General features: G+C 73.5%; 53 protein-coding genes, 4 tRNA genes and 1 pseudogene (2 of these 58 cut by a window edge). 25 read left to right on the top strand and 33 right to left on the bottom strand.

Going from position 1 to position 55,677, the window contains the following annotated elements; genetic code table 11:
* The 4 genes from gap to ACIQBJ_RS11250 form a co-directional block, all read right to left on the bottom strand.
* Positions 1-291 carry the start of a type I glyceraldehyde-3-phosphate dehydrogenase gene (gene gap / locus ACIQBJ_RS11265; RefSeq protein ID WP_400707255.1) on the bottom strand. Its footprint begins 705 nt before the window's first position, so only the first 291 of its 996 coding nucleotides appear in the window; the start codon lies at positions 289-291; the stop codon falls past the left edge of the window.
* A 127-nt stretch (positions 292-418) separates the two neighbouring features.
* The gene (locus tag ACIQBJ_RS11260; protein WP_400707252.1) at positions 419-1,375 is read right to left on the bottom strand and encodes a GlxA family transcriptional regulator; all 957 of its coding nucleotides are present in this window, start codon (positions 1,373-1,375) and stop codon (positions 419-421) included.
* 29 nt (positions 1,376-1,404) lie between these two features.
* Entirely contained in the window at positions 1,405-2,076 is a 672-nt protein-coding gene (locus tag ACIQBJ_RS11255; RefSeq protein ID WP_400707249.1) for an NAD(P)-dependent oxidoreductase, read from the bottom strand.
* Positions 2,077-2,165: 89 nt separating this feature from the next.
* Positions 2,166-2,720, bottom strand: coding sequence for a DinB family protein (locus tag ACIQBJ_RS11250; protein ID WP_400707246.1), 555 nt, complete (start codon positions 2,718-2,720; stop codon positions 2,166-2,168).
* Between the two features lie 158 nt (positions 2,721-2,878).
* Here ACIQBJ_RS11250 and ACIQBJ_RS11245 point away from each other — a divergent pair, with 158 nt between their 5' ends.
* Positions 2,879-3,850: a helix-turn-helix transcriptional regulator gene (locus ACIQBJ_RS11245; protein ID WP_400707243.1), complete on the top strand. Its 972-nt coding sequence runs from the start codon at positions 2,879-2,881 to the stop codon at positions 3,848-3,850.
* Positions 3,851-3,855: 5 nt separating this feature from the next.
* Positions 3,856-4,236, top strand: coding sequence for a MerR family transcriptional regulator (locus tag ACIQBJ_RS11240; RefSeq protein ID WP_400707240.1), 381 nt, complete (start codon positions 3,856-3,858; stop codon positions 4,234-4,236).
* Positions 4,237-4,267: 31 nt separating this feature from the next.
* Here ACIQBJ_RS11240 and ACIQBJ_RS11235 read toward each other — a convergent pair whose 3' ends face one another.
* Positions 4,268-5,065 (bottom strand): VOC family protein, encoded by a 798-nt coding sequence (locus ACIQBJ_RS11235; protein ID WP_400707237.1) that lies wholly within the window; start codon positions 5,063-5,065, stop codon positions 4,268-4,270.
* A 298-nt stretch (positions 5,066-5,363) separates the two neighbouring features.
* Here ACIQBJ_RS11235 and ACIQBJ_RS11230 point away from each other — a divergent pair, with 298 nt between their 5' ends.
* From ACIQBJ_RS11230 to ACIQBJ_RS11220, 3 genes are all read left to right on the top strand, one after another.
* Positions 5,364-6,479, top strand: coding sequence for a hypothetical protein (locus ACIQBJ_RS11230; protein WP_400707234.1), 1,116 nt, complete (start codon positions 5,364-5,366; stop codon positions 6,477-6,479).
* A 178-nt stretch (positions 6,480-6,657) separates the two neighbouring features.
* A complete protein-coding gene (locus ACIQBJ_RS11225) occupies positions 6,658-7,677 on the top strand; it encodes a hypothetical protein (protein ID WP_400707231.1) in 1,020 nt (339 codons plus the stop codon).
* A 141-nt stretch (positions 7,678-7,818) separates the two neighbouring features.
* Complete coding sequence (locus tag ACIQBJ_RS11220; protein ID WP_400707228.1) at positions 7,819-8,820, top strand: hypothetical protein; 1,002 nt, start codon at positions 7,819-7,821, stop codon at positions 8,818-8,820.
* Here ACIQBJ_RS11220 and ACIQBJ_RS11215 read toward each other — a convergent pair.
* The 4 genes from ACIQBJ_RS11215 to ACIQBJ_RS11200 all read right to left on the bottom strand — a co-directional run bounded on the left by ACIQBJ_RS11215 (position 8,808) and on the right by ACIQBJ_RS11200 (position 11,582).
* Positions 8,808-9,407: a hypothetical protein gene (locus tag ACIQBJ_RS11215; RefSeq protein ID WP_400707225.1), complete on the bottom strand. Its 600-nt coding sequence runs from the start codon at positions 9,405-9,407 to the stop codon at positions 8,808-8,810. The genes ACIQBJ_RS11220 and ACIQBJ_RS11215 overlap by 13 nt on opposite strands.
* Positions 9,408-9,446: 39 nt before the next feature.
* Positions 9,447-9,956, bottom strand: coding sequence for a SixA phosphatase family protein (locus tag ACIQBJ_RS11210; protein WP_400707222.1), 510 nt, complete (start codon positions 9,954-9,956; stop codon positions 9,447-9,449).
* Positions 9,957-10,050: 94 nt separating this feature from the next.
* Positions 10,051-10,572: a YbhB/YbcL family Raf kinase inhibitor-like protein gene (locus ACIQBJ_RS11205; protein WP_400707220.1), complete on the bottom strand. Its 522-nt coding sequence runs from the start codon at positions 10,570-10,572 to the stop codon at positions 10,051-10,053.
* A gap of 62 nt (positions 10,573-10,634) precedes the next feature.
* Positions 10,635-11,582: an alpha/beta hydrolase gene (locus ACIQBJ_RS11200; RefSeq protein WP_400707218.1), complete on the bottom strand. Its 948-nt coding sequence runs from the start codon at positions 11,580-11,582 to the stop codon at positions 10,635-10,637.
* Between the two features lie 94 nt (positions 11,583-11,676).
* Here ACIQBJ_RS11200 and ACIQBJ_RS11195 point away from each other — a divergent pair, with 94 nt between their 5' ends.
* The 3 genes from ACIQBJ_RS11195 to ACIQBJ_RS11185 all read left to right on the top strand — a co-directional run bounded on the left by ACIQBJ_RS11195 (position 11,677) and on the right by ACIQBJ_RS11185 (position 14,186).
* Positions 11,677-12,840, top strand: coding sequence for a hypothetical protein (locus ACIQBJ_RS11195; protein ID WP_400707215.1), 1,164 nt, complete (start codon positions 11,677-11,679; stop codon positions 12,838-12,840).
* A gap of 132 nt (positions 12,841-12,972) precedes the next feature.
* Positions 12,973-13,269: a type II toxin-antitoxin system VapB family antitoxin gene (locus tag ACIQBJ_RS11190; RefSeq protein WP_014136828.1), complete on the top strand. Its 297-nt coding sequence runs from the start codon at positions 12,973-12,975 to the stop codon at positions 13,267-13,269.
* Positions 13,270-13,484: 215 nt separating this feature from the next.
* A complete protein-coding gene (locus tag ACIQBJ_RS11185; RefSeq protein ID WP_400707212.1) occupies positions 13,485-14,186 on the top strand; it encodes a LytR C-terminal domain-containing protein in 702 nt (233 codons plus the stop codon).
* A 70-nt stretch (positions 14,187-14,256) separates the two neighbouring features.
* On the opposite strand, the gene upp is transcribed toward ACIQBJ_RS11185, so the two are convergent.
* Positions 14,257-14,892, bottom strand: coding sequence for a uracil phosphoribosyltransferase (gene upp / locus ACIQBJ_RS11180; protein ID WP_400707209.1), 636 nt, complete (start codon positions 14,890-14,892; stop codon positions 14,257-14,259).
* Between the two features lie 181 nt (positions 14,893-15,073).
* On the opposite strand from upp, the gene ACIQBJ_RS11175 reads away from it, so the two are divergent.
* The 12 genes from ACIQBJ_RS11175 to ACIQBJ_RS11120 all read left to right on the top strand — a co-directional run bounded on the left by ACIQBJ_RS11175 (position 15,074) and on the right by ACIQBJ_RS11120 (position 26,024).
* The gene (locus ACIQBJ_RS11175) at positions 15,074-15,334 is read left to right on the top strand and encodes a hypothetical protein (protein WP_400707206.1); all 261 of its coding nucleotides are present in this window, start codon (positions 15,074-15,076) and stop codon (positions 15,332-15,334) included.
* A gap of 298 nt (positions 15,335-15,632) precedes the next feature.
* The gene (locus ACIQBJ_RS11170; protein ID WP_400707203.1) at positions 15,633-16,193 is read left to right on the top strand and encodes a hypothetical protein; all 561 of its coding nucleotides are present in this window, start codon (positions 15,633-15,635) and stop codon (positions 16,191-16,193) included.
* Between the two features lie 29 nt (positions 16,194-16,222).
* Entirely contained in the window at positions 16,223-16,762 is a 540-nt protein-coding gene (gene tadA / locus ACIQBJ_RS11165; protein WP_400707200.1) for a tRNA adenosine(34) deaminase TadA, read from the top strand.
* Positions 16,763-16,814: 52 nt separating this feature from the next.
* A tRNA-Ser gene (locus ACIQBJ_RS11160) sits at positions 16,815-16,901 on the top strand.
* A gap of 301 nt (positions 16,902-17,202) precedes the next feature.
* A complete protein-coding gene (locus ACIQBJ_RS11155; protein WP_400707197.1) occupies positions 17,203-17,874 on the top strand; it encodes a DUF4328 domain-containing protein in 672 nt (223 codons plus the stop codon).
* An 85-nt stretch (positions 17,875-17,959) separates the two neighbouring features.
* A complete protein-coding gene (locus ACIQBJ_RS11150; RefSeq protein WP_400707194.1) occupies positions 17,960-18,604 on the top strand; it encodes a DUF4328 domain-containing protein in 645 nt (214 codons plus the stop codon).
* 66 nt (positions 18,605-18,670) lie between these two features.
* A complete protein-coding gene (locus ACIQBJ_RS11145) occupies positions 18,671-19,105 on the top strand; it encodes a hypothetical protein (protein WP_400707191.1) in 435 nt (144 codons plus the stop codon).
* The gene (locus tag ACIQBJ_RS11140; protein ID WP_400707188.1) at positions 19,102-22,998 is read left to right on the top strand and encodes a HEAT repeat domain-containing protein; all 3,897 of its coding nucleotides are present in this window, start codon (positions 19,102-19,104) and stop codon (positions 22,996-22,998) included. Before ACIQBJ_RS11145 ends, ACIQBJ_RS11140 begins: the two co-directional genes overlap by 4 nt.
* Positions 22,999-23,377: 379 nt before the next feature.
* Positions 23,378-23,542, top strand: coding sequence for a hypothetical protein (locus tag ACIQBJ_RS11135; protein ID WP_157032091.1), 165 nt, complete (start codon positions 23,378-23,380; stop codon positions 23,540-23,542).
* Between the two features lie 91 nt (positions 23,543-23,633).
* Complete coding sequence (locus ACIQBJ_RS11130) at positions 23,634-23,927, top strand: Dabb family protein (protein WP_400707184.1); 294 nt, start codon at positions 23,634-23,636, stop codon at positions 23,925-23,927.
* Between the two features lie 215 nt (positions 23,928-24,142).
* Positions 24,143-24,997 carry an RNA polymerase sigma factor SigF gene (locus tag ACIQBJ_RS11125; RefSeq protein WP_400707181.1) on the top strand — a complete coding sequence of 285 codons (855 nt, stop codon included), beginning with the start codon at positions 24,143-24,145 and terminating at the stop codon, positions 24,995-24,997.
* A gap of 148 nt (positions 24,998-25,145) precedes the next feature.
* Positions 25,146-26,024, top strand: coding sequence for an RNA polymerase sigma factor SigF (locus ACIQBJ_RS11120; protein ID WP_400707178.1), 879 nt, complete (start codon positions 25,146-25,148; stop codon positions 26,022-26,024).
* Positions 26,025-26,034: 10 nt separating this feature from the next.
* Here the strand turns inward: ACIQBJ_RS11120 and ACIQBJ_RS11115 are convergent, their stop codons facing one another.
* A complete protein-coding gene (locus ACIQBJ_RS11115; RefSeq protein ID WP_400707175.1) occupies positions 26,035-26,889 on the bottom strand; it encodes a tyrosine-protein phosphatase in 855 nt (284 codons plus the stop codon).
* A gap of 166 nt (positions 26,890-27,055) precedes the next feature.
* Complete coding sequence (locus ACIQBJ_RS11110; protein ID WP_400707172.1) at positions 27,056-27,256, bottom strand: hypothetical protein; 201 nt, start codon at positions 27,254-27,256, stop codon at positions 27,056-27,058.
* Positions 27,257-27,405: 149 nt separating this feature from the next.
* Between ACIQBJ_RS11110 and ACIQBJ_RS11105 the strand changes: the two genes are divergently transcribed.
* On the top strand, positions 27,406-28,362 hold the full coding sequence (locus tag ACIQBJ_RS11105) for an aldo/keto reductase (protein ID WP_400707169.1): 957 nt from the start codon (positions 27,406-27,408) through the stop codon (positions 28,360-28,362).
* Positions 28,363-28,624: 262 nt separating this feature from the next.
* On the opposite strand, the gene ACIQBJ_RS11100 is transcribed toward ACIQBJ_RS11105, so the two are convergent.
* From ACIQBJ_RS11100 to ACIQBJ_RS11090, 3 genes are all read right to left on the bottom strand, one after another.
* Entirely contained in the window at positions 28,625-29,641 is a 1,017-nt protein-coding gene (locus tag ACIQBJ_RS11100) for a C40 family peptidase (protein WP_400707166.1), read from the bottom strand.
* Positions 29,638-31,074, bottom strand: coding sequence for an SPFH domain-containing protein (locus ACIQBJ_RS11095; protein ID WP_400707163.1), 1,437 nt, complete (start codon positions 31,072-31,074; stop codon positions 29,638-29,640). The genes ACIQBJ_RS11100 and ACIQBJ_RS11095 overlap by 4 nt, the downstream gene beginning before the upstream one ends.
* Before the next feature lie 201 nt (positions 31,075-31,275).
* Positions 31,276-34,818 (bottom strand): Ig-like domain-containing protein, encoded by a 3,543-nt coding sequence (locus ACIQBJ_RS11090; RefSeq protein ID WP_400707160.1) that lies wholly within the window; start codon positions 34,816-34,818, stop codon positions 31,276-31,278.
* A gap of 328 nt (positions 34,819-35,146) precedes the next feature.
* Between ACIQBJ_RS11090 and ACIQBJ_RS11085 the strand changes: the two genes are divergently transcribed.
* Together ACIQBJ_RS11085 and ACIQBJ_RS11080 are read left to right on the top strand one after the other, a co-directional pair.
* A complete protein-coding gene (locus ACIQBJ_RS11085) occupies positions 35,147-35,563 on the top strand; it encodes a globin domain-containing protein (protein ID WP_400707157.1) in 417 nt (138 codons plus the stop codon).
* Positions 35,564-35,572: 9 nt separating this feature from the next.
* On the top strand, positions 35,573-36,772 hold the full coding sequence (locus ACIQBJ_RS11080; RefSeq protein WP_400707154.1) for a globin domain-containing protein: 1,200 nt from the start codon (positions 35,573-35,575) through the stop codon (positions 36,770-36,772).
* A gap of 84 nt (positions 36,773-36,856) precedes the next feature.
* Here the strand turns inward: ACIQBJ_RS11080 and ACIQBJ_RS11075 are convergent.
* The 3 genes from ACIQBJ_RS11075 to ACIQBJ_RS11065 form a co-directional block, all read right to left on the bottom strand.
* Positions 36,857-36,932, bottom strand: a tRNA-Arg gene (locus tag ACIQBJ_RS11075).
* Between the two features lie 34 nt (positions 36,933-36,966).
* Positions 36,967-37,042, bottom strand: a tRNA-Arg gene (locus tag ACIQBJ_RS11070).
* 183 nt (positions 37,043-37,225) lie between these two features.
* Positions 37,226-37,316, bottom strand: a tRNA-Ser gene (locus ACIQBJ_RS11065).
* 203 nt (positions 37,317-37,519) lie between these two features.
* Between ACIQBJ_RS11065 and ACIQBJ_RS11060 the strand changes: the two genes are divergently transcribed.
* Positions 37,520-40,879, top strand: coding sequence for a PAS domain-containing protein (locus tag ACIQBJ_RS11060; RefSeq protein WP_400707151.1), 3,360 nt, complete (start codon positions 37,520-37,522; stop codon positions 40,877-40,879).
* Positions 40,880-40,886: 7 nt separating this feature from the next.
* Here ACIQBJ_RS11060 and ACIQBJ_RS11055 read toward each other — a convergent pair whose 3' ends face one another.
* Together ACIQBJ_RS11055 and ACIQBJ_RS11050 are read right to left on the bottom strand one after the other, a co-directional pair.
* On the bottom strand, positions 40,887-42,314 hold the full coding sequence (locus tag ACIQBJ_RS11055; RefSeq protein ID WP_400707148.1) for a sensor histidine kinase: 1,428 nt from the start codon (positions 42,312-42,314) through the stop codon (positions 40,887-40,889).
* Between the two features lie 133 nt (positions 42,315-42,447).
* Positions 42,448-43,125: a response regulator transcription factor gene (locus tag ACIQBJ_RS11050; RefSeq protein WP_400707145.1), complete on the bottom strand. Its 678-nt coding sequence runs from the start codon at positions 43,123-43,125 to the stop codon at positions 42,448-42,450.
* Positions 43,126-43,258: 133 nt separating this feature from the next.
* On the opposite strand from ACIQBJ_RS11050, the gene ACIQBJ_RS11045 reads away from it, so the two are divergent.
* Positions 43,259-44,020 (top strand): hypothetical protein, encoded by a 762-nt coding sequence (locus ACIQBJ_RS11045; RefSeq protein WP_400707143.1) that lies wholly within the window; start codon positions 43,259-43,261, stop codon positions 44,018-44,020.
* 51 nt (positions 44,021-44,071) lie between these two features.
* Here the strand turns inward: ACIQBJ_RS11045 and ACIQBJ_RS11040 are convergent.
* From ACIQBJ_RS11040 to ACIQBJ_RS10980, 13 genes and pseudogenes are all read right to left on the bottom strand, one after another.
* Positions 44,072-44,359 (bottom strand): annotated as a pseudogene (locus ACIQBJ_RS11040) (DUF4396 domain-containing protein); the annotation flags it as partial.
* Positions 44,360-44,445: 86 nt separating this feature from the next.
* Positions 44,446-44,991, bottom strand: coding sequence for an NUDIX hydrolase (locus tag ACIQBJ_RS11035; RefSeq protein WP_400707140.1), 546 nt, complete (start codon positions 44,989-44,991; stop codon positions 44,446-44,448).
* 4 nt (positions 44,992-44,995) lie between these two features.
* Positions 44,996-46,117 (bottom strand): NAD(P)-binding domain-containing protein, encoded by a 1,122-nt coding sequence (locus ACIQBJ_RS11030; protein WP_400707137.1) that lies wholly within the window; start codon positions 46,115-46,117, stop codon positions 44,996-44,998.
* A gap of 86 nt (positions 46,118-46,203) precedes the next feature.
* Positions 46,204-46,440: a hypothetical protein gene (locus ACIQBJ_RS11025; RefSeq protein ID WP_400707134.1), complete on the bottom strand. Its 237-nt coding sequence runs from the start codon at positions 46,438-46,440 to the stop codon at positions 46,204-46,206.
* A gap of 483 nt (positions 46,441-46,923) precedes the next feature.
* Entirely contained in the window at positions 46,924-47,772 is an 849-nt protein-coding gene (locus tag ACIQBJ_RS11020; protein ID WP_400707131.1) for a helix-turn-helix domain-containing protein, read from the bottom strand.
* A gap of 23 nt (positions 47,773-47,795) precedes the next feature.
* On the bottom strand, positions 47,796-48,320 hold the full coding sequence (locus ACIQBJ_RS11015; RefSeq protein WP_400707128.1) for a DUF6879 family protein: 525 nt from the start codon (positions 48,318-48,320) through the stop codon (positions 47,796-47,798).
* On the bottom strand, positions 48,292-48,555 hold the full coding sequence (locus ACIQBJ_RS11010) for a hypothetical protein (RefSeq protein WP_400707125.1): 264 nt from the start codon (positions 48,553-48,555) through the stop codon (positions 48,292-48,294). The genes ACIQBJ_RS11015 and ACIQBJ_RS11010 overlap by 29 nt, the downstream gene beginning before the upstream one ends.
* 1,012 nt (positions 48,556-49,567) lie before the next feature.
* On the bottom strand, positions 49,568-50,326 hold the full coding sequence (locus tag ACIQBJ_RS11005; protein WP_400707122.1) for a hypothetical protein: 759 nt from the start codon (positions 50,324-50,326) through the stop codon (positions 49,568-49,570).
* 43 nt (positions 50,327-50,369) lie between these two features.
* Positions 50,370-50,738 carry a hypothetical protein gene (locus ACIQBJ_RS11000; RefSeq protein ID WP_400707119.1) on the bottom strand — a complete coding sequence of 123 codons (369 nt, stop codon included), beginning with the start codon at positions 50,736-50,738 and terminating at the stop codon, positions 50,370-50,372.
* 581 nt (positions 50,739-51,319) lie between these two features.
* Positions 51,320-53,113, bottom strand: coding sequence for a recombinase family protein (locus tag ACIQBJ_RS10995; RefSeq protein ID WP_400707116.1), 1,794 nt, complete (start codon positions 53,111-53,113; stop codon positions 51,320-51,322).
* A gap of 70 nt (positions 53,114-53,183) precedes the next feature.
* Positions 53,184-53,552, bottom strand: coding sequence for a DUF4396 domain-containing protein (locus ACIQBJ_RS10990; RefSeq protein ID WP_400707113.1), 369 nt, complete (start codon positions 53,550-53,552; stop codon positions 53,184-53,186).
* A 106-nt stretch (positions 53,553-53,658) separates the two neighbouring features.
* Positions 53,659-55,320 (bottom strand): long-chain fatty acid--CoA ligase, encoded by a 1,662-nt coding sequence (locus ACIQBJ_RS10985; RefSeq protein WP_400707110.1) that lies wholly within the window; start codon positions 55,318-55,320, stop codon positions 53,659-53,661.
* 287 nt (positions 55,321-55,607) lie between these two features.
* Positions 55,608-55,677, bottom strand: partial view of a DUF1906 domain-containing protein gene (locus ACIQBJ_RS10980; RefSeq protein ID WP_400707107.1) — the end only. 995 nt of this gene lie beyond the right edge of the window; the window shows 70 of its 1,065 coding nt (coding positions 996-1,065); its start codon lies off the right edge, out of view; the stop codon is at positions 55,608-55,610.

The raw sequence follows: 55,677 nt of genomic DNA, 5'->3' as shown, positions 1-55,677 counted from the left end.
GGTGGCCTCCAGCACGATGTCGACGCCGAGTTCGGCCCAGGGCAGGTCGGCCGGGTCGCGCTCGGCCAGCACCTTGATCCGGCGGCCGTCGACCACCAGGGTGTCGCCCTCCACGGTGACCGGGCGGCCGAGCCGGCCCGAGGTGGTGTCGTAGGCGAGCAGCCGGGCCAGCGCCTTGGGCTCGGTCAGGTCGTTGACGGCCACGACCTCCAGCTTGCTGTCACGCTCCAGCAGGGCGCGCAGCACGTTGCGTCCGATGCGGCCGAATCCGTTGACGGCGATGCGGGTCATGGGTGGTGCCCTTCTCTGCGGCTCTCCTGCGGCGTTCCTGCCGGGTGGTGTGCCTCCACTCTCGCTCGCCGGAAGGGCCGTCGGCAGTGGCGCCCGTGCCACTGTTCGCAAGGATCGTGCCAGCCGGTCACTGCCCCCTGGTGAAGGTCCTGCGGTACTCGCTGGGCGTGGTCCCGAGGATCTGCTGGAAGTGCGCGCGCAGGTTCGCGCCGGTGCCGAGGCCGGTCTCGGCGGCGATCCGCTCGACGCTGTGCTCGGAGCGTTCCAGCAGCTCACGGGCCAGGTCGACGCGGGCCCGGAGCACCCACTGCATCGGCGTGTACCCGGTGTCCTCGACGAAGCGCCGGGAGAAGGTGCGCGGCGAGACGGCCGCGTGCCGGGCCAGCGCCCGCACCGTCAGCGGCCCGCCCAGGCGGTGCAGCGCCCACTCCCGGGTGGCCGCGAACCGCTCGCCGACCGGCTCGGGCAGGCTGCGCGGCACGTACTGCGCCTGGCCGCCGCTGCGGTACGGCGCGGCGACCAGCCGGCGCGCGGTGTGGTTGGACGCGGCCACCCCGAGGTCGCCGCGCAGCACGTGCAGGCACAGGTCGATGCCGGACGCGGCGCCCGCCGAGGTGAGCACGCTGCCCTCGTCGACGAACAGCACGTTCTCGTCCACCCGGACCCGCGGGTACTTGGCGGCCAGCGCCCGGGTGTAGTGCCAGTGCGTGGTGGCCCGGCGGCCGTCCAGCAGACCGGTGGCGGCCAGCGCGAACGCCCCGGTGGAGATCGCCGCCAGCCGGGCGCCGCGGGCGTGCGCGGCGCGCAGCGCCTCGACCACGGCGGGCGGCGGGTCCTCCCGGTCGGGGCGCCGGTAGCCGGGCACGAACACCCACTGCGCCCACACCAGCGCCTCCAGCCCGTGCGCCACGTGGTACGACAGCCCGTCCCCGCCCGCCACCGGCCCGGGCGCGGCCCCGCACACCCGCACCTCGTACGGCATGCTGGCCCGGGTCGAGAACACCTGCGCCGGAATCCCGACGTCGAGCGGCTTGGCACCGTCCAGGACCAGCACGGCCACCCGGCGCAGAGGAGCTTCGGACACCCCGCCAGCCTAGGCCGCCCCGGCAGGGCTCAGTTCGCGACGCCGAGGATCTGCCCGACGGTGTCGGGGTCGGCGGCGGCGCGCAGCATGCTGTCCGCGACGTCGGCCCGGGAGATCGTCGAGCCGCCGCGCAGGTTGCGTCCGTGCGCGGTGCGGTAGGCGCCGGTGAGCGGGCCGTTGGTGAGGCGGGGCGGGCGGACGATCGTCCAGTCCAGGCCGCTGGCGAGGACGGCGTCCTCCATCCGGGCCAGGTCGGCGTAGTGGGCGCGGAGCACCCGCTTCACGATCGGCGTCAGCAGGTGGCGCGTCAGCGGGCCCTCGCCAGGGTCGTGGCGCGGCGGGTGCGGCCGGTCCGGGGAGGGCACGGTGCCGATCGGGGCGGCGCTCACCACCACCAGGCGGCGCGTCCCGGCCGCGCGCATCACCTCGACCACGGCCCGCGTCCCCTGTTCGGCGACGCCGGCCTCGCCCTTGCCGACCGGCCCGAGGCCGGACAGCACGGCGTCCGCGCCCTCCACCGCCGCCCGCAGTTCCTCCGGCCCGGCCGTCGCCAGGTCGACCCGGATCACCCGCGCCCCGGGCCGCGCGCCCAGTTTGACGGGGTTCCGCACCACCGCCGTGACCTGGTGCCCCGCGGCCAGCGCCTGCCGCAGCAGGTGCCGGCCGATGCCGCCGGTGGCGGCCAGGACCGTCAGTTCCATCGCCCGCTCCTCACGTTCCGTCAGTTCCGTTCCTTTCTACCGTTGTTGACGCGGAGCGGAACCGGCGGGGCGGGCGGACGGCGGGCCGGTCAGCCCATGCTCTTCTGGCCGTCCAGGGCCTCCCGGACGATGTCGGCGTGCCCGGCGTGCTGGGTGGTCTCGGCGACGATGTGCAGCAGGGTGCGGCGGGCCGACCAGCTCTCGCCGGGGGTGAACCACGGCGCGGCGGGCAGCGGGTGGCCGGCGTTCAGGTCGGGCAGGCCGGCCACCAGCTCGTCGGTGGCGCGGGCCACCACCTCGTAGGCGTGCAGCACGCCGGCCAGGGTCTCCTCGGGCAGCAGCCGGAACTCGTCCTGCCGGGCGAGGTGGTCGGCCTCGGTGAAGCTGTTGAAGTCCGGCAGCGCGGCCGGGCCGTCCACGACGAACGCCGCCCAGAGCCGTTCCATCGCGCTGACGTGCTTGATCAGGCCGCCGACGGTCAGCTCGCTGACGGTGGTGCGCTGCCGGGCCTGGTCGTCGGTCAGGCCGCGGGCGGTCAGCCGCAGGAAGTGGCGGGCCGCGCCGAGCGCCGCGATCAGGTCGGTGTGCTCGGCGGTCGCGCCCTGGGCCGCGCTGACGGGGTAGCCGACGGTGGTCTCGCTCATGGTGATGCCTCTCCCGGTGTGCGCCCGTGCCGAACTGACCGGCGGGCACGGCTGGTTGCGGTGTTCCGGCGCTCGTCGCGCCGTCCTCCCCCGCTTCGTGTTCCACGGTACGGGCCATTGCGGCCACTTTCCGTCCGCAATGGCGCGAGGATGGGGGCATGGCCGACACCAGTGCCCGCACCCTGCGGCTGCTCACCCTGCTCCAGTCCCACCGGTTCTGGGCCGGTGAGGAACTCTCCACCCGGCTCGGCGTCTCCGCCCGCACCCTGCGCCGGGACGTCGACCGGCTGCGCGAACTCGGCTACCCCGTCGAGGCCCGGCGCGGCGTCGACGGCGGCTACCAGCTGGCCGCGGGCGCGGCGCTGCCGCCGCTGGTGATCGACGACGAGGAGGCGGTGGCGCTCGCGATCGGGCTGCAGGCCGCCGCCGACGGGCAGGTCGAGGGCATCGCCGAAGCCTCCGTCCGGGCCCTGGCGAAGGTCGTCCAGGTGATGCCGGCCCGGCTGCGCCGCCGGGTCGAGGCACTGCGCGCCGTCACCGTGCCCGGGCACTGGCAGAGCGACCCCGGGCCGCGGATCGCCCCGGACGTGCTGACCGCCGTCGCGCTGGCCTGCCGGGACACCGAGCGGCTGCGCTTCCGGTACGTCGCCAGGAGCAGCGGGCCCGCCGAACGGCACACCGAGCCGCACCACCTGGTCCGGGTCGGCCGCCGCTGGTACCTGGTCGCCTACGACCTGGACCGGCAGGACTGGCGGATCTTCCGGCTGGACCGGCTGGCCGCCCCCGTCCCGACCGGGGCCCGCTTCCTGCCGCGCACCCTGCCGGCCGCCGACCCCGCCGAGTTCGTCCGGGCCGGGCTGAGCGGCCAGAGCGGCCCGCACCGGGTCGAGGTCCTGGTGGACGCCCCCGCCGGGACGGTCCGTCGCCGGCTGGGCCGCTGGAGCACCGTCGAGGAGGTCGACGAGGGGCACTGCCGGCTCCTGATGACCAGCGACGCCCTGGAGTGGCCGGCGATGGCCGTCGGCACCCTGGAGGCCGACTTCACCGTGGTCGCCCCGCCCGAACTCGCCACCCTGCTGGCCGCCTGGGGAGAGCGCTTCACCCGCTGCACCGGCGGCCCGGCACAATGACCCGGATGACGACCTCTCAACTCCTCACCCCCGCCGAGGCCGCCGAGCGCTCCGGCTTCAGCCTGGACACCCTCCGCTACTACGAGCGGATCGGCCTGCTCACCGGCATCGACCGCGCCGCCAGCGGCCACCGCCGGTTCACCGACGACGACCTCTCCTGGCTCACCGTCCTGCGCTGCCTGCGCGACACCGGCATGCCGATCGCCGACATGCGCCGCTACGCCGAACTCGCCCGCGACGGCGGCCCGGACAGCCTCCGCGACCGGATCGCCCTCCTCGAACAGCACGACACCGCCGTCGCCGACCGTATCACCCTGCTCGAACACCAGCGCTCCCACCTCCGCGCCAAGATCGACCACTACCGCAGCACCCTGCCCACCGCCTGAGCCCCCGCGGCCGGAGCGGGGCGGGCACCGGTCAGGACACCTCGATCGTGCTCGGGGCCTCGCCCTCGGCGGCGGCCGGGTCGATCAGCGAGAAGGCCGCGCCCTGCGGGTCGACGAAGGAGGCGAAGCGGCCGTGGGCGGTGGTCAGCGGGCCGAACAGCAGCTGCCCGCCGGCGGCGGCGACCCGGGCGGCGGCCGCGTCGCAGTCCTCGACCACGAAGTAGACGCTGATGGACGGCGGTACCTCGGAGGGGGTTTCGGGGCCCATGCCCATCGCGCCGAGCGCGGGCGCGTCGCCCAGCAGGTAGACGCTGTAGTCCACGTTGTCGTCGACGATCTTCTGCACCCGGTACGGGAACACCTGCGGGAAGAAGGAGTTCGCGGCGGCGGTGTCCCGGGTGAACACCTCGGCCCAGCCGTAGCTGCCGGGCGCGTCGCGCAGTTCGAAGCCCTCGTGGTCGCCGCCCTGCCAGAGGCCGAACACCACGCCGGCCGGGTCGCGGACGATCGCCATCGAGCCGAAGGTGCCGACCCGCAGCGGCTCCATCAGCACCGCGCCGCCGGCCGCCCGGACCCGCTCGGCGGCGGCCGCGGCGTCGTTGGTGGCCAGGTACAGCACCCAGGCCGAGTGGCCCTGCTGGCCGGGCATCGGCGGGACGACGGCGGCCACCGCCCGGCCGTCCTTGTACGCCTGCGTGTACTGGCCGAACTCGGACGCGGCGGCGCCGAACGTCCAGCCCAGCACTTCGCCGTAGAAGGTCTTCGCGCCGTCCAGGTCGGCGAACATCGCGTCCGCCCAGACGGGGGTGCCCTCGGGTCGCGCGGTCATGGTGCCGCTCCCTTCGTCGTCGGGTTCGGGAACCCGGGGCGACGGCCCCGGGAGGGGAAGCACCTGCTCCTGCCACGCTAGCCAGCCGCACCGACAGCCGCCCGACGGCACGCGGCGGTTCCCCCGGCGGGGCCCCGGACCGGACCCCGGACGCTGTTGCGCGCCGGTGACAGTGCGCGCACGGATCGAGGTCATCGAGCTGCGAGTCTTTCTGTCATCGCCCCGAACGGCGGTCCCGGGAACGGACCGCCGACCGACGGGGACGACCCGTCGACCAGCGTTCCTGGGGGAACCATCCATGTCCGTGCGCGCCCGCCTCCGCCACTCCTCCGCCGTCGCCGTCGTCTCCGCGCTCACCGCGGGCTCCGCCCTGCTGCTGACCGCCTGCGACCCCTCGGCCGACGCGGGCAGCGCCCGACTCGGGGCGGCCGCCCCGGTCACTTCCTCCCCGAAGGCCGCCACCCCGTCCACCGGCACCACGGCGGCCGACACCACGACCACGACCACGGCCGCCACCACCGCCGCGCCCCGCCCGAGCGGCTCCCCCACCGCCGCCACCGCCGCGCCCCGGCCCGCCGCCCCGGCGGCCGCGGCCACCGGAGCGCCGAACCCGGCCAAGGCCACCGGACTGACCGTCAGCAGCGGCACCCGCTACGTGCTGATGGACGGCAGGTCGGTGGACTTCGGCACCGTGGTCCGCGACCTGACCTGGTCCCCGGACGGCAAGCACGCCGCCTTCATCGACGGGAACGGCAACCTGCAGACCTCCGACCCCGACGGCGGCCACAAGACCCTGATCGCCAAGGCCCCGACCGGCACCACCTGGTCCCACCCCACCTGGCAGGTCTACCTGCCGAACGCGGCCGAGCCGTACCTCAAGCCGAAGAACAACCTGCTGTTCACCGCCGACGACCACGGCACCCTGCGGCTGCTCGGCGTCCCGGCGCAGGCCGGCGCGACCCCGGCGGCGCTGTCCCTGAACACCTTCAGCGGCGACGACCTGCCGCCGCTGCCGAAGACCGGCAACCAGTGGCCGAACGCGGCCGGCAAGTACGGCTCGGCGGTGTACGCCAACCAGGCCGACGGGCAGGTCTACCTGCGCGACGACTACCTGCGCCAGCAGGGCATGGCGGTCGCCAAGGGCTCGCAGCCCGACCTCTCCGACGAGGGCGACCTGGTGTTCGTCCGCTCGGTCGACGGCCACGACCACCTGTTCGTCAAGCCGGACGGCTTCGGCGGCACCGAGCGCGACCTGACCCCGGACACCACCGCGGACTGCACCGAACCGGCCTTCTCCCCCGACGGGAAGACCGTCGCGTTCCGCACCCCGGACGGCGTCTGGACCGTCCCGGCCAAGGGCGGCAAGCCCGTCCGGGCCACCGACACGGTCGGCCTGCCCGCCTACCGGGGCTGACCCGCGACCGGAAGCCGATCTTCCGCGACGGGCCTTGCGCAGCAGGGCAGTTGGGCTGTTGCGAGGCGGTGACGGAGCGCGCACGCGGCCGGGTCATCGGGCTGCGAGTCTCTTCTCCACCGCCCCGGACGGCCGACCGCACGGGGACCGCGACCGACCACCCCGGGGGGACCCCGTCATGTCCGTGCGTGCCCGCCTCCGCCGCTCCGCCGCCGTCGCCCTGGTCTCCGCCGTCACGGCCGGCTCCGCCCTGCTGCTGACCGCCTGCGACCCGGAGGGCGGCAGCGACGGGAACGCCGCCACCACCGCGGAGAACCCGCCCGCCACGCAGGCCGGCACCCCGACCGGCGCCCGGTCGTCCACCGGCCCCGCCCCGATGCCCACCCGGAGCGGCCCGGTCAACCGGACGGCGGGCACCGGACTGACCGTCAGCACCAACTCCGCCATCGTGCTGATGGACGGGAAGACGGTGGACTTCGGCACCGTGGTCCGCGACCTGGCCTGGTCCCCGGACGGCAAGCGCGCCGCGTTCATCGACGGGAACGGCAACCTGCAGACCTCCGACCCGGACGGCGGCCACAAGACCCTGGTCGCCAAGGCCCCGACCGGCGTCACCTGGTCGCACCCCGCCTGGCAGGTGACCGCCAAGGACGAGTACGACCGGGGCCGGAACAACCTGGTGCTGACCGCCCAGGACCACGGCACCCTGCGACTGCTCACCGTCCCGGCGTCCGGCGGCACCCCGGCGGTGCTCGGGCTGAACGGCTACGTGGGGGGCGAGACCGAGAACCCCGTGCCGCAGACCGGCAACCTGTGGCCCAATCCGTCCGGCGACCACGGCACCCTGGTGTACGCCAACCAGGCCGACGGGCAGGTCTACGTCCGCGACGACTACCTGCGCCAGCAGGGCGGCGCGCTCACCAAGGGCTCGCAGCCCGCCGGGGACGACAACGGCGACCTGGTGTTCGTCCGCTCCGTCGCCGGGCACAGCCACATCTTCACCCGCCCGAACGACGAGTCCCGCCAGGAGCGCGACCTGACGCCGAACGCCACCGCGGACTGCACCGAGCCGGCCTTCTCCCCCGACGGGAAGACCGTCGCCTTCCGCGATCCGAACGGCATCTGGACCGTCCCGGTCGGCGGCGGCAAGCCGCAGCAGATCACCGACGCGGCCGGCCTGCCCGCCTTCCGCTCCTGACCACCCGTCGGACGGACCCGGCGTCAGGCCCCGGCGTCCGGACCGTCGGGCCCGGCTGCCAGAATTTGTGCACGAGTCAGTGACGGGGGAGCCACCGGCCCGGGGCCGTCACGCCAATTCCGTTCCATGGGGGAGCTGTTCATGAGTGATCGCATCCGTATGCGCCGGTCCGCCGCCGCCCTGCTGGTGGCCGCGGTCACCACCGGGTCGACCCTGCTGCTGACCGCCTGCGACCCGGAGGGCGGCAGCGGCGGGAGCGCCGCCAGCACCGCCGCCGCGCCCAGGACGCCCGCCGCCTCGGAGCCGGCCGGGACGGCCTCCTCCGGCGCCCCCGCCAAGGGCGGGACGCTGAACAAGACGGCCGGCACCAAGCTGACCGTCAGCACCAACTCCGCCACCGTGCTGATGGACGGCAAGTCGGTGGACTTCGGCACCGTGGTCCGCGACCTGGCCTGGTCCCCGGACGGCAAGCACGCCGCGTTCATCGACGGCGACGGCAACCTGCAGACCTCCGACCCCGACGGCAGCCACAAGACCCTGGTCGCCAAGGCCCCCTCCGGCACCACCTGGTCCCACCCCACCTGGCAGGTCTACGGCCCGAACGAGCCGCACGGCGCCGGGACCTTCCTGCTGTTCACCGCGGACGACAAGAAGAACCTGCGGCTGATGTCCACCGAGGCGAAGGCCGGCTCCAAGCCCGACCTGCTGCACGTCGGCGACTCCGAGGGCGTCACGGAGATCCCGGAGACCGGCAACCTGTGGCCCAACTCGGCCGGCCAGTACGGCTGGACGGTGTACGCCAACAAGGGCGACGGCCAGGTCTACTTCCACGACGTGGTCAGCCGGACCAACGGCGGCGTGATCGGCAAGGGCTCGCAGCCCGCCACCGACGAGGCCGGCGACGTGGTCTTCGTCCGCTCGGTCGACGGCCACAGCCACATCTTCACCGAGGCGCGCGGCGAGCAGGGCAAGGAGCGCGACCTGACCCCGGGCGCCGCCCTCGACTACACCGAGCCGGTGATCACCCGGGACGGCAAGACCGTCGCCTTCCGCGGCCCGGACGGGATCTACACCGTCCCGACCAAGGGCGGCAAGCCCGACAAGGTCACCGACACGGTCGGCCTGCCCGCCTACCGGGGCTGATCGGTCCGGTCCAACTCGGCCCGCAGGTTCGGGAGCTGGTCGTCGGCGGTGTCGTGCGGCAGCCACTCCACCGGGTCCAGGAAGCGGAACAGCACCCGGTCCGGGGTGATCGCGAACTCGTACTCGCCGAAGCCGACCACCGCGCCCAGCTCGCCCCGGACGGCCCCGCGCACCACGTGCGCGGTCAGGTCGTCCGGGGCGTCCCGCTGATCGGCCGTCACCCGGCGGCGGGCGTTCGGCCGGGCCAGGTAGGGGCAGACCATCGCGGCGTACAGCATGCAGGCCCGGTGGCCGGGGCCCTCCATGGTCGGCGCCATGTTCCGGTACGGCCGGCCCGCCGCCAGCGCCTCGCCGATCGCGGCGGCCTCGGCCCCGCCGACCACCCGCCACACCGGCCCCCGCGGCATCAGCGTGTTGCACACCGAGCAGAGCCGCTCCCGGGCGCAGGCGGCCGAGCGCTCGTAGTCGGTGAGGGCGAACTGCGGCTGCCCGTCCTCCCACGGCGTGATCGCGGGCACCGGGTAGCCGCGCCCGTCCCGCGGGCGGGCGTCCACGGTCGGCGGCTTGGGGACGAGGTCGAAGCGCATGCCCTCATGCCTATCACGCGGCCCGGCGGGCCCGGGCGGTCAGCCCCTGGGCACCGCGTAGTCGGTCAACTCGGCTTCTCCCGCGGTGATTTGCCCCCACTCGCCGGGCACCGCCAGCACCGCGATCCCGGCCGTGGAGAACTTCTCCCGGACCTGCTCCAGCGCCCCGCCGGCCGGGCCGCCGGCCAGCTCCAGCACCAGGTCCTGCACCTCGGGCCGGTGCCCGACCAGCAGCACGGTGCGCACCACCGGCGGCAACTCCCTCAGCAGCTCCACCAGTTCACCGGCGTCGGCGCGGTACGCGCGCGGCTCCAGCACCAGCTCGGGGGCGCCGCCGAGCTCCGGCTCGACCAGCTCCCAGGTCTGCCGGGTGCGCACCGCCGTGGAGCAGATCACCCGGTCCGGCACCAGTGCGTGCTCCGCCAGCCAGCGCCCGGCCGCGGCCGCGTCGGCCCGGCCCCGCCCGGCCAGCGGGCGCAGCTCGTCCGGCACGTCCGGCCAGTCCGCCTTGGCGTGCCGCAGCACGATCACCCGTCGCTGTTCCGTCATGTCCCCAGTGTGGCGCGGGACGCCCACCGGGCGGCGCGGGACGCGCCGCCCGGTGCCGGGCGCCGGGCGGGCGGCACCGGGCGGGCGGCGGCCGTCACTCGCCGGAGGCGTACTCCACGGTGAGCACGGCCCGGCCGAGGGCGTGCGCGGTCAGGTGGAAGCCGACCTGGGCGGCCGGGGTCTCCGGGCCGACCTCGATCTCGGGCACGTCCAGGGCGTGCACCACGAACACGTAGCGGTGCGCCGGCCCGGGCGGCGGGGCCGCCCCGTCGTAGCGGTGGCCGGGGAAGTCGTTGCGGACGTGGAACGCCCCGCCGGGCAGGCCGCCGTCGTCGGCGCCCGCGCCGCGCGGCAGCTCCGTCACCTCGGCCGGCAGGTTGACGGCCAGCCAGTGCCACCAGCCCGCGGCGGTCGGCGCGTCCGGGTCGTAGCAGGTCACCGCGAACGAGCGGGTGCCCGCCGGGAAGCCCGACCAGGACAGCTGCGGCGAGGCGTTCCCGGCGGCGTGCACGTGCGCGTCCGGCATGGTCGCGCCGTCCGCCAGGTCGTCGCTGCGCAGCTCGAACGCCGGCACCGGCGGCAGGAAGTCGTACGGAAGCGGGATGCGCGCGGTCATCGTTCACCGTCCTCGTCGAGGGTGGTCGAGGGTGTGCGGGTACCGGGGCAGTCTACGGAGCGTCAGCTCCCGCCCGGCTCCCCCGCGACCGACGCGACCGGCTCGACCTGCTCGACCTGCGCCCCGGCCGCGCCCCGGCGCTGCTCCGGCAGGCCGGCCCGGACGGCGGCGCCGGCCAGGGCCGCGACCTCGGCGCCGAGCGGGGTGTCGGGGCGGCCCAGGTCGAAGACCAGGTCGAAGTGGTTGCGGCCGGCGGCCCGCAGCGCGCGCACCGGGACGCCGGCGGCGCGGGCGGCCGCGGCGAACTCGTCCTGCTGCCGGGCGAACTCGTCGGTCTCGTGCTCGCCCAGGGCCAGCACTAGCGGCGGCAGCGCGGCCAGCCCGGCCGGGTCGGCGAGCAGCGGGCTGAGCCGGCGGGCCCGGTCGGCGTCCAGGCCGAGCGGCTCGTTGACGTAGGTCAGGGCGACGGGGGCGAGGTCGTAGACGCCGCTGAGCAGGACGGCCGCGGCGATCCGGCCGGTCAACCGCGGGTCGAGCAGCGCGCAGGCGGCCAGGTGCGCGCCCGCGGAGCTGCCGCTGAGCACGATCCGGTCCGGGTCGACGCCCAGCTCGGCCGCCCGGTCGACCAGGTGGGCCACCGCGCGGACGGTCTGGTCGACGATCTCCTCGACCGTCCAGCGCGGGGCCAGGCCGTAGCCGACGGTGGCGAACGCGGTGCCGCGCGGCACCAGGTCGAGGGCGGGGAAGGCCCCGTCCTCCTTGCCCAGCTCCTGCCAGAAGCCGCCGTGCACGAAGACGTGCAGCGGGGCGCCCGGCCCGGCCGGGAAGAAGTCGACCAGTTCGGGGGCGGCCGGCCCGTAGCGCAGCTCGCGGTGCCCGGGCAGTTCCCGGTAGGCCCGTCGGCCCTGTCCGGCGTAGGCGGCCAGTTCGGCGCCGAAGTCGGCGACCCGGCTGCTGGGCGAGTACTCGCGGTCGAGTTCCCGCCGGTCGTAGCCCCGGTACAGCGTCATCGCGCCGCCCCCTCACCCAATCAGGTATAGACCAATACAGGAGTGCGCGGTTAGCGTGGCCACTCCCTGCACTCACCTTCTCCGGAGTTGCCCCGTGGAGACGTCCGTCCTCGCCTTCGCCACCGACCTGCTCGACGAAGGGGCCGACACGTTCTTCGGCAACCTTACCGACCGGGCCGGGGTCGGCGGGGTCACCCTCGCCTCCGTCTACCACGAGGCCCGCGACGTCTTCCCGCACAACCCGCACCGGGTGCTGCGCTACCTCGAACCCGGCGCCGCGTACTTCCGCCCCGACCCGGACCGCTGGGCCGGCCGGCGGCTCGCCCCGCTGCCCTCCACCGCGATCGGCGACCGCGACCCGTTCGCCGAGGCCGCCGAGGAGACCCGCCGACGCGGCCTCAAGCTGCACGCCTGGACGGTGTTCTGCCACAACGACCGGCTCGGCTTCGCCCACCCCGACTGCGCGCCCGCCAACGCCTTCGGCGACCGCCACCTGACCGAGCTGTGCCCGGCCAACCCCGAGGTCCGCGAGTACTGCCGGACGATCGTCGAGGAACTGGCCCGGTACGGCGTGGACGCGATCCGCGCCGAGTCCCTGCACTTCCACGGCCTGGCCCACGGCTACCACCACGAGCGCTACTTCGAGGAGCTCGGCCCGGTCACCGAGGCGCTGCTGTCGCTCTGCTTCTGCCCGCACTGCCTGGCCGCCGCGACCGCCGCCGGCGTCCCCGCCGCGCACGTCCGCGACACCGTCCGCACCGAGCTGCGGGCCCGGCTCGCCGACCCCGCCCGCGCCCTCGCGCCCACCCCGCTGGACGAGCTGGCCGGCGGCGCGCTGGCCGCCTACGTGGACGCCTCCGCCCGCACCGTCACCTCGCTCACCGCCGAGCTGGCCGCGACCGCCGCCGCCCACGGCATGCGGCTGACCTTCATGGACGGCGGCGGCCCCGGCACCGGCTGGCTCTCCGGCATCGACCTGCCCGCCCTGGCGGGCGCGGCGCACCGGATCGAGACCCTCGGCTACGCGAAGACCCCCGAGGCGGTCCGCGAGAAGGTCGCCGCCTTCGCCCTGCACGGGGTCCGCCCGGCGGACATGGCGGTCATCCTCCGCCCGATGGCCTCCGACTGCGACGGCCCCGCCAACCTCGCCGCCAAGATCGCCACCCTGCGCGAACTGGGCGTGCCCGAGGTCGAGTTCTACAACTACGGCCTGATGCGGCTGTCCTCGATGGACCGGATCGGTCACGCTCTCGGGTGATCCTCCGGACCACCGTTCGAACCCGGCGGAGGCGGTGCTTTCGGCCAAAACGTCCGGTTCGGACCGTCCGGTTCACCGCACCGTCGGTCCTGCCTGCTGTGCCCGGCGTGTCCCGAACGGTAGGCTTTCCGTGTGATCTTCAAGCGCATCGGCAACGGACGGCCGTACCCGGATCACGGCCGGACCAGCACCCGCCAGTGGGCGGACGTCGCGCCGCGTCCGGTGCGGCTGGACCAGTTGGTGACCACCAAGGGGCAGTTGGACCTGGAGACCCTCCTCGCGGAGGACTCCACCTTCTACGGGGACCTCTTCGCCCACGTGGTGAAGTGGCGCGGCGACCTCTACCTGGAGGACGGGCTGCACCGCGCCGTCCGGGCCGCTCTCCAACAGCGGCAGGTCCTGCACGCCCGCGTGCTGGAAATGGACTGAGCCGACGTCAGCCGGCGTCACCCGACGGCGTACGGAACCGCAGGTCGGTGCCGGTGCGTCCTTTCGAGTGCCGTCGTCCCCCGGATGATGATCATCTAGTACCTGCGCCGCCGTTGTCGGATTAGTCTGCTGACTACGGCGGTCACGCGGCCGCTCGCACGGCCGCGCCGCGGTCTACCGGCACCCCACCCTGGCACCTACGGGGGAGACAGACCATGAGCATGTTGACTCCCCAAGGCTTGAAGGGGAAGCAGTACCGGGTCACCGGCAACGCCTATCCGCGCCTCGGGCGCCCGCCCCGCCGCGGCCGGAGGGTCGCCCTCGCGCTGGGCGGCGTCCTGACCCTCGGGCTGGTCTCGATGGGCGGCGTCCAGCTCTACGACGTCTTCACCGGCAAGCACAAGAACACCAGTGCGCAGGCCTGCGGCGGCCCCTCCGGCCGTCCGCTGGCCGTCCCGGAGAAGTCCCCCGCCGCCGGCGCCCCGACCACCGGGGCCCCCGCCGCCACCGGCGCGCCCGCCGCGCCCGCCCCCGGCGGCACCGCGGTGCCGCAGCCGGGCGCGGTGACGGTCAACGTCTACAACGCCACCGACAAGGGCGGCCTGGCCGCGCGCACCGCCGACGAGCTGAAGAAGCGCGGCTTCCAGATCGGCAAGGTCGGCAACGCGCCGTCCGCGCTCGACAAGAAGGTGCCCGGCAGCGCCCAGGTGGTCGTCGGCCCCGGCGCCACCGGCGCGGCCGCCCTGCTGACCACCCAGGTCGCCGGGGCCACCAGCAGCGAGGACGCCCGCACCGACGCCACCGTCGACCTGGTCATCGGCGACACCTTCACCGCCCTCGCCGAGCCCGCCCAGGCCGCCGCGGCCCTCGCCGAGCTGACCAAGCCCTCCCCCACCCCGGAGCCCGGCCACTGCTGAGCCCGCACACACGCGCGAAGGTCCGGCCGGGAGCTCCCGGCCGGACCTTCGTGCTTCCCGCTCCCGCCGCTCAGCCCGCGGTGCCGTACAGCCGGTCGCCCGCGTCGCCGAGGCCCGGGACGATGTAGCCGTGCTCGTTGAGCCGCTCGTCGAGGGCCGCGGTGACCACCGTGACGGGCGCCCCGGCCAGCTCGCGCTCCATCACCTCGACGCCCTCCGGCGCGGCCAGCAGCACCACGGCGGTGACGTCGGTGGCGCCGCGCTCCAGCAGCATCCGGATCGCGGCGACCAGGGTGCCGCCGGTCGCCAGCATCGGGTCGAGCACGTAGACCTGCCGGCCGGACAGGTCGTCCGGCATCCGGGTCGCGTAGGTGGAGGCCTCCAGGGTCTCCTCGTTGCGGACCATGCCGAGGAAGCCGACCTCGGCGGTCGGCAGCAGCCGGGTCATGCCGTCGAGCATGCCGAGGCCGGCCCGCAGGATCGGCACCACCAGCGGGCGCGGGTAGGACAGCCGGGTGCCCCGGGTGACCGCGACCGGGGTGGTGATCTCGACCTGGTCGGTGCGGACGTCCCTGGTCGCCTCGTAGGCGAGCAGGGTGACCAGCTCGTCGGTGAGCCGCCGGAAGGTCGGCGAGTCCGTGCGCTCGTCGCGCAGGGTGGACAGCTTGTGGGCGACCAGCGGGTGGTCGACGAGGTGGAGACGCATGACAACGACGATAACGGCCGTCGGGACGTGTGTACGACTCCGTACGAACCAGGACCGGCGCGGAACGGGCGCGGAACGGGCGCGGAGCCGACGGGAGTCGGCGGGGGCGGACGGGGAGCGGACCCGGAAGTCGGGCCGCTCCTGTGGTATCGACGCCGCTCATCTGGGAAAGTCGGAACCTATGAAGAGCAACCCGACGCGGGCAACCACCGCCGGCGCGGGCGGGTCCGGCTCGACAGACGAGTCCCGTCCGGCGTCGGAGCAGGCCTCCGAGCGCGCCCCCGAGAGCTGTGCGGAGACCGACGCGGAGCGGCGCAAGCGCCGGGCCGTGTTCCTCCGCGAACTGGCCGAGGCCCGCGAACTGCGGGCCAGGGTGCAGCCGAGACGGACCAAGGAGCGCCGGATGCGCGAGGCCCTGCGGATGCGCACCTTCCGGACCTGACCGGCTCCCGGCGCCGCCCGCGCACCGCGCCCCGCACCGGAGTTGCGCCCCTCGGCGGGCAGAACGCGCCCTTCCGCAAGCGGCCGGACGGTCAAGATCGGCTCGCGGACCGGCCGGAAGCAGACCTTTCCGACACGACCTGCGAAGACGCGCTGCCGAACACCCCCCGCAACGGCGGGCTTTCTGTCACGATGCCGGGGGACGGTCCGAACGGCGGACCGCCTTCTGGCGCGGGGGCGGCCGGACCGCACCCGCCCGAGATCGCCGACAGCCGAGACCAATCTTGGGAGTGTCCCTGGTGGCGTACTTCGCTGCAGTGCTTGCTCGCTCCGGTGCCGGGTGGGACGTGAGCGAGACCGAACTCGACGACGTAGAGACCCTGGCCGACCTGACCGACCTGGCCCGCCGCGCGGCCGAGGACGAGGACACCGTGCTGGTCTTCATCGAGCAGGAGGACGCCTGGTTCGCCGTCCTGCGGATCGACGGTGAGGACGACCCGCGGATCTTCGTCTCCGACGCCGCCGCCGCGGCGCGCAGTTCCTACGGCTCGGTCCTCACCGACGAGTTGATCGAGCAGGACGGGGAGGCCGACTTCGACGACCTCGACGGCCTGGTCGCCGAACTCGACGAGGAGGACGGCGCGGCCGCCGGGTCCGACGCCGAGGACGACGAGGAGCCGGCCGGCGCGCCGGGCGCGGCCCCGATCGGGCCGATCGGCGACTCCGAACTGCTCACCGACTACGGGATGGGCGCGGACGAGCTGCTGGACCTGGCCGGCCAGGGCGCCGCGCCCGGCGACGCGCTGGGCGAGATCGCCGAGGCGCTGGGCTGCGGCGAAGTCCTGGAGGCCGTTCGGTAGCGGCCGGCCCGGTGCCCGACACTGGGTCCATGCAGCCCGTCCCCTCCCCCGCCCCGACCCTCGGCGACCGGCCGCGGATCGCCCCGCTGCCCGCCCCCGTACGCCCCGACCCGGTCCGCGACCGGTGGCGGGACCAGATGCGCCTCGCCATCGAGGAGGCCGCCCTGGCCACCGCCACCGGGGACGTCCCGGTCGGGGCGTTCGTGCTGGGCCCGGACGGCGCGGTGCTCGGCCGCGGCCACAACGTGCGCGAGGCGCACGGCGACCCCACCGGGCACGCCGAGGTGGTGGCGATCCGGGCGGCGGCCGCCGCCGTCGGCGAGTGGCGGCTGAGCGGCTGCACCCTGGTGGTCACCCTGGAGCCCTGCACCATGTGCGCGGGCGCGATCGTGCTCTCCCGCCTCGACCGCGTCGTCTACGGCGCCCACGACCCCAAGGCCGGCGCGGCCGGCTCCCTCTTCGACGTGATCCGCGACAACCGCCTCAACCACCGCCCCGAAGTCCTCGGCGGCGTCCTCGCCGAAGACTGCACCGCCCAGCTGCACGCCTTCTTCGACACCCAGCGCTGACCCGCCCCCAACGGATTTCGTCCGCTCCCACCGATCCGGTAGAGTTCCCCTCGGTAGCGTGTCCGAGCGGCCAAAGGAGCACGCCTCGAAAGCGTGTGTGGGGGCAACTCCACCGTGGGTTCGAATCCCACCGCTACCGCTCTCCGAAGGGCCCGACCGTTTCGACGGCCGGGCCCTTCGCCGTACCGGCCTGCCGAAACGGGGAACTACTCCATGGACGGCCGGCAACCGATGCGGGGCGACACCCTGGTCGGCGAACTGCACCCGGAGGGCGGCGACATGCCGTGGTCCCTGCACCGCTTCACCCCGGGGCGGTTTGGCTGCGAATCTTCTTCGCGGAAGCGGACAAACCGGCCCTGAGCTGGGAATTCGCGTGGCCGTGCCGCTCAGGTCGGCCCTAGGGTGTGGGCTCCTTCACCGCTGGAACCAGGAGCTTCACCATGCCTTCGCCCGCTGTCTACAAGTCGCCGCGCGGTCTGGCCACCGCTGCTTCGGTGCTGCTCGGCCTGTGTGCGACGGCGTCGCTCGGGTCGGCCGTGGGCATCGCCCTCCTGCGCGCGGACAACGGCGTCGGGGCGCTGCTGACGCTGTTCGCCAGCGGGATGCTCGGGCTGCTCGTGCTGGGCACCATCGGGGTGTTCGTCCCCTGGCTGTACCGGGTACGGGTCAACGCCGAGGTGATCCACCCCCACAGCGCGCTGTCGCTGCCGGCCCGCTGGTGGACGATCGGCGGCTGGTTCATCCCGTTCGCCTGTCTCTTCATGCCCTGGCGGACGGTCCGCGGGGTGTGGCAGGCCAGCGCGCCGACCGACGACCACGGGGTGCCCCGGCCGATCGGGACGGTAGCGGTGACCGCCTGGTGGACCACCCTGATGCTGGGCAGCCTGCTCGCCCGGCTGGGCAGCAGCGTGATGGACAGCACGACGTCCGCCACCTACGAGGACTCCCGGCAGCAGGCGCTCTCCCTGCTGGTCTGCTCCGAGGTGCTGCTGATCGCCGCCGCGGTCCTGGCGATCGTGGTGGTGCGCCGCCTGACGGCCATGCAGGAGGCCCACGCCGAGGCCGCGCACGCCCGGGCCGCCGCGTACTGGGCCCAGATGCAGGCCGTCTGACGGCCCGTCCGGGGTCCGGCTCGGCCCCGGGGCGGGCGGGCCCTAGGGTGTGGGTTCCGTTGCCGCCGGAAGCAGGAGCCCTCCGATGACCTCGCCCGCTGTCCACCGGTCGCCGCGCGGCCTGGCCACCGCTGCTTCGGTGCTGCTCGGGTCGTGCGCGGTGGCCTCGTTCGGGACGGCGACGGGGGTGACCATGCTGCGGGCGGCGGAGCCGGGGCGGGAGCCTACGGCGGCGTTGGCGGTGACGTTGTTCTCGAACAGTGCGTTCGCGCTGATGATGCTGGGGACGGCGGGGGTGTTCGTCCCGTGGCTGTACCGGGTGCGGGTGAACGCGGAGGTGATCGCCCCGGCGGCGCCGCAGCCGCCGCGCTGGCTGACCGTCGTCTGCTGGTTCGTCCCGCTCGCCAACCTGTTCCTGCCCTGGTGGACGGTCCGCGGCGTCTGGCGGGCCAGCACCCCCACGGGCGAGCAGGACGGGGCCGGGCCGGTGCACGCCTGGTGGGGCGCCATGGTGCTGGCGTCGGTGCTCGCCCTGCTCTCCGGCGGCAGCATGGACTCCGCGACCTCCGTGACCTTCGAGGAGGCCCGGGAACGCGCGCTGACCCAACTGCTCGGCGCCGAACTGCTGATGACCGCCGCCGCGGTCCTGGCGATCCTGCTGGTGCGCCGCCTGACGGCCGTGCAGGAGGCCCAGGTCGCTGCGCACTCGGCGCGGGCCGGAACGATCTGACGGCCCGCCACCAACGGTGTTCCCAACGGCGGTTGCCGGAGGGCGGGTTGCGGGGATGATGCCCGCATGGGGAGTGCGCGGTGGCGGGTGCTGGTGTGGGTCGGGGCCGGGGTGTCGGCGGTCGGGCTGGCGGTGTTCCTGTGGGCGGAGGGGCTGGACCGGGCGAACCAGTGGGCGGGGGTGCTGGGGCTGTTCGTCGGGTTGGTGGGGCTGGTGCTGGCGGTGACCGGCGGGATCGGTGGGCGGGGCGGCGGGCGGCAGTCCGCGGACGGCGCGGCGGCGGGCGGTTCGGTGCGGCTGGTGCGCGGCGTGAAGGGCGACGTGGTGATCGGCCGGGGCCCGGCGCCCGGCCCGGTCCCGGAGGCGGGGCGGGTGCCGGAAGCCGGTGACGGGCAGTCGGCGCGCGGCGCGCGGGCCGGCGGGGACGTCGAGCTGGTCGACGGCGTGGACGGCTCGGTGCGGTTCGGCGAGTCCGGCGAGTCCGGCGAGGGGGCCCCGTGAGCGGCTTCTGGCGCCGGCTGTTCGGCGCGGAGGAGGACGGCGGGCAGTCCGCGGCGGGCGCGACCGCGGGCGGCGACATCGTGCTGGTCCGCAACGCGGGCACGGTGCAGGTCAACCTGGGCAAGGAGCGGCCCGCGCCGGGCGACCCGGAGGAGGCCCGGCGGCGGCACGCCTGGCGGCTGCGGGAGCGCTACCACCGCCTGGACCTGGAGGTGCTGACGCCGCTGTCGGAGCAGGACGAGCACCCGGCGGTGCACCTGCGCGAGGTGTTCGTGCCGCAGCTGGTGCGGGCCGACCCGCCGCCGGTGGAGCTGCCCCGGGAGCTGTTGAAGCGGCTCACCGACGTGGGCGAGCCGGACCCGTCCCGGCTGCCGCCGGGGGTGGAGCGGGAGACGGTGCGCCGGGTCCGGGAGGCGTACCGGCGGCGGCCCGCGGTGCCGGTGCTGCCGCTGCTGGCGGGCCCGGACGGGCACCGGGCGGTGCTGCTGGGCGACCCGGGGTCGGGGAAGTCGACGCTGGCCAGGTACCTGTGCCTGGCGCTGACCGAGCCGCTGGTCGACCCGGGGGCGGACGTCCCGGCGGAGGTGGCGCCGCTGGCGGGCCGGCTGCCGCTGATCGTGGAGCTGCGCCGGTACGCGGACCCGCAGTGGCGGGAACGCACCTTCGAGGACTTCCTGGCGCACCTGTACCGGACCGAGGGCCTGGGCCTGCCGGAGGAGCTGCTGGCCCGTCAGCTGGCCGAGCACGCCGCCCGGACCCTGGTGCTGTTCGACGGCCTGGACGAGCTGTTCGACCCGCAGGTCCGGGAGTTGGCGAGCCGCCGGATCGCGGCGTTCGCGGCCCGCTACCCGCAGCTGCGGGTGGTGGTGACCTCGCGGGTGATCGGGTACCGGCGGGAGCCGCTGGACGCGGCCGGGTTCGGCCACTACATGCTGCAGGACCTGGACGACGGGCAGGTCGGGGACTTCGCGGAGCGCTGGTACGCCAACGCCTGCCCGAACGACCCGGTGGAGGCGCAGCGGCTGCGCCGCCGGGTGACGGTGGCGGTGGCGTCCTCGGCACCGGTGCGGGAGCTGGCAGGCAACCCGCTGATCCTGACCATCCTGGCGATCATCGGGCGGCGCCGGGAGCTGCCGCGGGACCGCCGGACGGTGTACGAGCACGCGGTGGCGGTGCTGGTGGAGCACTGGGACCCGAGCAAGTACCTGCAGGACCGGCGGGTGGACGGCGGGATGCCGTACCTGGCGTCGGAGGACCGGCTGGAGCTGCTGCGGCTGGTGGCGCGGCGGATGCAGGAGGGCGGCGACGGGATCGCCGGGAACCACATCCCGGGGCGGGTGCTGCTGTCCTCGTTCGAGGGGTACCTGCGGGAGCGGTACGAGCTGCCGGCGGACCGGGCGGCGCCGGTGGCGCGGGCGATGCTGCAGCAGTTCCGGGAGCGGAACTTCATCCTGAGCCGGTTCGGCGGCGACGTGTACGGCTTCGTGCACCGGGCGTTCCTGGAGTACCTGGCGGCGGCGGACATCGCCTACCGGTTCAACCGGGAGCGGTCGCTGACGGAGGGCCAGCTGCTGGACGGGGTGTTCGCGGCGCGCTGGCGCGACCCGGCGTGGCGGGAGGTGCTGCTGCTGCTCGCCGGGGAGCTGGACGAGCGGTTCGTCGGCGAGGCGGTGTCGCGGCTGCTGGCGGCGGCCCCGGTGCTGCCGGGGGTGACGGGGGCCCGGGACGCCTCGCCGGAGTGGCTGGTGCTGGCGGTGCGCTGCCTGGGCGAGGTCCGCAAGCTGGGGCTGGTGACGGCGCAGTCCGAGGCGGTGGTGGACGCGCTGACGGCGCTGTTCGAGGCGTACGCGGCGGAGGGTTCGACGTACCTGCCGCGGGAGGCGGTGGAGGCGCTGGACGGGCTGCGGCCGGTGCTGACCGGGCTGGGCCCGCACTGGGTGGGCCGGGAGCGGTTCCTGCGCTGGTACCTGGTGCACGGGCACCACGCGCAGCGGGAGTCGCCGACCTCGATGGAGGTCGGGACGGTGACGGCGCGGCTGGCGTGCGCGCTGCAGCTGAACGATCCGGACGGCCCGGGGGTGCTGCGGGCGTGGGCGGAGCACGGCTGGTCGTCGGCGCAGCGGGCGGCGGCGTTCGGGGCGCTGGCGGAGGGCTGGGCGGGTGATCCGGGGGTGGAGGCGTTCGTCCGGAGCCGGGTGGAGCTGGACGGGGACGCGCTGACCCGGGAGGCGGCGGTCGCGGCGCTGGCGGACGGCTGGGCGGGCGTTCCGGGGACGGGGGCGTTCCTGGCGGCGCGGGTGGCGGAGTCCGGCGGCGAGGGCCGGCTGGACGAGATGCTGGCGCTGGGCAAGTCCTGGCGCGGGGACGGTCCGGCGCAGTTGCTGCTGCGGTCGATCGCGGCGGCGGAGCAGCCGGAGCTGCGGGGTCTGGCGGTGTTCGCGCTGACCGTGAACGGGCGGGTGGACGGTCCGCTGGCGGCGTTCCTGCGGGAGCGGGTGCGCGGGGACCGCGACCCGGGGGTGCGCGGGATGGCGCTGCGGGCGCTGTGCCTGCAGCCGGCCGACGATCCGGAGAACCTGCCGTTCCTGTCCCGGGTCGCCGGGTCGGACAAGGACCCGGAGCTGCGGCTGTCGGCGATGATCGGGCTGGCGCAGGGCTGGGCGGGCGATCCGGCGGTGGCGGAGTTCCTGCGGGAGCGGCTGGCGGAGGACCGGGACCCGCTGGTGCGCCGCCGGGTGCTGCCGGCGCTGGCGGGGCGCTGGGCGGGCGATCCGGGGGTGGCGGAGCTGCTGCGCGGCCTGGCCGTCACCGCGGGTCCGTGGGACGTGCGGGCGGGGGCGCTGCGGCTGCTGGGGCGGTGCTGGGCGGGCGATCCGGAGGTGGCGGAGTTCCTGCTGGAGTGCGCGGCCGACGGGGCGGGCGGCCCGGCCCGGGTGCTGGCGCTCGGGGAGCTGGCCACCCACTTCGCGGGCGCCCCGGAGCTGGACGCGTTCGTCCGGCGGGAGGCGGAGCGGGCGGCGGACCCGCTGGTGCGCGGGGCGGTGCTGACGGCGCTGTCGGACCGTCAGGAGCCGGGCGGGGCGGCCAGGTCGCTGTTCCTGGAGCGGGCGGTGGACGATCCGGACCCGCGGGTGCGGGACCTGGCGCTGGCGGCGGTGGTGCGCTGCTACGACGGCGAGGAGCGGGCGGGCGCGCTGCTGCTGGCCCGGGCGGGCGGGCTGCGGGACGCGGACGTCCGGCTGTCGGTGCTGCGGGCGCTGCTGGCGCACCGGCCGGCCGACCCGGCGGTGCGGGCGCTGCTCCGGGAGCGGGCGGTGGCGGACGGTTCGGCGCCGATCCGGGCGATCGCGCTGCACGCGCTGGTCCGGGACGGGGCGGGCGGCGGCGGCCCGGAGGCGGCGGAGCTGCTGCGGGAGCGGGCGGTGGCGGACCCCGATCCGCTGCCGCGGCGGGTGGCGCTGCGGGCGCTGGCCGGGACGGAGGCCGGGGCCGGGGACCGGGCGGGCGCGGCGGAGCTGCTGCGTTGGCGGGCGGTGGAGGACTCCGACGAGGAGGCCCGGGTGGCGGCGCTGCGGGCGCTGGCCTCGGGGTTCCCGGGCGGGGCGACGGCGGCGCTGCTGGCGCAGCGGGCGCGGGTCGAGCGGGCCCCGGCGGTGGCGGTGGAGGCGACCCGGCTGCTGGAGGCGACCCGGGTCGGGGGCGGCGCGACGGCGGCGATCGACGCCGGCGCGGAGGACGGTCGCGGCGCGGAGGACGGGGACAGCCCGGAGGACGGTCGCGGCGCGGAGGACGGGGACAGCCCGGAGGACGGTCGCGGCGCGGAGGACGGGGACAGCCCGGAGGACGGGGACGGGGCCGGAACGGCGAGCGGCTCCGCACTCCCCGGCGGTTGACCACCGTGCCGGGGAGTGCGGAGCCGTACGGAACCTCGCGGTCCGCGGTGTGGGGGCAGCAGCTCCGGGGGGACGAGCTGCTGCCCCGGCGGAGGTCCCACAACCGGGCGCCGCGTCGGGGGGATGCCGCCGCGCCCGGTCCCACAGCGGGGACCTCCGGATCGCCGTACCGGTGATTCCTGCCAGATCCTCGGTACATCAACCATCCTGCCGTGCCGCCGGTGCGGTCACCTCCGGAGAAAGCCCTGTTCCGGGGGGACCTTCGTCCCACGGGGTGAACGCGGCCCTCACCCGTTGCGCCGTCCGGTGGATAAGCTGCCCGCTGGCAGGGCCGTGCGGGGAGAGGCGACGGCCCGACTCAGGGAGGCAGGCCCGTTCGATGGCTCAGGCGAAGAAGGTGGCCATGTGGATCGTGGTCATCTTCGTCATCTACACGATCATCACCTCGCCGGTGCGCGCGGCCGAGCTGGTGCAGTCCGGTTTCGTCGGGATCTCGGACGCCGCCAAGGCGGTCGGCGCCTTCATGACCGGGCTGGTGCGCTGACCGGGTCGGTCCGCCGGTTACCTTGGCGGGGTTCGTCCGACGGGGCGCGCCCCGTCGGGGGTGTGCCCCTCCACCCGCGAGGAGCGGCATCGTGATCCGGCACCTGGTCCTGTTCAAGCTCAACGACGGCGTCCGCCCGGACGACCCGCGGGCGGTCGCGGGCGCGAAGGCGTTCGAGGAGCTCGGGGCGCTGATCCCCGAGCTGCGCGAGTGGGAGTGCGGCTGGAACTTCGCCGAGCGGGACATCGCGCAGGACTACGCGATCAACAGCCTGGTCGAGGACCGGGCGGCGCTCGCCGCGTACCTGGGCCACCCGGCCCACCAGGCCGCCGCCGCGCAGTGGCGTGAGTTCGCCACCTGGGTGATCGCGGACTTCGAGGTCTGACCCCCCCCTCAGCACACATCGCACACGCACGAACCAGCGACCTCCGGCCCCCACCCCGTGCCGGAGGTCGCGGCGCGTCGACGACGGACTCCGCCGAATGCTGGACGGTCCGTCAACACGCCTCCTCCGGGTGCTTGCCCGGCGACAGAACGACTTGTGATGCTATGACCGGTTTTGCCGGAAATTGGCGAGGTGATTCACAAGGGAGGGTGACCGTGTCCGTGCGGACGCAGGGCAGTGCGCCGGAGGAGCGGATCGAGGAACTGCCGGACCCGGCCGAACTGCTGGCCCGCCGTAGCGGCGGCCGCGGCGCGGTGGACGTCCGGACGCTCACCAGGGTGCTGTTCGAGCGGCTCGCCGAACTCCCCCCGGACGCCCCCGAGCGCGCCCGGGTCCGCTCCGCGCTGATCGAGATCAACATCCCGCTGGTCCGCTACGCCGCCACCCGGTTCCGCAGCCGCAGCGAACCGATGGAGGACATCGTCCAGGTCGGCACCATCGGCCTGATCAACGCGATCGACCGCTTCGACCCCGGCCGCGGCGTCCAGTTCCCCACCTACGCGCTGCCGACCATCCTCGGCGAGATCAAGCGCTACTTCCGGGACAACGTCCGCACCATGCACGTCCCGCGCCGGCTCCAGGAGCTGTGGGTGCAGGTCAGCGGCGCCATGGAGGAGCTGACGGTCACCCACGGCCGGGTGCCCAAGGTCCCCGAGATCGCCGCCAACCTGCGCATCCCCGAGGAGGACGTCCGGGCCTGCCTGGACGCCGGCCGCGCCTACAACGCCGCCTCGCTGGAGGCCGCCCAGGAGCACGAGGGCGGCCTCGCCCTGCTCGACCGGCTCGGCTACGAGGACTCCGCGCTCGCCGACGTCGAGCACCGCGACATGGTCCGCCACCTGCTGGTCCAACTCCCGGAGCGGGAGCGGCGGATCGTCATGCTGCGGTTCTTCGCCAACCTGACCCAGTCGCAGATCTCCACCGAGCTGGGGATGTCCCAGATGCACGTCTCCCGGCTGCTCTCGCGCATCCTCACCCGGCTGCGCACCGGGAACTCCTGGGAGGAGTGAACCCCCGCCGCCCGTGACCGCCGCGTGACGAGTCGGGACGTTCGGGTTTGCCGAGGGCGGTGATCCGGTATTGAGCAGGAAGACACGTCGGCCGGGCGCCACAGTGCGGCGGCGCCCGCCGAACAGGCAGTCACATGGGGGTGGGCGCGTGTTCACAGAACAGGGCAGTGCGGTCATCGAGTCCGTCACCGCAACGATCCCGGCCCAGGCCGGACCCGCCGAGGCCCCCGACCGGGCCGGCCCGGCCGAGGCTCCCGACCGGGCCCTCGACACCCGCACGCTGTCCCGGGCGCTGTTCCGCCGGCTCGCCGTCCTCGACCCCGACAGCGCCGAGCACGCCTACGTCCGCGACACCCTGATCGAGCTCAACCTTCCGCTGGTGCGGTACGCCTCGGCGCGCTTCCGCAGCCGCAACGAGCCGATGGAGGACATCGTCCAGGTCGGCACCATCGGCCTGATCAAGGCGATCGACCGTTTCGACCCGGACCGCGGCGTCGAGTTCCCGACCTTCGCCATGCCCACCGTGGTCGGCGAGATCAAGCGCTTCTTCCGCGACACCAGCTGGTCGGTGCGCGTCCCCCGCCGCCTGCAGGAGCTCCGGCTCGCCCTCACCAAGGCCGGCGACGACCTCTCCCAGCGCCTCGACCGCTCCCCCACCGTCCCCGAACTCGCCGCCTACCTCGGCGTCTCCGAGGACGACGTGGTGGAGGGCCTCGCCGTCGGCAACGCCTACACCGCCAGCTCGCTGGACTCCGCCCCCGGCGAGGAGGAGGGCGGCGACGGCCCGCTCGCCGACCGCCTCGGCTACGAGGACCTCGCCCTCGAAGGCGTCGAGTACCGCGAGTCGCTCAAGCCGCTGCTCGCCAAGCTCCCGCCCCGCGAGCGCCGCATCATCATGCTCCGCTTCTTCGGCAACCTGACGCAGTCCCAGATCGGCGAGGAGATCGGCATCTCCCAGATGCACGTCTCCCGCCTGCTCACCAAGACCCTGGCCCACCTGCGCGAGGGCCTGACCGCCGAGGGGTGACCGGGGCGACTCAGCCGAGCACGGTGCAGGCGGCCCTGAGCCGGTCGAGGTGGTCCTCGGTCAGGCCCAGGCCGTCCCGCCAGAAGTCCTCGAACGACGGCCAGCCGAGGGCGAGTTCCTCGAAGGCCGCCTCCAGGTAGCCGGACTCGGCCCGGGCCAGCGGCCGCATCAGCGGGTCGACCCGGTCGATCAGCGCGCCGGAGCGCTCGTTGGTGAGCAGGTAGTCGGCCAGCACGCTCTCCCGGTCCACGCCCAGCGCGGTCAGCAGCAGCGCCGCCGTCCAGCCGGTGCGGTCCTTGCCCGCGGTGCAGTGGAACAGCACCGGCGCGCCGTCGGCCTCGGCGATCAGGCGCAGCACGGTGGCGAAGCGCGAACGGGCCGTCGCGTCGGTGACGAACCAGCGGTACATCGAGGTCATCATCGCGGCGCCCCGCCCGTCCCCGAGGACGGCGTGCATCGCGGCCGGGTCGCCGGTGCCCAGCGCCCGGCGCAGCTCGACGTAGAGGTCGAAGTCGGCGGAGAACACCGGCAGGTGGTGCAGGGACGGGCCGGCCCCGTCCGGCGCCGGGACGGAGAGCGTCGCGGAGGCGTCCAGCGGCAGCTCGGCCACGGGCAGGCCGGGCACGAGGTCCGCGCCGAAGTGGCGGACCTCGTCGAGGCTGCGCAGGTCGACGACGTGGCGCAGCCCGAGCGCGCCGAGCAGCGCCCGGTCGTCCTCGCCGAGCCGGCCCAGCGCCTCGGTGCGCAGCAGCGCGCCGGAGCGCACCAGGCGGCCGTCGGCGGTGCGGTATCCGCCCAGGTCACGGGCGTTGACGGCGGCGGCCAGGCCGAGGCTGCGGGCGGTCTCGGTGGGCGGCGCGGTCACGGGTGCCTCCTGGCTGGGCTCGACGAGTACCGGCCAGTGTAGGCACGCTGCGGCCCGGGACCGCCGGGGGCACCCGGTCGGCCCCGGTCGGCCGCGACCGGCCGCGCGGGCGGGTACGGGCGGGTCCGACCGGTTCCGGTGGCGGCCGTGCGGGCGGGGCCGGGGGTTACTTGACGGCCAGCCAGATCACGCCGATCACGACGACGAGGGCCACCACGGCCCCGACGACGAACAGCGGGGTGCGGCTCTTGGTGGCGGCGCTGCCGTAGGTGGTGACGGTGCCCGGGGCCTGCGGGGCCGGGGCCTCGTCGACGAACGCCCGGAACATCTGGGTGGAGCCGGCGGGGTCGTAGTCGTTGTCAGCCATGGAACGGGACTCTAGCCAACCCCGGTGGCCCGCCGACACCCCGGTCCCCGCCCCGGCGCAGGTCTGCACCGACCCCTCACCTCGGCAGTCCCGGGAACCGCGGCCGCCCGGGCGGAATCCGGACGGACCCGAACGGGTTGTCCCGCTGCATGACGAACAGTGACACCCCACGGGTGACCCTCGGCCGTTCCGACCTCTCCGTGTCCCCGCTCTCGCTCGGCGGCAACGTCTTCGGCTGGACGGCCGACCCGGAGCAGTCCTTCGCGGTCCTGGACGCCTACACCGCCGCGGGCGGCAACTTCGTGGACACCGCCGACACCTACTCGTCCTGGGTGCCGGGCAACTCCGGCGGCGAGTCGGAGACCGTGATCGGTGACTGGCTGCGCAGCCGGGGCAACCGCGAGCAGGTCGTGATCGCCACCAAGGCCGGGATGGCGCCCGGCCTGGACAACCTGCGGCCCGAGACCCTGCGCCGGTGCGTGGACGCCTCGCTGCGGCGGCTCGGCATCGAGCGGATCGACCTGTTCTACACGCACCGGGACGACCTCGACACCCCGGTCGAGGAGATCGTCACGACCCTGGACGAGCTGGTCCGGGCGGGCAAGGTCCGCGAGGTCGCCGCCTCCAACATCGGCGCGGAGCGGCTGGCCGCCTCGCTGGAGTTCGCCGAGCGCGAGGGCCTGGCGGCGTACGTCGCCGTGCAGCCGCACTACAACCTGGTCTCCCGCGACACCTACGAGGGCCCGCTGGCCGAGGTGGTCGCCGCCCACGGGCTGTCCGCCGTCCCCTACTACGCGCTGGCCTCGGGCTTCCTGACCGGCAAGTACCGCCCCGGCACCGCCGTGGACAGCGCCCGCGCCCAGGGCGCCGGCCGCTACCTGGACGACCCGCGCGGCCCCCGGGTGCTGGCCGCCCTGGACGAGGTCGCCGGGGCCCACGGCGTCGAGCCCGCCACTGTGGCCCTCGCCTGGCTGGCCGCCCGGCCGACGGTCGCGGCGCCCCTGGCCAGCGCCCGCACCGTGGAGCAGCTGCCGCCGCTGCTGGCCGCGGCCGGGCTGCGACTGACCGAGCAGGAGCTGAAGGCGCTCGACGCCGCGTCCGCCTGATCCGGGCGGCCGGGCCGGGCCGGCGGGTTCAGCCGGCCGGTCCGGTCCGGCCGGTTCGGCTCCGTGCGCGCGGAAGGCGCTCCCCCGGTCGTTCGGAGCGGGAGAGCGCCTTGCGTGCGTGACAGGCCCTCATGGCCGTTAGAGGGTGTAACGGCGGTGAATTGCCTTCACGGTGGTGAGTGGCCGCCGCTCCGGTGAACGGCTGTCGCCGGAGTGACGGCCCGTCAGGCGGGTGAGTGGGTGTCACCCCGGTGACGGGTCCTCACCCCACCCGGGCGAAGAAGTCGGGGTAGTACCCGCTGTTGAGGCGGGAGACCCGGATGTCCTTGCCCGGTCGGGGCGCCTCCACGTAGGTGCCGTCGCCGAGGTAGACGGCCACGTGGTGGATGCCGGAGACCCGGCCGTTGCCGGACCAGAACACCAGGTCGCCGCGGCGGAGCTGCCCCGCGTCGATCGGGGTGGCGGCCCGGTACTGGTCGTCGGCGACCCGCGGGGTGGCGATCCCGGCCCGGCGGAACGCCTGCTGGACCAGGCCCGAGCAGTCGAAGCCGTTCGGGCCGTTACCACCCCACACGTAGGGCTTGCCGACCTGCGCCAGCGCGTACGACACCGCCGCCTCGACACCGGCCGACGCGGCCGGGGCCTCCGCGGGCCGGACCTCGCGGTCGTCCGCGGCCCCGCCCCGGTCACCACCGCGGTCACCGCCGCGGTCGCCGGTCCGGGCCACGTAGATGTCGTAGTGGCTGGTGTAGCGCCACTCGCCGGACACGCCCCGGAACCAGTAGACCCGGCCGTCCCAGCCCTGCCGGATGCCGCCCGAGGACGGCGCGGCGGCCGGCTGGCCCTGCGGCCGGGCCGAGGAGGCGGCGGGGGCGGAGGCGGGAGCCGCCTTCGCCCCGCCGGTCCGGGCGGCGTACACCTCGTAGTGACTGGTGTAGCGCCACTGGCCCGACACGCTCTTGAACCAGTAGACCTGGCCGTCCCAGCCCGGTCCGGACGGGGCGGGCGCCGCGTGCGCGGTGGTCGCGCCGATCCCGAGACCGGCCACTCCGGCACCGGCCAGCACCGTGGTGGCCAGGCAGGTCGACCGCACGGCGCGGTGTATTCGGCCCGCCCGCTCGACCGCGCCGGAACCGGCGGTGCGGACGGCCGGACGGCGGCACCCGGCGCACCGGCAGACCGACGCTCCGTCGGATTCGGCGAAGCCCAGCAGCGGGGCGTCGGACCAGCCCGGCAGGTCGGCGGGGTCGGTGGATATCGAGGCGAGCGCGCTCCTCACGCGGGCCTCCCTTCCTTGCGGTTCGGACGGGCGGCCGGGGCGGGCACCGAGGCGGTGACCCCGGCCGGGGCGACGAACGCGACCAGCAGCTGCTCCATCAGGGCGCTGCGCGCGCTGTCGTCCAACTCGTGGGCGGTGGCGCGCTCCAGGCGGCGCACCGCGAGGGCCGCGGCCTCCACCGCGTCGTCCACCAGGACGGTCCGCAGCCCCGCGTCCAGGTCGGCGAGCCGGCGGCGGCGCATCGACTCGGAGACCTCCGGCGCGTAGTCCAGGGCCAGCGGCTGCACCGAGTACACCTCGATGCCGGTCGGGGCGGTCTCGGCGGCCAGCGCGCGGGTCAACTCGTCGGCGAACCAGTGGCCGTCGCGCAGCGCGGGCCCGGGCGCGGAGTTGGAGTCGCACGGCAGGACGGAGGCGGTTCGGGTGAGAACGGCCTGTACCTGCTCCCGCAGATACGTTTCGTGTTCGGCGATGCCCAGCGTCGCCCGCGCGGTGTCCTTGACCCGCCAGACGATCAGCAGCCGCACCACCAGCGGCGTCCCGGCCCGGTCGGTGACGTGCACCGGCTCGCTGCGCCAGTGCCGCAGCCGGACGTCCACCCGGTGGCGGCGCACCAGCGGGTTCACCCAGAGCAGGCCGGTGCGGCGCACCGTGCCCCGGTAGCGTCCCCAGCGGGTCAGCACCCGGGTCTCGCCGCCCGGGTTGGAGAGCATCCCGGCCAGCGCGGTCAGCATCGCCAGCCCGATCGCGCTCACCGAGGCGATCGTCCGGTCGCCGAACTCGGCCTGTCCGCTCGCCCGTGCGGCCGGGCCGCGCAGGTCGGGCAGCCCCGACAGGTGCGGGATCACCCCCGCCCGGGCCAGCACCAGCAGCACGCCCGCCGCCCCGAGCAGCAGCGCGAGCAGCGGCAGCCAGCCCGGCAGGGCGAAGGCGCGGCGCTCGCGCAGCGACTGGTCGGCGCGCGGCGGACGCCGGTGCGCGGAGGCGGCCTCCGCTCCCGCCGGGTACGCGTCCGCCTCGCCCGTCGCGGGAGGGGCGGACGCGCGGGACGCCTTCGTGGCCGGGGCGTTCGCCGTGGAGGCGCTCGCTGCGGAGGCGTTCGCCGTGGAGGCGCCGAGTGCGCGCAGGCCGCCGGGTTCGGGGACGGTCCGGGGCGCGGGCGGGAGGGCCGCTGGGTCGTCCGCCCCGAGGGACAGCAGGGCGGGCGGGTCGACGACCGCGCCCACCACCGGCAGCCGCTCGGTGTCCGGGCCCCGGTCGAACCCGGGCTCCAGGCCGGAGCCGGCGTCCTCGGCGGGCGGGGCGGTCCTGATCAGCGGCTTGCTCACCGCCTTGGCGACCGCCTTGGTCAGTTGGGTCGCACCGACGGGGGGTTCCGGTGCGGCGGGGGGCCAGGAGTTGGGTCGCGGCGACGAGTCGCGGGTGACGTCCATGCACGTGTCCTAAGGGTTCAGAGTGTCGCGCACCGGGCGGCCCGGATCTGACGGGCAGTGCCAGACTCAGGCTAGGTTGATAAGTCATCAAATGCGACATTTGCCATGCGGCGTGTCGATCCGTCAGCTGCCACGAGGGCCCACCGACCCGTCCGCCGTGAGCTGCGGGAACGGACGGACCGACGAGCACCCGGCAGCCCGTCAGCGACGGCGCCTACCACTCCCCCGGCCGAACACCCGCCGAGCCAGCAGCCCGAACGCCGCCGCCACCAGCAGCGCCCCGCAAGCCACCCCCCGCCACCCGGTCGCCGCCGCCCGGTGCGCGGCCTCCACCGCATCCGGCGGCGGTGCGGCGAACGCCTTCGTGCTCGCCGCCCCGTCCTCGGCGGCCGACGAATCCTCCACGCCCTCCGGAGCCGACGGCCCGTCAGGCGGCAGGACCGCGACGGAGGGAGGTGCGGCGGGAGCGGTGAGGATCGTCACGTCCGCCGAGGGCGCCGGGACGGCCGGGGTGGGCGGGGTGGGCGCGACCGGGCTCGGCACCGGCGGGGTGACCGGTGCCTGCGGCAGCGACGGACTCGGAGCCGGAGCCGGAACAGCCTCCTGACCTGCCGTCGGCGCAGGCACCATGACCGCCAGCAGCTCCGGCGGCACGGGCGGCGTCAACTCCGTTGGAGCCGTCGGCACCTCGGAGGGAACGACACTCGACGCGGAGGCCGCCGGAGCCGAAGGCACCACGCTCGGCGCCACCGAACCCACCGGCGAGGCGCTCGGGGAGACCGCCGCAACGGACGCCGAACCCGACGGAACCCCACTCGGAGCGGAGGAGGCCGAACCGGGCCCCGACACCACGGGCGACACGGACGGCGACGGCGACAGCGACGGCGAGACCGACGAACTCGCGCCCGGGGAAGCCCCAGCCGAAACCGACGGCTCGGGACTCACAGAACCACCGCCCACAGCCGTCGGCACCACCGGCGACGGCGAGGCCGAAGGCTCGGGGCTCACCGCACCGCCACCCGAAGGCGTCGGCACCACGATCGGCACCACCGGCACCTCGGGCGACGGCGAGACCGACGGAACCGCACTCGGAGCAGGAACCGCCGAAGCCGACGAACTCGCGCTCGGAGAAGGCGAAACCGACGGCTCGGGGCTCACCGCCCCACCGCCCGAAGGCGTCGGCACGACGATCGGCACCACCGGCACCACCGGCACCTCGGGCGACGGCGAGACCGACGGAACCGCGCTCGGAGCAGGAACCGCCGAAGCCGACGAACTCGCGCTCGGAGAAGGCGAAACCGACGGCTCCGGGCTCACCGAGCCACCGCCCGAAGGCGTCGGCGCCACGGTCGCGGAGGCCGGAGCGCTCGCCGAGGGCGTCACGGAAACGGAGGGGGAGGCCGTGACCGCCGGTGGCTCGGAGGCGGGCGGGGCGGCGAAGTGGACGGTGACGGGGTCGCCCTGGGTTCCGTTGCCGGCGGGGTCGGTGGCGGTGGGGAGGAGGGTGAGGTCGCCGGGGGCGAGGTCGTGGATGGCGGTGCAGGACCAGGTGCCGTCGGGGGCGGTGACCGCGCTGCAGACAGTGGTGCGTTCGTCGGTGTCGCGGTGGCCGGCGGCGGTGACGGTGACGGTGGTGCCGGGTTCGGCGCGGCCGGCGAGTCGGGGACGGGCGGTGTGCAGGGTCTCGCCCGCGCCGGGGGAGGTCAGGCGGGGGCGGTCGGGGACCACGGTGTCGACGGTGAGGGCGACGGGCTTGCCCTCGGCGCTGTTGCCCGCGCCGTCGAGGGCCCGGGGGACGAGCCGGTAGCGGCCGTCGGGGAGGTTCTCCACGGGCAGGCAGGACCAGGTGCCGTCGGCGGCGACACCGGTGGAGCAGAGGTCGGTGGCGGGGTGCCCGGGGGCGTCCGCGGCGACGGTGACGGTGGAGCCGGGCTCGCCGAGGCCGGTGAGCAGCAGGCCGGGGTCGTTGGTGTAGGCGGGCAGGGTGAGGACGGGGGCGGTCGGCGGGGTGGTCCGGACGGTCAGCCGGAACGGGTCGCCGCGCAGCACCGTCCCGCTGCGGGTGGTCTCGACCGCGACGAGGATGTGCGCGCCCTCGGCGAGCGGGCGGTCGGGGCGGCAGTTCCAGGAGCCGTCGTTGGCGGCCCTGCCGGTGCACAGGGTGGTGCCGTTCTCCTGGACGGCGATGCTCGCGCCGGGCAGCGCGCCGTCGCCGCGGAACTCGGGGCGCGGCTCCCTGGTGACGGTGCCGGGGACGGGCAGCGCGACCTCGGGCTTGGCGGCGCCAACCGCGAAGCCGATCTTCTGGTCGACGACCTGCCCGGAGTCGGCGAAGCCGCCGGAGGAGACGAGTTGGGCGCCGCTGCGGGCCAGCCGCAGCCGGACCCAGGTCTCGCCGCCCGCGGCGCCGGGCGGGACCTGCCACTCCAGGGCGGCGGTGGACGCCCCGGCCGGGACCTCGGCCTGCACCCGTTCCAGCGGGTCGAAGCGGCCGTTGTGGTCGAAGTCGATCCAGCCGGCCAGCACCGCGGGGGCGCCGCCGGCGGCGACCGGGACGTCCAGGTGGTAACTGCGGCCGACGGCGGCCTCGTTGGGGAAGGCGAGGGTCGGGTCGGCGCCCTGGTACTCGGCGCGGCCGGGCTGCAGCAGCGGCGGGGGCGGGCTGGCCCAGGGGCTGCGGCGGCCCTCGCCGCCGTCGAGTTCGACGCTGGGGGCGACCGGGCCCGCGTCGGCGGGCGGGGGCGGCGGCGGGTCGGGCGGGCCGGGCTGGAGCGGGTCCTGGACGCTCTGGGCGAGGCCGGCCCTGGTCCGGGAGGCGGGGGCGGCGTCCTGGCCGAGGAAGAGGTCGGAGATCAGGTGGGAGGCGTTGCCGTAGCCCTGCGGGGCGCTGCCGAGGTCCTCGTCGAGGGTGACCGTCCACGCCTGTCCGAGCGGGGCGGGCGGGGTGGTGGAGCCGGCCCTGGCGGTGGCGCGCTGCTCGACCCGGAGCGTCACCGTGCCGACGGTGCCGGCGAGTTCGAGGGTGCCGGAGCCGTCGGCGCCGTCCTGGTCGGGGCTCCCGGCCGGGGCGAGCTGGCCGGAGCCGACCGTCCAGCCCGGCCAGCCGGTGCGGCCGACCAGGGCGGGGGCGGCGGGGCTGCCGCCGGCGACGGTGAGGCGGGTGCTGGTGGTGGTCGTGCCGTCCTTCGACGTGGCCGACGCGGACAGGCCGCTGACGTGCAGTCGGGGATTGCGGACCGGGCGGGAGAAGGTCAGTTGGAGGGTGCCGAGGGTGTGCCAGGAACCGTCGGCGCGGGGGCGGCGCTCGGCCGCCAGGAAGGTCTCGGCCGGGTCGCCGGGGCGGATGCCGTCGCTGTAGGGGCTGCCGCCGTCGCCCGACCGGGCGGCGAGCTTCCCCGTGGCGACGGCGACCGTCACGCCCGGGACCGCCGCGTAGTCGAACTGGATGCCGAGGCCGGAGGGGAGCACGGCGCGGCGGTCGGCGGACCAGCTGTCCGGGGTCTGCTGGGCGGCGACCGGCGGGGCCCCGAGGCCGGCGAGCAGCCAGGTGGCGAGCAGGACGGCGGTGGGGCGGCCGATCCGGGACCGCCGCCCGCCCCCGTCGGGCCGTCCGCGGGCGGATCGTCCGCCGTCGGGGCCTCCTCCGTCGGGGCGTCCTTCATCGGGCCGTCCGTCGTCGGGGCGGCCGCGGTGGACCGGGCGGGCGTCGGCGGTCGGAGCCCGGTGGGGGAACTGTCGGCACATCCGGCTCTCCTCTCGGTGTCGTCCGCGTCGTCCGCGTCGTCCATGCCGCCCGGCGTCCGACGGTTCGCCGCCCCGGTTCCCGCATTCGGACGGAGCTGACGATCAGACAAAAGGGAATCACGATCTGGTTTCGGTCATACCTCGACACCTGGTCAATTCACCTGACACCACCCGATTGGCGGCCACTCCATCAGCAGCATCGGGATACCCGCCCGACACGCCGTCAACTCACCCGAACGTGAACCAATCGGACGTTACTGCCCAGTCTCTGACCATCCGTCAGATCACTCTGTTCGAATTGGTCTGTTTATCAGTAGAGTCGACGGCCGTGACGATCGATCCCGTACTCATCAGGGCCAGCCACGCCGTCGTCGAGCCGCACGGCAGCGAGGTCACCGCCTACTTCTACGCCCATCTGTTCGAGCACAATCCAGATGTGCGCAAGCTCTTCGCCGAGCACCTGAACGAGCAGCAGGACCGGCTCTGGGACGCCCTCGGCACCCTGGTCGCCCACCTCGACGACACCGACACCGTGGTCGGCGTGCTGCGGGAACTGGGCCGCCGGCACGCCGGCTACGGGGCGCTGCCCGAGCACTTCCCCGCCGTCGGCGCCAGCCTGCTGGCCGCCCTCGCGCACTTCGCCGGGGACGCCTGGACGCCGGAGATCGAGGCGTCCTGGACCGCGCTGTACGGCGTCGTCGCCGACGTCATGGGCGCGGCCCTGACCGAAGCCGCCGCGGGCTGAGAACCCCCGGTGCCCTTCGACCCCGCGGTCATCCGCGCCAGCTTCGCCGTCGTCGAGCGCCGCGCCGATCAGCTGACCAAGTACTTCTACGCCCACCTGTTCACCAACAACCCCGGTGTCGAAGCACTCTTCCCGGCCCGGCTCGCCGAACAGCGGGACCGGCTCTTCGCCGCGCTCACCCAACTCGTGCTGCGGCTGGAGGACCCCGGGAAGCTCACCGGCTACCTGGCGGCGCTCGGGCGCGACCACCGGAAGTTCCGGGCCGCGCCCGAGCACTACCCCGCCGTCGGGGCCAGCCTGATCGCCGCGCTGAAGCACTTCTCCGGCCACTCCTGGACCCCCGAGATCGAGAAGGCCTGGACCGAGGTGTACACCGTCGTCTCCCAGGCGATGATCGACGCCGCCGCGGCCGTCCCCGCCGACACCCCCCGCTGGTGGGACGCCGAGGTGCTGGAGCACCGCCGGGCCGGACCCGACCTCGCGGTGCTCACCCTGCGACCGGACCGGCCCTACGGCTTCACCCCCGGCCAGTACCTGACGGTCTGCTCCGACCGGCAGCCGCAGGTCTGGCGCCCCTACTCCCCCGCCCGCGCCCCCCGGCCCGACCACACCCTGGAACTGCACGTCCGCCGGGTCCCCGACGGGCTGCTGTCGACCGCGCTGGTCGACGACGTCCGGCCCGGCGAGACCCTCCGGCTCGGCCCGCCGCTCGGCGACGCCGTGCTCGCCCCCGGCTCCGACCGCCCGCTGCTGATGGTCGCCGGCGGCACCGGCTGGGCCCCCGTCCGGGCCCTGCTGGAACAACTCGCCCAGGACGGCGGACGGCCCACCACGGTCTTCGTCGCCGCCCGCAGCGACGCCGACCAGTACGACCTGGACACGGTGCACACCCTGATCCGGGAGCACGCCTGGCTGCACGTCGTGCTCTCCGCGCCCGAGGCCGGCGCCTCCCGCGCCGAGGCCGCCCGGCTGCTCCGCGACGGCCTGGCCGGGTACGGCGACTGCTCCGGGCACGACGTCCACGTCTCCGGACCGCCCGACCTGGTGCCCGCCGTCGTCGCCCAACTCCTCGACCAGGACGCCGAACCCGACCTCGTCCGGCACGACCCCGTCACCGCGACGTTCAACCGCAGCCGCCCGCTCACCCCCGCGGAGTGGTTCCTGGAGGAGCGCGACGTGCCCTGGATCAACCGGACCGAACTCGGCTGAACCGCCGCACGCAACGGCGGCGGAGCAGCCGCGCAGCAGCCGCAGAACGACGAAGGCCCCGGGTGGGAACCCGGGGCCTTCGGCTGGTGCGCTCAGCAGGATTCGAACCTGCAACCTCTTGATCCGTAGTCAAGTGCTCTATCCGTTGAGCTATGAGCGCTCGGACGGACCCTTGCGGGACCGCGAGCGGAGTTTGGTGCGCTCAGCAGGATTCGAACCTGCAACCTCTTGATCCGTAGTCAAGTGCTCTATCCGTTGAGCTATGAGCGCTCGCCCCGGCGGACTGGCCTCCTGGGCGGTGCGGGGACAACATTACATGACCGTGGACCGGGGGCGAAATCGATTGTCCACAGCCCCCAACCTGCGAGGACGCCCGCCCGCCCGGGCCACCCCGGCGCGGGGCGGACACGACGAAGCCCCGCCGGTCAGTGACCGACGGGGCTCCCGGTGAGGCGGAGGCGGAGGGATTTGAACCCTCGATGGACGGTAAAGCCCAAACCGCATTAGCAGTGCGGCGCCATAGACCGGACTAGGCGACGCCTCCAACACCCGGACCACGACCGGGACTCCGGCCGTACTCCGTGCGACTGCGATGATGCCACAGGCAACGGCCCCGGCACCAACCACCACAACGATACTGGCCGGGTCGTCCACGGCGCAAAGAAGAATGAGATACTTCCGTCTCCGAGGAGAGCCGAAGCCGCCACGTCGCAGCGGCGGCCCGAAGCCGTGAGGAGACCCGTCGACGTGAGCAGCCGGCCGACCCGAGGCGCTGCTCGCCTCGCCGCGATACTCGACGCACTGCCCGACCCGCTGCTGCTGGTGAACAGCAACGGCACCGTGGTCGACGTCAACAAGGCCGCCGTGGAAAGCCTCCAGGCCCCCGGCACCTCGTTGATCGGGCGGGGCGTCCTGGACCTGCTGCCGGAGTTCGACCCCAGCCGAATCCCCGGTTCGATGCGGCCACCGGCGAGCGAGACCGAGAGCCTGGACCGACCCGTCCGCATGACCGCCCGACGCACCGACGGGACGGAGTTCGCGGTCGAGGTGTCCGGGAACGACTTCACCGACGAGGGCGGCGGGGAGGCGCGCGGCTACCTGTCCTTCACCACCGCCGACCAGGACCTGCTGCTGCTCCTGGTGCGCGACCTGTCCGCGCGCCTCGGCGTGGAGTCCGAACTGCGGCGCCAGCACAAGCAGACCGAGATGATCCTGCGGGCCGCCGCCGAGGGCGTCCTCGGCGTCGACCTGGAAGGTCGCGTGGTGCTGGTCAACCCGGCCGCCGCGCACATCCTGGACTACCGGGCCAGCGAGCTCGGCGGCCGCGAGCTGCACCCGCTGATCCAGCACTCGCAGCCCGACGGCAGCCCGCTCGCCGCCGAGAGCTCCGCGCTGGTCGACACCCTGCACTCCGGCCGCAAGCACCGGATCCGCAACACCGTGCTGTGGCGCAAGGACGGCCGGCCCGTCACCGTCGACCTGACCACCGCCCCGGTCCGGGACGGCGAGCAACTCGTCGGCGCGGTCATGACGTTCACCGACCGCACCCGCGAACTCGCGCTCACCGCCCGCAACGAGCACCTCACCGCCGTGCTGGAGTCCGAGCTCGGCGGCGCGCTCACCGCGCTGCACCGCCGGATCGACACCCTCGCCGCCGACCCGGCCGGCCAGCTCTGGCCGGAGGCCAACTGGACGCTGCGCCGACTCGCCGACGAGTGCCGCCGCTTCGGGCGGCTCATCGACGGCGTACTGGAGCACCAGCGCTTCGAGGCCGACGCCGACCGCGGCAAGGCCGAGCTCGACCGCGAGCGGACCGGCCTGGACGAGGTCGTGCAGCTCGCCGTCGAACGGGCCGGCGAACTGGTCGGACCCGGCCGGGTCCGGTACTCGGTGCACGCCGCCGCCGTGAAGGTGCTCGCCGACCGCGAGCGGCTGGCCCGGGCGCTGGCCCACCTGGTGGCCGACGTCAGCGGCGTCGCCCCCGTGCCCGAGCCCGCCCGCGCCGAGGCCGACCCGGCCCCCGGCGGCGCGCCGTTCGCCGAGCCCGCGCCGGCCGGCGAGCAGCCCCCCATGGTGGTGCTGGCCGCCGCCCAGCGCGGCAGCGTCGCCCGGATCGAGGTCCGCGGCCCCGCCCGCACCGCCAGCGCCGTCCACCTGCCGATCGCCCGCGCCGTCGTCGAGCGGCACGGCGGCGTGCTGCAGCGCCACGACCTGCCCGGCGGGGGCGGCGCCACCTACGTGGTGGAGCTGCCGCTCGACCCCGACGGCGAAGGCTCGGGCGCCCCCGACCTGCAGCGGCACGTCCCGCACGTGCCGAAGGACTCCGACACCGCGATGCTGCCCGACCTGCCGGGGCAGCCCGGGGCGTCCGAGCCGCGGCCCGCCGCCGACGGCGCGGCCCCGGCGGCTCCGGCGACCCCCGCGGCCGGGCCGGACGCCGCCGCGCGGGCCGACGACACCCAGGGGCACGGCCGCCGCCGGGCCCGCGCGCCGCGCGAGGACGACTCCTGGGGCAACGGCCCCGGCGCGCCCGAGCAGTCGGCCCCGCGCGCGCCGATCGCGCTCGGCCCCGGCCCGTCCGCGCCGGACGCCGCGCCGGACGGCCACGCGGCGGCGGACGGCCACGGGGCGGCGGAGGCCAGGCCGACCGCCGAGGGCGGCGGACGGCGGCGGGCCCGCCGGGCCGCCGCGCCGAACGCCGACGACAGCTCCCCCGCCCTGCACATCCCCGGTGTCCCCGACCCCGGGGCGGTCGTCTACCCCGGCCTCGAACACACCCTGCCGCCCGTCCCGGCGGAGCCGCCGGTCGCCCCGGCCGCCCAGCCCACCGGCCGCCGCCGTCGGCTGGCCCTGCCCGCCAACACCGTGGAGAGCGCGGAGGAGGTGACGGCGGTCCTGCCGCCCGTCCCCGCCGCCGACCCGGCGCCCGCGGACCCGGCCGACGCCCGGGCGATCGCCCCGCCCGCGCCGACCGCACCGCCCATCGCCCCGCCGATGGCCCCGCCCACGGCCCCGCACGACGGGTCGCCCGCCGGGCCGCCCACGGGGTCGCCCGCGCCGGTCGGCGAGCCGTCCACGGCGCTGGCCGTCGCCCGCCCGGCGGCACCCGCCCCGGTGCCCGCCGCGGTGGAGCAGGCCCAGCCGCAGCCGATCGGCAGCGGACTCGGCGAACTGGTGCCGCCGCGGCCGCTGGGAGCCCCGCAGCCGGACCGGCCGACCGCCGGGCCGGAGACGGCCGACGGACAGTCCCCGGCCGGGAGCGGGCCCGGCACGGCCCTGGCACTGCCCGGCGGGTCCGGCCAGGCGGAGGGGCGGACGCCGCCCCGGCCGGTCGCCGAACTCGCCCCGGCCCGGCCGCACCCGCACGACGGCCCGCGCCACCTGCTGGTCTGGCCGGAGCCCGACCCGTCGACCCGGGGCGCGCTGGAGCACCGGGGCTTCCGGCCCGTCGTGGTGGCCACCCGCGAGGAGGTCGACGCGCAGGTGCCGCAGACGCCCGCCGCGCTGTTCGTCGACCCGCTGACCGGGCCGATCACCCGCACCGCCCTGCAGGCGCTGCGCACCGCCGCGCTGGCCGGGCGGGTCCCGGTGCTGCTGGCCGCCGGCCTCGGCCAGGCCACCCGGGACGCCGCGTACGGCGCGGACCCGGCCGTCCTGCTGCGGGCGCTGGCCCCCCGGGACGGCGAGAACCACGCGGCCCGGGTGCTGCTGGTGGAGTCCGACCCGGAGGTCGCGGCCGCCCTGGTGGCCGGGCTGGAGCGGCGCGGCATGCACGTGGAGCACGCCGCCGACGAGCACGAGGCGGTGGCCCGGGCCAGTGCCATCCAGCCGAACCTGGTGGTGCTGGACCTGCAGCGGATCGAGCGCTCCGAACCCGGCCTGCTCGACTGGCTGCGCGCCAACGACCGGCTGCACCGCACCCCGCTGGTCGTCTACACCTCCGCCGACCTGGATCCGCAGGCCCGGGCCGGGCTGCGCACCGGCGAGAACGTGCTGTTCCTCGCCGAGCGCTCCACCACCGACGAGGTGCAGGGCCGGATCGTCGAACTGCTGGCCCGGATCGGCTCCTTGGAGCAGGTCGTGACGGCCGGGAGCGGCGCTTTCTGACGGTCCGTCAGATCTGCTGTCGGCCCGCCGGCATCCCGGCCAGCGGGAGGCGGGCCACCAGCCTGGCTCCGCGCGCGGGGCAGTCGGCGGGTTCGGCGGGTTCCGCAGGTTCCGCGGGTTCGACGGCCAGGGTGCCGCCGTGGTGCTCGGCGAGGTCCCGGGCGATCGCCAACCCCAGTCCGGCGCCGCCCAGTTCGCGGCTGCGGGCGTCGTCGAGCCGGGTGAAGCGCTCGAAGACCCGTTCGCGGTCCGGCTCCGGGATGCCCGGGCCGTCGTCGGTCACCGCCAGTACCGCCGTGCCCGCGCCGGTGGTGAGCCGGACCCGCACGGTGCCGTCGGCGTAGCGCTGGGCGTTGTCGACCAGGTTGGTGAGCAGCCTGGTCAGCCAGGTGCGATTGCCCAACACCTGGACGTCGGGGGCGAGTTCGGCCAGCACCGGAATCCGGTCGGCGGTCCGGGCGGCCAGCACTTCGGCGAACAGCACATCCAGGTCGAGGAGTTCGGTGGCGACCGGGTCGGCGGCGTCCAGTCGGGCGAGCAGCAGCAGGTCGGTGGCGAGGTCCTGCAGGCGGACGGTGTCCTGCACCGCGTCGGTGAGCAGTTCGGGCCAGAGGTCGGGGTCGGGGTGGGCCAGTGCCACCTCCAGCTGGGTGCGCAACACCGCGATGGGGCTGCGCAGTTCGTGCGAGGCATCGGCGATGAAGCGCCGCTGGCGGCGTCCCGCGTCCTCCAGCCGGTCCAGGGTGGCGTTGACGGTGACCGCGAGCCGGGAGACCTCGTCGCCGGTGCCCGGGACGGGCACCCGGCGGTGCAGGTCGTGGCCGGTGATCTCGGCGACCTCGGCGCGGATCGCCTCCACCGGGCGCAGCGCCCGGCCGGCGACCCGCCAGGTCACCGCGGCCACCAGCAGGACCAGCAGCGGCAGTCCGACGGCGAGCGCGGCGGCGGCGGTCCGGCCGGCCGCGTCCACCGGGCCGAGCGAGGCGGAGGCGTAGATGGTGAGCCGCCCGTCCGGGCCGGTGACGGAGGCCGAGACCACCCGCTGCCCGGTGTCGTCCATCAGCGCGATGACGCCCCGATCGCCGTCCGGGCGGCGGAATTGGCGTTTGAACGGGGCGGCGGGGCCGCCCGGGGCGGGCGGTTCGGGGACGGGCGGGCCGACCCGGGGCAGCACGTCGATGGTGGCCGACACCAGCCGTCCGTCGGCATCGAACACCCGGACCGATCCGCCGCCCGGGCTGGCGATGACCGGTGGCAGGTGTTCGCGCGTCGCCACCGCGGCGACCTCGTCGACCTGCCGGGCGGCGGTCTGCCGGACGTCGCGGGTCAGGTTGGCGTGCAGCACGCCGAGCAGCGCCAGCGAGGTGCCGCCCAGGGCGAGTGCGACCACCGCGGTGGCGGCGAAGGTCGCCCGGGCGCGCACCGAGCGGGGCACCAACCTGGCTGCCTGGTACCTCAGTTGACGGACGACGGCGCGCAATCCGCTTGTCGTGGCGCGGAGTCGACTCGCCGTGGCCCGCGGTGTGCCCGGTCCGGTGCGGAGTCGGCGGCCCGGTGGAGGTGTCGGGTCAGCCACCGTCCACCGCCAGGCGGTAGCCGGCCCCGCGCATCGTGCCGACCGCGCTGCGGCCGAACGGGGCGTCGATCTTCCGGCGCAGGGCGCTGATGTGCACCTCCACGATGCTGGGGTCGCCGTCGAAGGCGGAGTCCCAGACGCTCTCCAGGATCTCCCGCTTGGACACCACCCCGCCCGCGGCCCGGGCCAGGCACTCCAGTACCGCGAACTCCCTGGCGGTGAGCCGTACTTCGGTTCCGGCCCGGGTGCAGGTCCGGCGGGCCGGGTCGATCACCAGGTCGCCGAACTCCAGGGTCTGCGGCAGGCGGCGACCGGTGCGGCGGACCAGGGCGCGCAGCCGGGCGACCAGCACCACGTAGGAGAACGGCTTGGAGAGGAAGTCGTCGGCGCCGGTGTCCAGGGCCTCGGCCTCGTCGAGTTCGCCGTCCTTGGCGGTGAGCATCAGGATCGGGGTGTCGTCACCGGCCTCGCGCAGCCGGGAGCAGACCCGGTAGCCGTTGAGGCGGGGCAGCATGATGTCGAGCACGATGACGTCGTAGTCGTGCTCGGTGGCCAGCCACAGCCCCTCCTCGCCGTCGTGGGCGAGGTCGACGGCGAAGCCTTCGGCCCGCAGCCCGCGCTGCAGTGTGGCGGCGAGCCGCCGTTCGTCCTCGACCACCAGTACGCGCATGGGGGACAGCGTCGCAGGCGTCCGGCGGGACGGACAGGGCGGCTTCAGCCTGGCTTCAGGCGGCTGGGGGGATGCTGGGCGCCCGGCCGGAGCGAACCGGCCGGGGCCAGGTCGTCGAGGGAGTCGTACGCGCATGTCCGAACCGCAGTCGCCGGACCCGCAGTTGTCGGGGCCGCAGTCGCCGGACCCGGAGTCGTCGGACCCGGAGTCGTCGGACCCGGAGTCGTCGGGGTCGCAGTCGCCGGGGTCGTTCGGGCCCGGCTTCGAGAAGACGGCCGCCACCACGGCGGCCGGGGCGGCCTCCCGTCGCCGCTACCTCCGGCTGCCGGGGCGGCGGCGCAGCCGCTGGGCGCTGGGCGTCGCCGCGGTGGTGGTGCTCGGGGTCGCGGCGGTCGGCTCGGGGGTCGCGCTGGAGCGGCACCACGACCGGTCGCGGGCGGTCGGGTTCTTCGGCCCGGACCGCCCCGACCGCCCGGAGCGGCCCGGTGTCCCGTTCGGTCCGGACGCCCCCGGGGTCGCCGGTCCGAAGCAGCGGGACGGCCGGGCCGGGACGCGGGAGCACGACGGCCGGTCGCGGGCGGTGCCGGGCGGGCGGACCGCTCCGGGCGCGCCGGGGGCTCCCGGAGTGCCGGGGGTGCCGGGTGCCGGGTCGGTCGCCGGGGGCGCCGTGGTGGCGCCCGCGCCGCTGCCCGGGGTGACCGCCGACCAGGCGGTCGCGAAGGCCGCGGGCGCGGTGTCGGGCGGCAAGGTCGCGGGGCTGGCGGTGGTCGGCCGCGAGGGCGGCGGCAGCTCCTGGGCGGTCACGGTGCTCGGCCCGGACGGGGTGCGCCACCTGGTGACGGTGGACGGCACCGACGGGTCGGTGACCGGCAACAGCGTGGTCGACGGGCGCTGACCCGGAACGTGCGTGGGGTGCCCCGGTCCGTACCGGGGCACCCCACGGGCGTCAGTGGTAGGCGTGCACCACCGCGTGGCCCCGGCCGCGGCCGATCAGCCAGCGGTTGACCGGGACGGTGACCAGGAACGCCAGCACCAGCGACCCGGCCAGCGAGACCCAGAACAGCAGTTGGCCCAGTCCGGCGTTCATCGCCCCCGGGACGGCCACCATCACGCCGTTGTCGATCAGCTCCATGACGATGATCGAGACGGTGTCGGCCGCCAGCGCGACCTTCAGCGCGTCCTTGAAGGGCAGGCCCGCCTTCAGCACCCCGCGCATGGTCAGCGCGTAGCCGAAGGGGGTGCACAGATTAGCACCATGGGTGCGGTCGGCCCGGCCGCTCCGTGGGGGGACGGAAGGCGACCGGGCCGGGGCTGGAGTGGTCAGCGCAGAGCGGCCAGCACGCGGCTCCTCAGCGTCTCGTCAGCGATGGTGTCCGCGTCGCGCCAGGCGTAGCCGCTGACCTCCTCCTCTTGGAGGGTCACGGCGCTGTGGTCGGCGGTGCGGAAGAGGAACCGGAAGTCGATGTGCTGGTGTGCGGGCTCGCCCTTGGCGTCGTTCGCCGGGATGGGGTGCACGTCGATGTGCACGGGGGCGGTGCCCACCAGCGTGATGCCCTCGGGGCTGACGCCGGTCTCCTCGGTCAGCTCCCGGAGAGCGGCCCCGGACAGGGTGTCGTCCTCCGGTTCCAGGTGCCCGCCCGGGGTGAGCCACTTGTCCAGCGCCACATGGTGGATGAACAGCGCCTTGCCGTCCCGGTCCACCAGGACGGCCCCGGCAGTGGCGTGCCCCCGGAACTCCTTGCGGCTGGTCACGTCCGCCCCGTCGTCCACCAGCGCGAGGACGGCCGACAGCTCCGGCTTCTCCTCGGAGTGGGCGTCCAGGTAGGTCGTGACGGTCTCGCTGACGTGCTGTGCCGTGATGGGCATCGGATCACCTGTTGTAGTAGTCGAGCCAGGTAGCGGCGATGGCTGCCCGGTCGTCGCCGGGCACTTCGTGCATAGTGGCGTCGAGGTCCCGCCGGGCGAGCAGTCGCACGCCTGCCAGGATCTCAGCCTGCACGAGGTAGATGAACGGCCCAACCGACGCGCCATGAAGGAAGTTGACGGCGTTTCCGTTGTTGAGCAGGTAGAAGTAGTGGCCCGTCGTGCTGTACCGGGTGACGTTCTCGCCGGAGCCGCTGCGGGTGTAGCCGTCCGGCAGCCCGTCCAACTCCAACTCGTCCTCGCTGCTGGTGACCGTGGCGACGTAGGCCCCGTTCCGCAGGTTCGGGAAGTCCTCCCCCTTGAGCGCGAGCGCCCCCGTGGCGCACAGGACCAGACCAGCGCTGGCAATGGCCTGCTCCCGGTCCCGGGCCACCCCGAAACCCTGGGAGAGCGCCTGAGCGCGCCGTACGGGGTCAATGTCGTAGACCGTGACATGAACTCCCTTGGCGTGCAACAGCCTTGCGATGCTCGAACCGAGCTTGCCGAACCCGATCACCAGCGCGGGACGGCCGTGCAGGATGTCCCCCCGGCCCCGCAACAGCGCTTCGGCGGAGAACACGACGGACTGACCGACAAGGAAGTCCTCGGGGTCCTTGAGCGGGGAGCGGGCCACCGACACGACGGGGCACGGCAGCTTGTCCCGCTCGGCGTACCGCTTGTGGCCGTTCTCGGTGTCCTCCACCACCCCGAGGACGGTCCCGGAGAACCGGTCGCACAGCGCGTCGAGCACGGGGGCGAAGTAGCCGCCGACGTCCAGCAGCACCACGGCTTCACCGGCCGCCCGGGTCTCCAGGTAGGTCACCGCCATGTCCGGGTCGGCGAACAGCTCACGCGACAACTCGTCGCAGGGGAAGCCCTGTTCGACCTCTCGGCGTGCTGCGGCGTCGATCGACTTCGGCTTGGGCAGCACCGCCCGGAGGCTGGACACGGTGCCGACCGCCCGCACGAACGACGGGCGCTCCGGCAGCAGGTGCGTCACCAGCAGCGAGGACGGGAGAACCGGTGGTGTGAACCGCCGCGCGATCTTCCCGAAGTAGGTGTCCAGTCGTGCGCGCTCTGAGGTCTCCACGGAGACTTCCCTCCCTTGTGCTTGCACTGGAACCCGTCCCGGCCGAACCTTCCCCAGGCGGCCGGGACGGGGGTCTGTCGGGCCCGTCAGCGACGGGGATGGTTGGCCTCGCGCACCCGGGCCAGCAGCACCGCCCGGCGCTGCCGTTCCTCCGGGGTCAAGGGCACCTCGGCGTGTTCCTCCGGGGTGAGGACCGGTCGGGGCCCGGTGGGCCGCTCAGGGGGCCACGGGCGGGCTCTGATCCACTCGAACGGGTCAACGGGCTCAGCGTCCCCGGCGGTGCCCTGTGCGGCCGTCTGCGGGTCGTCCTGGGGGTCACTCATCCGGGCCTGCCTGCGGGTTCGTGCACTCGTCGTTGTCGGCGTGCTGTTGCCGCCACCGGACCAGGTGCCGCGCGATGGTGGGGTTCGTGTCGGCCGGGTACTGCGCTGCGATCCCGTCGAAGTAGGCGCACCCAAGACAGGAGTTCTCCGGCGCACCGACAGCCGCAGTGAGAGCCTCCGGCAGCATCACGCCACGCCCTTGTCGGGGCACGTGTCTGCACCGCACGTGCAGGCGGGCCACTCACGGAGGATGCCATCCCCGACCACCCGGGCCGATACCTCGGCGTCGTAGTCACTGGGGCCCCCGCCACGGGCCACAACCTTGCGGCGTTCGGCCTTGTAGTCGGCGAACGACTGAGTCCCACTGCTCCCGTCTACTGCTGCCATGTGGTCGCTCCCTTGGCTCTCAACGAGGCGTCAGGAGAACGACGTTAAGGATCGGCGTGGGGCGGGCTCCACCGTCTTGCACGGTCTTGCACGGCATCACTCAAGTGCAGCAACGGCCTGGTTGATCAACTCACGCGCAGCAGCGCCGTAGACAGCCATGCCCGCCAACTCACGAAAGGCTTTGTCATAGGCCGAAATCTCGCTTGGCGCCGTGATATTGACAATCGCTGACAACAGTTCCGTGGTGACCTGCTTGTCATCGAAGATCAGGAAAGCCTCCAGGGGCCAAATCCGGCGCTCGGCAGAAAACGGAATCACCCCGAAGCTGACTCGCGGTAGGCCCATCACTTCCAGCATGGCCCGCAACTGCCCGACCATGGTGTCCCTGTCGCCCACCCTGTAGCGGAGGACGGTCTCCTCAATCAGAATTGCGTAGCGGTGATCGCCTTCGTAGAGGAACCGGGACCGGGCAAGCCGAGACTCTACGGCTTCGTCAACATCATCCGGCGTACCCTGAAACCTGGTGATCGAGGACATTAGCGCGTGCGCGTATTCCCGTGTCTGGATCAGGCCGGGGGCGACGTTCGAGCAATATATGCGACACAGGCGAGTCCGCTCAAACAAGGGAATGATCTCCTCTTGTGAGCGGCGCATTCCGCTGCGATGGACCCGCCGCCATTCCAAGTACATTGAATCCGCTGCCCGGTTGGCGGCGATTAGGTCGGCGGCCTGATTGTCCGCATCGCATGCCGTGCACCAAGCCCGAATGTCAGCGTCCGAGGGTGGCGTCTTTGCATTCTCAATCCGGCTGGACTTTGAATCGCTCCACCCGCACCGGATAGCTAGCTCATGCCCGGAAATTCCGGCGTCTAGACGAAGCTCCTTGAGCCGCTTCGCTACAGCCTCTCGGGCTGCCTGAGCGCTGGAGGACGGAGAGAGAACCATGGGCTAGCTATCCGATGAGTGAGTTAGACGGTGAACTGGTCGTGAGGTGTGGCGCGTTCCCAGACGGCTTCGAATGCCGCTTCGCACAGCCTGGCAGTACGGGGATCATCGGTGATTTCGTCGCCGAGGTATTCACCGTCGCCGGAGAAGTGGCCGAACCGAACGACCTTGCCGTCCAGCAGCCAGAAGTCATTTCCGGGAAGGGCGATATCAGACGCCCGCCGACGTGGAAGCCATCGAACAGACTCACCGGCACCGATATTGACCGCAGTGCCAGCGTGCTCGTAACGGATATAGTCCGTAACGGGCTCGGATACAATCCGGGCGCGCCGAACACTCACGCCTTCACGTACGAGACCCGAAACGATTTCCACCCACAAGCCCCAATACTCCGAGCCAGGGTCGATATCCCGTTCTCCGGTCCGCTGCCACCGCTCGAAATCAGCGCGCTCGTCCGACACTCCATACGAGTCGCGCATTTCTAGGTGAACTGCACTGACCTTGACCTCCCTCAAGAGATCAATGAAGCTGGGACCGCTCTGCGTCATCGCATGCCTTCCTCAGAATTGGCACCATCCGCGCCGGAATGTGAATTACCGTCTCATGGGCAGGGATCGTGTTCTCGTGATCCGGCCCGTGCCCGGCCGCAAGAACTTGCGTGATCTGCGATTCACTCGCCGTGAATCCCTGAATCATGATCGTGCCGTCTGCATCATCCACCCAAACGGTCGGGCTGTTTGCTGTGCCCGTGTTGGGGTCGATTCCCACGAATCGTACGCTCATTGCGACCTCCCCTGTCACATCACTTGCGCGATCTTGCACGGCTTTCCGTGACCCCTAGCATGCCCCGATGCCAGCGCAATGTCAGCCACTCGGACGGATTCGGCTCACCCAATGCAAAGAGCCCCCGCTCTGCCCAGCGAAGGGCCGAACGGGGGCAAGGGGCCGCTCAACGGTCCCGGTAGGGCTTCCGGTGCCAGATGCCTCGGGCGTCCTGCCAGAGTCCGGCGGTGACCGGTGGTAGGCACCTGCGGGCACCGTACGGGCCGGTTCGGTGGGCGTCGCCCGCGCGGGTACTGGCGAAGGTCTCGCAGCAGGCCGGGCAGTGCTCCGCGCGACGACCGGACCACGACCGGCCGCATTCGGGGTGGACGGTTCTCAAGGCTGCCTCTCGGTCAGTCCAGGACGGCGATTTGCGGGCCTGCAATTGCAGGGTTGGACCACCTGCCCGCCTGTGGCCTGAAAGGCGGCACACGGGCCGCTGTGGCAGCTTCTAGGGGTGGCTATTCCGCCCACCGGACGTGCAGCCTCCCGCGCGCATTCGTGCACGTGCGCGTAAGGACCTGTTTTCCGCCGGGCGATTGGAACCAATTCCCTTGGGAGTTCGTTACTTTAAGTCAGTCCAGAAAATCCCAGACCCGTAGACAGGCCGGATTCTGCTATAGCGCTGCGATCCCCGAGGGAGGGGGAGGGGGTCCTACCCCACCCCCTGGGGTGACTCACGGTAACTAATGTCGGCTCAGCTAATGGGTCAGGGTGAAATGGGTGGGCTCTACACAGCGGAGATCACCGCAACGTCGCCGCAGTACCTGGTAGGGCTTGAGCGGCCGGTACAGGGCCGCGTAGACGGCGCGGTGAGCAAGCATTCGCTTTGTCTGCCCGCCAACTTGATAGCGGACCATTGCCCGGCCCTTTCGATCCAGCCTCACTGAGATCAGGCAGCCGGTTTCCTGGTCACGGGTAACCAGGCTCAGCGCTCGGAGCGCTATTTCTCGGGCGGGTACCGGGGCGGTGCTCACTGGTTCCACGGCTCCATGCCATTTACCGGGGAAGGCAGACCGGCCGCCGGATCGTATTCGGCGTCAGGATCGGCGGCGGGGTCCAGTCGGCCAGGAAGGCCACCGGAATAGCTCACGCTGTATTCCAGCCGATCGCTAAGGATTCGATCCAGAGCAAGTCGGTCGGCATTCCAGTTGATTCCGCCGCGCGGTGCCATGTACCGCCACTGACGCTCGTTCGAGTCCCACGGACGCCCCAGGTCTTCATCCAGCGCCTCCACCGTGCCCGCCAGAGAGACCAACTCGTCTAGTGCGCAAGCCAGTTGAGTCGCTGCGGCTGCGGCGGCAGCACGCTTCTCCTCGGCCAGGCCGATTACCTCGGCCCGCCAATCAGCGCTCCCGGAGAGGGCAGCCGCATGCACAGCCGCAGCAGCCTCGGCGGCCAGCTCGTAGGTCGCCATCTGGAGCCGCTGAGCCTCGGCAAGACGGCTTTCCAGCGGCCCCCGGGCGGTCGGCTTCGGGAGCGGCTTCCCCTCCGCGAGAGCTGCCTTGGCGGCCCGGTGGTCCTTGGTCTCCGCCTCGGCAAGCTCGGCCTCGGCGACGGCCACGGCGTGATCAGCGTCGGCCCGCTTGCTCAGCATCTCGTCAAGATGCGCAAGTGCACCCTTCACGTTCTCCGGCGTGCATGTGTAGATATAGCTCGGCATGGCGCGGGCTGCCAGGTTGTAGAGATGGTCCAGGCGCTTAGCGCGCTCATCAGAATTGGTGTCGGTCATTCTGTATTCCTCTTGACTTGGGGTATCGGACAAGGACTGGGAGTCAGCGCAGCGCGCGACGTTTCAGGATTGCGGCGGCCAGCCGTACCGGATCAATATCGGTACCGGGATCGTGTTCCGCCGCACCGGCACCCTTTACGAGAGCCATCGGCTTAGTGCGAAGGCCGGGGCGAAAGTGCTCGGCAATCTTCTGCGCGTCAGCCGTGATTTCCTCGACAGTGGAGCCGGTCAGTCGGTCGGCGACGATTCTCGGCAGGGAGAACTTTGCGCCGATTCCCTGGCGCATAATTGAAAGGTCAGCGGCCGGCCACTGGGGCTCATTTTCGAGCTTCTTCGCATCGGTAGCTTCCTCGGCTTTCACCTCGGCACGCGCCTTACTCACATGCTCGGATATTTCGGACCGTCGGTCCATTGGTCGGCTCCTAGTCGGATTCGGATACAAAAATGGCCCCGCATCACGGGGCTGCACATCCGACGGTTACCGACATACCGGCGGGAAAGCAACATCCGTAATACGGGGCCTACAGGCAGAGGGAAGGAGACCCCTGCCTGCCGAGTTTCGGCGAGGGCACATATAGCACCCATGCCGGAACAGGTATTAAGTTGATCAGTTGTTGGGACGGTTCGGTGCGCTCCCGGGCCGTTCGGTTCGCTGGGCTGACTCAGCGCCTAAGCGGCTCACTATGTATCTAGGTAGTGGAATGCTTGCCTGACCGCACGCCGGGCGGGCGTCGCACCAATGACGGATGACAGAACAGACAGGCTTTTGGCTTTCCCTTAAGACTTTCTATTATGAATACGGAAAATCTATAAAATCGTCATCGCGCCATTTGCCCAGGTCAGAGGGGGTGCATTCCGGCTGGCCGCTGGGCTGCTTCGTCACTGCGCGACTGCTGCGCCCAGCGAGGAGCCACGGCGAGCCTCCTGCGGCACGAGAAAGCCCCGGCAGGCTTTCGGAGTCCTACCGGGGCGTCTCAGTGGCGCACAGGGCCGTTAGGCGGCTTCCTGGGCCTCTTCCGTCTCGTCTTCATCTCGCTCTCGTGCAGTTACCCATTCCAGGGTGATTCGCCGGGACACGTCGAAGCTGTACCGGGCGCTGGCCCTCCAGTCGGCACCGGCAGGTGAAATCGTGATCCGGTAGACGAACAGCGTCAGGAACGTGCGCCGTTCCTCAAGGCTGGCGTCGGCCCACCACGACCCCGGGCCGATCGGGTCGCCGTCCTCGCCGGGTCGAAGCCACAGCTCAAGCGGGAGCCCCACGGTTTCCATATCCGAGAGTTCGGCAAGCCGGGCCTCGGCGGCACGCAAACGGCTTTCGCACTTGAGCCGCTTTGTTTTGAACCGCTTCCGGCCTTCGGCTCCCTCGTATACGTCGCCACTGTCGAAGTCGTCCCAAAGGGATTTCAGCGCTGCCTGAGCGTCCGCCCTTTCTGCAACCATGTTGGTCCGCTCCCGGCTCGTCTCCGGGGTCTCCTGGGCCATGGAATAGACAAGCGTGGCCTCACGGAGAATTTCCATGGCTTCGTCGTCCGGCTCGGAAGCCGTCGCGCTCTGAATCAGCGCGTACACGCGGCGGGCAACGTAGTCGTTTGCGTGAACCTGCATGATGGAATTTTTCCCCAGGTGGTCACCTTCAAAGGCAGGGACCCGAGAATTTCGCGTGCACCGATAGGTCGGCTTCTCTCCGTTGTTAAGCGCACCTTGCGGGCGTCCGCATCCACAAGTGAGCACAGGCTTGTTGTCTACGTTGCGGAGCCCCGAGAGAAGAGAAGTCCGCCGAGCGACACCAGCGCCCCGGACTCGGGTGTCAAGCCAAGCCTGAAGCTCATACCATTCACTGAGCGGGATAATCGCCTCGCAGATGATAATGGGGTGCCCAGATTCGTCGCGCTGAATTTTCCATTCCCGGTTGCCACTTCGGTTGCCGCGCTCGGTGAGCTTATAGACGGGATCAGCCTTAAGGCCAGCAATGACGGGGTTTCGGAGGATTCCCTTAAGCGTGCGGGCATTCCACTGCGAAGTTGCCCGTTCCTTGCCCACCGACCTCCCTTGCGTCGGATATTCGCTAGGCCGCTCATTCATGTATTCACAGTGCCAAGTGAGGGATGCCATGTTCACTGATCCCTTCTTCCGGCTGACTGCCTGGTCCTTGTGAGCCTTGATCAGCGCCCAGATTCGACGGATATTCGCCGCCTCGGACTCCTCGGGTACAAGACGCATGAGCGCGAGCTTGCCCTTGAAATACTTCTCAACAGTGAACCCGTAAGGCCGCCGCCCGCCAAGCCATGAACCTTCGGCGCGCTGTGCGTTCTTGGTGTCTCGCACCTTCTGCGACTTATGCTCGGATTCCTTGTTCACGGCATCTATGCGCATGATCAGGTAAATCAGCGCCATGGTGTCGCCCGGCGCGAATACGCCGTCCATGCAGCTTACGATTGTGATTCCGAGCCGGTGCAGCTCGGAGACGATCGGGATTGCGTCCATGACTTCGCGGCGGGAAAAGCGGCTCACGTCGTAGACCACGAGCATGTTGAATTCACCGGAACGGGCCGCGTTGAGCATCTTTTCGAAGCCTTCGCGGTAGGCGTCCGGGTTCCAGCCGGAAACGCCAATGTCCGAGTAGTGCCGGAGAAACCGTGCGCCCAAGTCGTCGGCGCGCTTCCGGTTGGTGGCCTTCTGGACGAGCGGGGACGCTTCGCTCTTGTCGGCCTTCGCCCTCGATTGGCGGTCGTAGCCGACCGCTACGGGCTCGACGTAGCCGAAGGTGCCGGGCTGGATGGGGACCACGGGGCCACTCCCTCACTAGCAGGTGGGTCCCCTGCGGGACGCTCGCCTACTGGCTAGGGAGCGGACTGCCTCACGTCCGTAGTGCCGAAGTGTGCAACCCGAACGCGAACGCCAGCAGGATCGAGATCACCACGGTCGCGCCGTTGTGCAGGCCGAAGCCGACGCCGATGACCTGGCCGAGCACCTCGCCGATGGCGCAGCCCGTGAGGCAGTGCAGCGTGGCCTGTGCGGCGGTGCGCCAGCTGGTGCCGCCGCCGTGCTGATGGTGGTGGTGCTGGTGGCCGCCGGGCCCGGGTTGGGGCCGTTGTTCGTGCTGCTCGTGGTGTTCGTGCTGCTGGTGGTGGCGCTCGTTCCCGGCGTGGCCGTGGTGGCCCGCGTGCTCAGCGTGGTCGGTGTGCTCATTGTGGTCGGCGTGCTGGGTGTGGTCGGCGTGCTCCATGGTGGCCCCTCCCTGGTCCGGTGTTCCGGTCAGCTGAACGCTATACCCCCCTGGGGTATTCCGCAGCAGCTTTTCGGTTCTCCGGGGAAGGGGCCGCCCAGGGCCGTCACTCCTTGCCGATCACCGTCACGTCCAGGCGGTCGGCCGCGTAGTCGGCGCGGATCACCTTCTTGTCGAACTTGCCCACCGAGGTCTTCGGCACCGACTCGATCAGCGACCAGCGCTCGGGCAGCTGCCAGGAGGCGACCCGCTCGGCGAGGAAGGCCCGCAGCTCGGGCAGTCCGGCGGTGGCGCCCGGCCGCAACACCACGGTGGCCAGCGGGCGTTCGCCCCACTTCTCGTCCGGGACGGCGACCACGGCGGCCTCGGCGACCTCGGGGTGCGCCATCAGGTGGTTCTCCAGGGCGACCGAACTGATCCACTCGCCACCGGACTTGATGACGTCCTTGGCCCGGTCGGTGAGGGTGAGGTAGCCGTCGGGGGTGATGGTGCCGACGTCGCCGGTGCGCAGCCAGCCGTCGGGGCTGAACTTGTCCTCGGGACGGTCCGCCGTGCCGTCCGCGCCGCCGAAGTACGCGCCCGCTATCCACGGTCCGCGCACCTCCAACTCGCCCTCGGCGACGCCGTCGTGGGGCATCGGCTCGCCGCCGGGGCCGACCAGGCGGGCCTGCACCGAGGCCGGGAAGACGCCCTGGGTGACCCGGTAGGCCCACTCCTCCTCGCCGGTGACGCCGGCCGGCGGGTGAGCGACGGTGCCGAGCGGGGAGGTCTCGGTCATGCCCCAGGCGTGGATCACCCGGATGCCGTGCCGCTCCTCGAAGGCCCGCATCAGCGCGGGCGGGCAGGCCGATCCGCCGATCACCACGGTCTCCAGGGTGGAGGTGTCGTAGTCGCCGGCGTCCAACTCGTCCAGCAGTCCGGTCCAGATGGTCGGGACAGCGGCGCCGAAGGTCGGCTTGACCTGGTCGATCATCGTGGCCAGCGGCTTGGGCTGCAGGAAGCGGTCCGGCATCAGCAGGCTCGCGCCGGTCATGAACGCCGCGTGCGGGATGCCCCAGGCGTTGACGTGGAACATCGGGACCACCGGCAGCACGGTGTCGCGGGCGGTCAGGCCGAAGCTGGAGGCGGCGATGATCTGCATCGAGTGCAGGTAGATCGAACGGTGGCTGTACACCACGCCCTTGGGGTCGCCGGTGGTGCCGGAGGTGTAGCAGAGCGCGGCGGCCTGCTTCTCGTCGATGTCGGTCTGCCACGGGTACTCGGTCGGGCGCCCGGCCAGCAGTTCCTCGTAGTCGTGCACCGTCCCGCCGAAGCCGGCCAGCACCGCCGGGTCGTACGGGCCGGACACCACCAGGTGCTTTACGGTGTCCGCGAGTTGGGGCAGGACGGCGGCCAGCAGCGGCAGCACCGAACCGTTCACCACGATCACCCGGTCCGCGGCGTGCCGGACGATGTAGGCCAGCTGGTGCGCGGGCAGCCGCAGGTTGAGGGTGTGCAGCACGGCGCCCATCGACGGTATCGCCAGGTACGCCTCCTGGTGCTCGGTGTTGTTCCACATGAGCGTTCCGACGGCCTCGCCCCCGGCCACCCCGAACTCCTCGCGCAGCGCGTGCGCGAGCTGGGCGGCGCGGCCACCGATCTCGGCGAAGGTCCGCACCACCGGGCCGTCCTCGGTCCAGGTGGTGACGGTCGACCGGCCGTGGACGGTGGACCCGTGCTGCAGTATCCGGGCGACGGTGAGCGGAACATCCTGCATCGTGCTGTACACGCGGGTCCTCCTTGACCGGCCGGCACGTTGCTACCCGCAGGTAGCAACAGATTCCCCCGATTGTTTCCCCGCCGCCCCCTCGCTGTCAGTAGCCGCAACCGAGATGAGACCGACCCCTCTCCCGCCGCTCGCCTCCGCGGGTCGCCGGGTCCGACGGGGCCCGGCCGGGAGCGGTCGGGGCGTTCCGGAGCACGTCCGGGAGCAGGCGGAAAGCGCTTACCGATGCGGGGCGGGGCCGTCCGCGCACCCCTTCCATTCGTACACCCGTCCGACGTGTGGTGGCCCGCTCAGCGGGCGACCGGGCCGTCCAGCTGGTCGCGGTCGACGGTGAGCGCCACGCCGCCGTAGGTCTCCTGG

The sequence above is a fragment of the Kitasatospora sp. NPDC088391 genome (assembly GCF_044753345.1).
Lineage (GTDB): Bacteria > Actinomycetota > Actinomycetes > Streptomycetales > Streptomycetaceae > Kitasatospora.
This window is presented reverse-complemented; position numbering and strand designations above follow the sequence as displayed.

Bases quoted from the DNA above. Each gene is read 5' to 3' on its own strand.
- ACIQBJ_RS11245 (WP_400707243.1), top strand. From the start codon at position 2,879: ATGGCCGACACCAGTGCCCGCACCCTGCGGCTGCTCACCCTGCTCCAG.
- ACIQBJ_RS11005 (WP_400707122.1), bottom strand. From the start codon at position 50,326: ATGACCGACACCAATTCTGATGAGCGCGCTAAGCGCCTGGACCATCTC.
- ACIQBJ_RS11185 (WP_400707212.1), top strand. From the start codon at position 13,485: ATGAGCATGTTGACTCCCCAAGGCTTGAAGGGGAAGCAGTACCGGGTC.
- ACIQBJ_RS11205 (WP_400707220.1), bottom strand. From the start codon at position 10,572: ATGACCGCGCGCATCCCGCTTCCGTACGACTTCCTGCCGCCGGTGCCG.
- ACIQBJ_RS11110 (WP_400707172.1), bottom strand. From the start codon at position 27,256: ATGGCTGACAACGACTACGACCCCGCCGGCTCCACCCAGATGTTCCGG.
- ACIQBJ_RS11025 (WP_400707134.1), bottom strand. From the start codon at position 46,440: ATGAGTGACCCCCAGGACGACCCGCAGACGGCCGCACAGGGCACCGCC.
- ACIQBJ_RS11150 (WP_400707194.1), top strand. From the start codon at position 17,960: ATGACCTCGCCCGCTGTCCACCGGTCGCCGCGCGGCCTGGCCACCGCT.
- ACIQBJ_RS11200 (WP_400707218.1), bottom strand. From the start codon at position 11,582: ATGACGCTGTACCGGGGCTACGACCGGCGGGAACTCGACCGCGAGTAC.
- ACIQBJ_RS11250 (WP_400707246.1), bottom strand. From the start codon at position 2,720: ATGAGCGAGACCACCGTCGGCTACCCCGTCAGCGCGGCCCAGGGCGCG.
- ACIQBJ_RS11215 (WP_400707225.1), bottom strand. From the start codon at position 9,407: ATGCGCTTCGACCTCGTCCCCAAGCCGCCGACCGTGGACGCCCGCCCG.
- ACIQBJ_RS11095 (WP_400707163.1), bottom strand. From the start codon at position 31,074: ATGGACGTCACCCGCGACTCGTCGCCGCGACCCAACTCCTGGCCCCCC.
- ACIQBJ_RS11155 (WP_400707197.1), top strand. From the start codon at position 17,203: ATGCCTTCGCCCGCTGTCTACAAGTCGCCGCGCGGTCTGGCCACCGCT.
- ACIQBJ_RS11255 (WP_400707249.1), bottom strand. From the start codon at position 2,076: ATGGAACTGACGGTCCTGGCCGCCACCGGCGGCATCGGCCGGCACCTG.
- ACIQBJ_RS11210 (WP_400707222.1), bottom strand. From the start codon at position 9,956: ATGACGGAACAGCGACGGGTGATCGTGCTGCGGCACGCCAAGGCGGAC.
- ACIQBJ_RS11220 (WP_400707228.1), top strand. From the start codon at position 7,819: ATGAGTGATCGCATCCGTATGCGCCGGTCCGCCGCCGCCCTGCTGGTG.
- ACIQBJ_RS11135 (WP_157032091.1), top strand. From the start codon at position 23,378: ATGGCTCAGGCGAAGAAGGTGGCCATGTGGATCGTGGTCATCTTCGTC.
- ACIQBJ_RS11020 (WP_400707131.1), bottom strand. From the start codon at position 47,772: ATGGTTCTCTCTCCGTCCTCCAGCGCTCAGGCAGCCCGAGAGGCTGTA.
- ACIQBJ_RS11240 (WP_400707240.1), top strand. From the start codon at position 3,856: ATGACGACCTCTCAACTCCTCACCCCCGCCGAGGCCGCCGAGCGCTCC.
- tadA (WP_400707200.1), top strand. From the start codon at position 16,223: ATGCAGCCCGTCCCCTCCCCCGCCCCGACCCTCGGCGACCGGCCGCGG.
- ACIQBJ_RS11015 (WP_400707128.1), bottom strand. From the start codon at position 48,320: ATGACGCAGAGCGGTCCCAGCTTCATTGATCTCTTGAGGGAGGTCAAG.
- ACIQBJ_RS11000 (WP_400707119.1), bottom strand. From the start codon at position 50,738: ATGGACCGACGGTCCGAAATATCCGAGCATGTGAGTAAGGCGCGTGCC.
- ACIQBJ_RS11010 (WP_400707125.1), bottom strand. From the start codon at position 48,555: ATGAGCGTACGATTCGTGGGAATCGACCCCAACACGGGCACAGCAAAC.
- ACIQBJ_RS11045 (WP_400707143.1), top strand. From the start codon at position 43,259: ATGTCCGAACCGCAGTCGCCGGACCCGCAGTTGTCGGGGCCGCAGTCG.
- ACIQBJ_RS11225 (WP_400707231.1), top strand. From the start codon at position 6,658: ATGTCCGTGCGTGCCCGCCTCCGCCGCTCCGCCGCCGTCGCCCTGGTC.
- ACIQBJ_RS11235 (WP_400707237.1), bottom strand. From the start codon at position 5,065: ATGACCGCGCGACCCGAGGGCACCCCCGTCTGGGCGGACGCGATGTTC.
- ACIQBJ_RS11230 (WP_400707234.1), top strand. From the start codon at position 5,364: ATGTCCGTGCGCGCCCGCCTCCGCCACTCCTCCGCCGTCGCCGTCGTC.
- ACIQBJ_RS11035 (WP_400707140.1), bottom strand. From the start codon at position 44,991: ATGCCCATCACGGCACAGCACGTCAGCGAGACCGTCACGACCTACCTG.
- ACIQBJ_RS11145 (WP_400707191.1), top strand. From the start codon at position 18,671: ATGGGGAGTGCGCGGTGGCGGGTGCTGGTGTGGGTCGGGGCCGGGGTG.
- ACIQBJ_RS11050 (WP_400707145.1), bottom strand. From the start codon at position 43,125: ATGCGCGTACTGGTGGTCGAGGACGAACGGCGGCTCGCCGCCACACTG.
- ACIQBJ_RS11105 (WP_400707169.1), top strand. From the start codon at position 27,406: ATGACGAACAGTGACACCCCACGGGTGACCCTCGGCCGTTCCGACCTC.
- ACIQBJ_RS11090 (WP_400707160.1), bottom strand. From the start codon at position 34,818: ATGTGCCGACAGTTCCCCCACCGGGCTCCGACCGCCGACGCCCGCCCG.
- ACIQBJ_RS11175 (WP_400707206.1), top strand. From the start codon at position 15,074: ATGAAGAGCAACCCGACGCGGGCAACCACCGCCGGCGCGGGCGGGTCC.
- ACIQBJ_RS10990 (WP_400707113.1), bottom strand. From the start codon at position 53,552: ATGGAGCACGCCGACCACACCCAGCACGCCGACCACAATGAGCACACC.
- upp (WP_400707209.1), bottom strand. From the start codon at position 14,892: ATGCGTCTCCACCTCGTCGACCACCCGCTGGTCGCCCACAAGCTGTCC.